The organism is Alteromonas aestuariivivens (genome assembly GCF_003367475.1).
GTDB classification, from domain to species: Bacteria; Pseudomonadota; Gammaproteobacteria; order Enterobacterales; family Alteromonadaceae; genus Alteromonas; species Alteromonas aestuariivivens.
This window is the reverse complement of the sequence record NZ_QRHA01000007.1, coordinates 1-57,671: the sequence shown is the minus strand read 5'-3', so window position 1 is coordinate 57,671 and position 57,671 is coordinate 1. Positions and strand designations below refer to the sequence as shown.

Genomic DNA, 57,671 nt, shown 5'->3' with positions numbered 1-57,671 from the left:
GTTCCATGGCGGTAAAATCCATGGATACATCGGCCTGGGCGGTGTAATTGCCAATCCCAAGAACCGGGATCAGAATGGCGTCGATTTTTTCAAGATACTCGTCTTCACGCTTACGCTCAATTTCGTACTCTTTGCGGGCCTGCACGCTCAATGAGTCCTGTGAACCGGAATTCAGCAAACGGCCATTACTGTCAGTGACCGTGACTTTCGCCGGCTCCATGCCTTGTACCGCGGAGGCCACAATGTCCACCACGGCGTCCACTTCTTCACCGGCGATCACCGCGCCCCGTTTGGCGGTCAGCACCACAGTGGCACTGGCCTTTTTCTCTCGGCGGGCAAATACGTTTTCTTTGGGCATGGCCAGCAGCACGCGGGCTTTCTGAATACTGGCCATATCTTCGATAGTTTCAGCGATCTGCTTTTCGCGGGCGTGCTTAAGGCGTTCCATCTCTACCCGCTGGCTTACACCAAAGCCCATATCCTGCATGATGATGTCGCTGCCAGCAGATTCAGAAGCCACCAACCCCTGGCGCGTCATGCCAAGACGGACGTTCTGGAACTCATCGTTGGGGATGAAGACAGTGTTGCCTTCGAGACGGTATTCAATTTGATTGGCGTCGAGATAATCCAGAGTTTCGATCAGCTCTTCAGTTTCCATTTTCGCCAGCGGGCGGTAGTCAGGTTCCTGGGTCCAGATGAAGATGAATACGGCGATGGCGACACAAATGACCAGCACCATGACCAGAGCTACCTGGCGCACCATATCGGCACTACCGAGGGTATCCATAAAGCCCGATTTGTTTTCCGACTCGTTGTCTGCCGGCCCGTTATTTTCACTCACCGTCAGGTTAGTGCCTGTTGCTTCCGCCATGCTAGATCCGCCCTACTGCTTAAACTGGCATATTCATAATGGTTTTATAAGCTTCAAGTACCTTGTTACGCACCTGTACTGTCGCTTCAAAAGCAATACCTGCTTTTTCCTTGGCAATCATAACCTGCGCCAGGCTCAAATTGGGATCTCCCATCTCGAACGACTGCTGCATGTCTTTGGACTGCAATTGCATATTGTTAACCCCTTCAACGGCCTGTTTCAGCATGGCTGAAAAGTCGCCGCCTGAAGAGACGTTGGCAACCGCATCGGGATTTTCATTCACCGGTAGACGAGTTTGGCCGATCATGGCTTGCATTTCTTGATACAAACTGTTGGCTTTAACGTCCATAACTACTCCTGTGGAACTGCCTGACCAGCATTGGGCTGGAAACTCGAATTTTTGATTATCTGAAAGCATTACAGCAATTACCACACCAACTTTTACAAGCCTTTAAATTCATGGTGTTACACTGCATGCCAAAAAGTTGACAGGAAATTTGAGGGTTAACGTTCCGGCGCGCGCCGGAATTTTGAATCCGCCCGACAATAACCATCGGTTAAAGCGGATAACTATGGCCTGAAAACAACAACGCCACCCGATCAGAGTGGCGTAGCCATTAGGGCAGGTTTTACCGGCCAATAGCCTCAGGCTGGGACATCAATGCCGTCTTCCCGCATTCTGGCCAGTTTGTAGCGTAAGGTTCGAGGGCTGATACCCAGTTTTTCCGCCACGTCCTTGCGTTTCCCCTTACACAGTTCAAGGGTGTCGAGGATGATCTGATGCTCCTGATGGCGCAGTTCTGAGCCCAGGCGACTGGAATCTTCCACCGGCGCTTCAACAACCGTATCCTGTGTATGCGGGCTGGTAGCCATATCCAGCATCAAATCGCCGGAGTCAATGCTTTCACCGTCACACAAAATCAGTGCCCGCTGGATCACGTTTTCCAGTTCCCTTACGTTACCCGGCCACTGATACTGGCTCAGTTTGTTACGGGCGGCGGCGGTCAGTTTGACCGAACTCCTGCCCTGGCTGGCAGCGTGGCGCTGAATCAGATGTTCGGCCAGAGGAACAATATCACCCGGGCGCTTGGCCAGAGGCTGCCACACAATTGGGAATACATTCAGCCGGTAGTAGAGATCTTCGCGGAACTCTCCGGCCTGCACAGCCTGGCGCAGATCACGGTTACTGGTGGCAATTACCCGCACATCCAGCTGCACCGTTTTTCTGCCGCCCAGACGCTCAACTTCACGCTCCTGCAATACCCGTAGCAATTTGGCCTGCAGGGCCAAATCCATTTCGGTGATTTCGTCGAGCAGCAAAGTCCCGTTTTGGGCCTGCTCGAACTTGCCCGGACAAGCCTGTACCGCGCCGGTAAATGCGCCTTTCTCGTATCCGAACAGGGTTGCTTCCAGCATGTTTTCCGGAATGGCCGCACAGTTAATCGCCACAAACGGGGCCTGGCTGCGCTCCGACTGATCGTGAATATAGCGGGACAACACTTCCTTACCGGAACCACTGGGGCCCAATACCATTACCGTGGCGTCGGATTTGGCAACCTTGCGTGCCAGTTCCAGCAATTTCAGGCTTGATGGGTCTGCCACCACAGGGTTGCGGGATTCAACCTTCTGGGCTGGCGCATAACGGCCAACCAGATTGAGCAAAACTTCCGGAGCAAATGGCTTGGACAAATAATCGGTAGCACCGTCGCGCATGGCCTGTACGGCATCATCTATGGTGGCATAAGCCGTCATCAGCAGTACCGGCAATTGGGGGTACTTGCTTTTAATGCTTTTAAGCAGTGCCAGCCCGCTCATCTCACCCATCTGAATATCACTGACCACCAGATCCACCATCTGGCGGGACAGGCTGATCATTGCCTGTTCTGCGCTGTCAGCGGTAACGATGCCGTAGCCTGCCAGTTGCAGTGTATCCACCAGGGCTTCGCGCAATCCCGCGTCATCTTCCACAATAAGAATGGTGCTTTTGCTCATTATTTTTCTCCTGCGTCTAACAGCAAGTCGGCATCCTGAATGTCCACAGACGGCACCCGAGGAAGAGAAATGGTAAAACAGGCGCCCTGACCTGCCAGATTGTTCACACCCAGTTGCCCTTTATGGGCAGACACAACCGATTTCACCACTGCCAGTCCCAGTCCGGTACCCTGGCTTTTGGTGGTAAAAAAAGGTTCGAATATTTTGCTCTGCAATTCGGCGGGAACACCCGGGCCGGCATCGCACACCGATATCGCTACCGCCTTTTCAACGGCGACAGCCTTCACACGTATTACGCCTTGTTTAGGCGACACCTGACTGGCATTGTGAATAAGATTGAGTAACGCGCCCTGCAGTGCCGGACCGTTACCCAAAATTGATGAATCCTGCTCAAAACCCTCAAAAATCAGCTGCTGTCCGGCTTGTTCAGCCATTGTCTGGGCATTGGCGTGCACCAGCTGTTCAATATCCTGCAGGCTCAGGGTGTTAACCACCTGATTATCGCCGGACTTGGCGAACAACAGCATGTCGTTAACCTGGCTCTCGAGATCCTTGAGCCGTGCATTGAGCTTTTCTGCAAACTGTACACGAGACTCATCAGGCAAATTTTTGCGGGTCAGGTTGGCCGCATACAACATGGCAGCAGACAGCGGTGTACGCACCTGGTGAGCCAAGGAAGCAACCATTTTACCCAGTGCAGACAGCCTCTGCATATGGCTTACACGCGCCTGCAATTCACGGGTTTCGGTCAAATCGGTTAATACAATCAACTGGCCAGGTTCGGTTTCCAGCGGTGTGATGGACAGCTTGACTCTGCGCCCATCAATCAGTGACACCTCATGACCATCATCGGCACGGGGGTTGAAAGAGCGGGCAATAATCGTACGCCACAATTCCCCTTCCAGCGGTTCACCCAGCAAATCTATCGCCTGACTGTTGGCCTGACGAACAATGCCTTTGCCATCGAGCACAATCACGCCCGCAGGCATCACCTGCAATAAATGAGACAGCCGATTGGCCTGGGAACGCAGGGCGTCGATTTCCTCTACGGAAGGTTGGGACGGGGAAGACGGAGGCACATCCGAGGCGCCATTAAGGTAGGAAACCGGCGCAGACTGAAGGGTTTCGCGATATTCGTTACCAACATTGTAAGTGGCAAAATTACTGCTCTGATATGCCATATCTTCCTCGTCAAAAAGCAGACGCAACAGGGTTTGATATAGCTACTTACACATTCTGTGCCAGAATTTTTTCAGATATATTTCAATAATTTAAAGAAGGATTAATCACTTCAAATGGAATGTCAATTATCTGACGTCTGCGGTTCTTCGCGCTGAATGTCATACTTGCGCATTTTTTCAACCAGTGTGGTTCGGCGCATTCCGAGTTTATCCGCAGCCCGGGCTACCACCCAGTCCTGCTGTTCCAGCGCCTGACGAATGAGGTTAATTTCCAGCTCGGACAAAAACTCCTTGAGATTAACCCCTTCCTCAGGAAGCTGAGAGGGTTCTTCAGACCAGTCGGATGTGCCTGCCTGTTCGCCGGTCGTCTGATCTTCACGGGCTGCTTCGGCAAACAGCTCATTGAAAGCCTCACGCTCGAGCAGTTCTTCCGGATAATCTGGCTGGTAAGCATTCACATCACCGTACTGATATTTGGCCGGCAAATCCTGAACGTCTACGATTTGCCCGGGGTACAAAATACTCAGACGTTCTACCAGGTTGGCCAGTTCACGTACGTTGCCGCTCCAGTTGTGCTCCATCAGTGAACCTATGGCGTGCTCTGTAAAACGGACGCTGTCGACACCTTCACCCTGTATACGGGTAACCAGCTCCTGCAACAATAGTGGAATGTCTTCCCGGCGCTCCCGTAGTGCTGGGCTGTCAATAGGAAACACGTTGAGCCGGTAGTAGAGATCTTCGCGAAATTTGTTGTCACGGATCATGGTTTCCAGATCCCGGTGCGTTGCAGCAATAATACGCACATTGCAACGCAGGGACTGATTCCCCCCCACCCGCTCAAAAATGCGTTCCTGCAACACCCGCAACAGCTTTACCTGCATTTGCATGGGCATGTCACCGATTTCATCCAGAAACAGTGTGCCACCTTCAGCCAGTTCAAAGCGCCCCTTGCGGGAGCTGATGGCGCCGGTAAATGCGCCCTTCTCATGGCCGAACAATTCACTTTCAAGCAGTTCACCGGGAATGGCACCACAGTTAACCGGAATGAATGGGCCATCCTTGCGTTGCGACATAAAATGCACATTGCGGGCGACCACTTCCTTGCCCGTACCGGATTCACCCAGAATCAACACCGTGGCGTCGGTGGGGGCCACCTGCTCAACCAAACGGCGTACTGTCTGTATTTGATCACTCTTGCCCACCAGACTGCGGAACAGCCGGGTTTTTCCACCAACCGCCTTCACCTTACCGGGCTTGCGTCGGCTGTATTCCTGACAACGATGAATGGCCTGGGTTAACAGAGGATAGGTAATAGGCAGGGTCATCACACTAACCAGATTGCATTTGGGCCTGACCATTCCATCCTGCGCCTGCAGCGCAACAAAAGGAATGTGAGGGAATTCCGCAACCAGCTGTTGAACCCGCTCGGGCTTGCAATAATCAATAAAGACCGCAGCCACTTTCACGGTTTTAAGAAATCCAGAACATTCTGCATAAGTGCGAGTTTGAACCGTCTCGCCCAGAAATGTGATGATGGTTTCTAGTTTGTCAATTAGATCGCCATTGTCACTGACGAGTAGAATGTCCTTCATCAAAACCCCGAAAAGGCAATCATTGCTTATTATTAGTGTTAGTAAAGTCTAGCCTATTTGCCGATTGTAACGGTAAAAGCGTCTGGCGCAACCACTACTGCGGATTCTGGCGCGATAAAAAAGCAGGCAGTCCTGCTTTTTTATCTTACCGACAGATTAAATTGTCGATTAACTGAGCAATGTAAGAACCTGCCCCTGCTGCTGATTGGCCTGTGCCTGCACCGAAATGGCTGCCTGCCCGAGTACATCGTTGGCCACACTTTGGGATACGGCCTGGGCATAATCGGTATCCTGAATTCTGCTGCGCGCTGCGGCAATGTTGACATCGGCTTCAGACAAACTGCGCGCTGCACTTTCAAGCTGATTTTGCACAGCACCCAAATCACCGCGTGCGGAGCCGATGGTTTCCAGTGCACTGTCGGACGCTTCAAGCGCGGCTTCAACACCACCTTCAGCGGTTACGTCGACATTCAGTACGTCGGTAAGCTGACTGGCGATATCGGTGGTTGCCACATCAATATTTTGACCACCATTGGCACCAACCAGAAAGCTCAGACTGTCATCGGAGGAAAGCAGCGGTTTACCGGCAAAGTTAGTCTGTTCAACGGTTTGGGTAATATTTTCCTGAAGCTGGGAAATTTCCGCCTGTATGGCCTTGCGATCACCGTCGCTCAATATCCCACTGCCCGCCTGCAGGCTCAATTCCCGAATGCGACTCACATCCTCGTTGATACCAGCCAGGCCGCTTTCAGCAACTTTGGCCAGTGAAATACCATCGTAGGCATTATGAATGCCCTGTCGATTTCCTTCGACCTGTGAAGTCAGGCGATCAATGATCTGCTGCGCGGCGGCGCCGTCTGCGGCACTGTTGATGCGCTTACCTGAGGCCAGTTTCTCCATCAGGTTGTTCTGCTTTTCCTGAACCTGCTGAAGCAACGACGCGTTGGATTTGGACTGGTTGACTTCTAACATACTTTCCCCCTTATACCTCATGTTCAGAATACCAAAGGCATGGCCAATTAGTAAGCAGGCAATCACACTTTAGGTATGCATTATAATACCAACCAAGGCGCACCCATACCTTCCGGTCAGGCACATACCATTCTGTGTAATTCGCAGCGGAAGCTTTGCCTGCCCGCTTTCATCTTTCTCAATACCCCGCAATTCCTACAGTTCAGGAACAATGAGAGTCTGCGCTTGGTCACAACACATGCCATAATGATATGCAAATGGGACAGGCTTGCGCTCCTTCGGTTTACCGGCTGATTGACACCCGCCATTGCGCTGGTTAGTAATGATTCAGGTCCGGACTGGGAGAAATCGAGTCTTTTCAGGACAATAAATATTTAAAACAGAACGTTGTGTGCGGTTAGCAGCAGGTCTTTATTATTTATGAATCGACCCCGGTTACCGATAACCCAATTATCACCCAGCCAGACTGTTGGCCATTACAGCCAGTAGAGTGTGAAATATGAATATCGTCGTGATCCCTGCCCGAGGCGGCAGCAAACGCATTCCACGCAAAAACATCAAGTCGTTTTGCGGTAAACCCATGATTGCCCATTCCATTACCGCAGCGTTGCGAAGTGGCGTGGTTGATAAAGTTGTGGTGTCCACTGATGATGAAGAAATTGCCCACGTCGCCCGAAAATTTGGTGCCGATGTGCCTTTCATGCGCCCGGCAGATCTTGCCAATGACACCGTGGGCACCCGCCCGGTGGTGCGCCATGCGGTTGAACAGTTACTTGACTCAGACTGGCCACTCAAACAGGTTGCCTGCATTTATGCTACGGCTCCACTGCTGCATCCCGGCCTGATTGCCGATGCGCTTGAACAGTTAAAGCGCTCCGGGGCGGATTACGTTTTCACCGCTGCACGGTTTTCGTTTCCCATTCAGCGTGCGTTGCTGAAAACTGAATCCGGCGGCGTTACCCCGTTTGATCCCGACAGTATTGGCAAGCGCTCGCAGGATTTGCCCGATGCTTTTCACGACGCCGGACAACTGTACTGGGCCAATCATGCAACCTGGCTGGACAGCACCAAGGATATCTTCAGCCCGACCTCACAGATGATCGTGTTACCGGACCACCGGGTTCAGGATATCGATACCCCCGAAGACTGGCGACGCGCCGAGTTGCTTTACAAGGTACTTCGCCAAGAGGGAGAGCTTTGAAGGTAATAAAATTCAGCTGCGTAATTATCATATATGCCTTCATAGAATTTAATCTATGATACATGAGCACTCAACAACCCAACATTTGCAACAGTAATTTATTAAAATGAAGTTATTTTTACATGTAGGCCCACATAAGACCGCTACAACGTTGATCCAAAAAACAATGCTCGATAACCAAAAAGTATTGCTTGATAACAATTTATTTTACCCATCAAAATTTATTAGAATTTTCGGTCACCATGACCTTATAAATCCAATCAGGAATCGCCAAATACACTCAGAAGACATATCTCATTTAGAAAAACCCGAGAAAAACATTCTATTATCGAGTGAGAATTTAATAAATCTAGAAGAGGATGATTTTGAGTACTTAAAAAATGCACTCTCTAATTTTGAAATAAATATTATTTATTGCTGGCGTAGAGCCACGAGTAAAATATTTTCTATTTGGCAGGAAATTGTTAAACATGGCGGAACTGAAACTTTTTATCAGTTTTCGTTTCCACATCTCGCCAAAACCAGCAAAAGTGCCACACTTTCAGCCGATCTCAAGTTGTTAATGCTTGAGAGAGTTTTTGGAAACGCAAGCATAAATATAATTGATTATGACAACTCTTTTATAAATAAAGACCTGATTCAACAATTTTTAAAAACATTGGGAATAAAATCTGAATTAGACATACGAATACCTTATAACGACGGAACGGCAACGAATACAGCACTTGAGAGCCACGATGTCGAGTTAATCAGAGCACTTAACGTTGCATTCTCGAAAAGAAAAAGCATTCAAGGAGCAAGTGTAAGAAGGGCATTTATCCTCAATCTAAAAAAGCTTAACTCAGACAACTTAAATGCTCTGCGGGAACTCATCAAATCAGATAAATCTGAGTACTATTTAGAGTCTTTTGATATAGACAGTAGAAGTGAAAAAATCATCCTTGACAGATTCCAAAAAAATATCACCAACTACCAATGCATCACCAATATTAAAAAAATATCCATCCCTACGCAAAACTGGTTAATTGACCCAAACGGCAGCAAAATGTTTGAAAAACTCTATCAGGAATTATCTGCATTTTTGTGAAGATTAAATTAATTTAAAACCGTTTATTTTTCCATTTTCTGTTAGGACAATAGATTTTTTATCTATCCCACTAGGCTTATCAGTGATAAAGGATACATTTATGTTCGAAGGTTTTCTGAAGATACATGCAGGCTTACTAAATAAAAATTCTGAATGCTCTCTGATTTATCTTTGATACATATATACCCTGAGTTTACTAAACATCACTTCCAAAGCGCCTCGTCAAAATCCGGGCATAGTTTAAGCAGCTCCTCTCCTGTCTCTTTAAGAGCGTCTTTGGTTACCGCTGGTATTTTTAAATCCTGAACCAAATTTTCATCAGCCTTATTCACCCTAACCTCCGCACTTTTCACTTCGAAACTTGGCAAACCTAGGTGCACCATACAACGATCAATTTGGCCCTGAGTATCAATCACATTTTTTTCATACTGCAGGCAAAGTAAATTATCGCCAACTTTTTTCTTCAACCAATGTAACCTTTGAGGAAAAATAGAAATTTGAGAGAACAATGATGGAACTGCATCGTAGTTTAAATACATGAACCTAGCCTCTTCGCTTTCTTTCAACATGCTTCTAGCCCGGTTTCGCATCAGTTGGTTAAGCCAAGAATAAAACATGGGAAGAGGCGAACGAAAAGTCAAAAAAAACTTGATATCAGGAAACGCTTCTACGACTCTTTCCAATGCATAAGGGTGGGAAAAATACAAGGTTGACCATTCGCCACTAATAATATTAGCTTCCGCCTTTTTAAAACCTTTTCGATAACCATTAAGAAATTGGTCATTCTGGTTTTCTGACCAGGCGTGACAAAAATAGCAAGTTTCCTTAACGTTAAATTGATTTGATTCAATGAGCGGATGCTGTAATAACAACTCAAACCACCAGGAAGTTCCTGTTTTGGGTGTACCTAAACCAATAAAAGATGGAGCACACTCTGAGTCATGAACCTCATCACTAGCCCAGATCGGACTTAACATCTGTTTTGAAAAGCTCACTATTTACCCACCACACGAATTGTACCTTCCCAAAAATTGCTGTCCGTGCACGTTTTACATGGTGAAATATCGTTACCGCACCCCGTTTTAGACTTAAGCGTATTTGCATCGGCCGAGTAATAAATATTAAATAAACTTTGGTTCATAATGTTTCCGAGGTGCAAATCCATATTGACATCGAGATTGCACGGCGAGACATTCCCCTGCCAATCCACCTGACACATTTTGAGATCCCACACATTGCATCGTCCTGATGTAATGGATGGATCACTAATTTTTCCACCGTAGGATAGAACTGGCTTTACTATGAGCTCATCTGAAACGCCAAGGTATGGCGTCCAGTAATCGATAAATCGATTGGACTGACCTTGGTTGAACTGACTCTCAACGAACACTAGCCGTGTAGGCCGATGATCAGGCAAACTGAACCACATTTTCATTTTTTCATGTATGGCTTCCAGTCGATTCTTTTTAATCGACTTCCCATCCAGGCTCCTGACTCGTCCGGGTCGTGCGATATCGAAAACATCGCTGTCGATTGCGTCAATGCTCAGACGGATTTGATCAACTTTTGCGTCAATCCACAATTCCATAATACTTGGATCGAGTAACGACATATTTGTGTTTGTCACCACGCGATAATTTTGTCTCGACTTCATCACAGTTAAAAATTCATGATATTTAGGATGAAGAGTCTGCTCACCAAAAAAATTAAGCTCTACCGTCTTGGCTACTCTCTCACATTCATCCACAATTCGATGAAAAACTGGCGAAGTTATGTTGCCGATCTGTCTGTCATACACCGCTCCTGCGGGCTGTGGCTGCTTACTATAACGATACGCCTGAGGGCATATCGGGCAGCGAAAGTTGCACGCATTGGTAAACTCGATGCCGACAATGAGGCGCTGCTCCTCTTCAAGCCAAGGAGATTGTTCAAGTGGTTTTAACGTTTGCTGCATAAAAAAGCTCTTCCTGTCGCTGAATATCGACGATACTCCGATATCTCCCACTCAGGATTTTCAGTCTGCCATTGAGCAAGAGCTCTCTTTTCTCCTTTGGAGGAATCGCCCCACATTGAGTCATAGTCATCAAAGAGCAAAATGCACCCTTCAGCCAAATGAGCAGTCACAGCATTCAACACATTGTAGGCCGCCGGATAAACATCGCAGTCAATGTGAACAACAGCCAACTTATGATTAATGGTGCTCGCTTTGCTCTGTAATACAGGAACATTATCGAAATCGCACTCTACAACAGAAAAGCGTGACAGGTCGGCGCCACAAATTTCTAAATTCACAGAAAAGGTTTGCTGGTTAGCGTAGTAGTCTCCTGTTTGGTAAAATTTTTCTTCTCCATCGGCTTTACCCAGAATCCCTTTAAAGGAATCGAATGCGTAATAGTGCCCCAGGGTTTCATTCAACAGATGCCATGCCAATGTGCAGGTCCTACCGTCGAACACTCCAAATTCAGCGTACGCCAAATGCTGGCTTATTGTCTGCTTCATTCCGCGTAAATAGCTGGCACACAACTGAAACATACCTGGGTAAGAAAGCCCTTGCGCAGAAACATCCGGCTTTTCGAAAAAAACGTTTCTAGCATTCCCAAAAACCACAGGAACACCATAATCTTTCCACTGATTTAATAACTTGCTGGTTTGCAAAGCCTCGTTTAGTGAATGCTCGAAAACAACAAGAATCGAATTTTCGGGAAAGGTTATTTCAACATTTTCGGGATATACAAGCTGGAGGTGGTCACTAAGTTCAAAATCATTCTCGTACAGTACTTGCTTAGCGAAATCCAAAGCCGATGCGTCTCTGGAAACAATCCATTTGTATTCATAATGAGTTTTACAATATCGAACTAAAGCGCCCATCAGCCCTCCCGTAAAAAAGTATATACTCGCTCAGCACTCACTCCCTTTGAGCTTAAAAAACTGGCGATGGATTGTGCATTTTTAAAACTGGCAATAATAATAAACTGATCCCGCGAAGTCGCTGAGTAACGCCTCACTGGCACATCGTGAATGGCGTGTTCGACGTTCAAAAAGCTGTCGTAAAAACACTCAACTTTGATATTGTTCTGGCTGAGAACAGAGTTCAGATATTGTGCAAACTCACCACTACCATAAATAGCGATTGGCACCCCACTATCTATCAAAGCACTGCAGCACTTAATGAGTTCAGGAAACTTGTCTGAGACCCTTCTCAAACTCGCCTGAGGACCAAATCCGAGATATCGGCGACTGTCAAAAGGATGTGGAACCAGATGACCTCCCAAAACAGATGGCTCATCATGAACATGATGGTGATTCTGATAACCATAGGCTGTAATGATTTCACTGAAATTGGATGTTAGCCACTGTGCCTCTTCACTGGAAATCGATTTCGTTTTAGAGGCAATCTGTTGACTCACCCCTTTTGTTAAAGAACTCAAAAAACTCTGATTCGACTCAGACACATAAGCGATGTCCTTCAGCTTGGTCTCGCCCTCTGTCATAAATTCATGATAATCGATGGGCAGCGACTTACAGGCCTCTTGCAAAGCGTCTTTGGGATTTGCCACAAATGTTTCAAAGTTGATAATAGGATGCCCCTGAGAGACAAACCATTCCCAATCTCGCAAGAACCGACGAAATCGCAAAATGAGCGGTGGATCCTCTGCCGTAGTACTGTTTAAGCCATACCATTTCGACTTCAATGAGACCCACGCATCAAAAGGGTTTCTAACAATAAGCAGAGGGAATACCTGATACCCTTGCAGCGAATAGACTTCAGCCACTTCCTGCCAAGTAAAACTGATTGTGGTCATTTTTACCCAGGTAACCGGCTTTTTCGCCAAGCTAAGCTCATACTCAATCCGGTCGGAAGCCATGTCCAATACTCCATCCAAATCAGGGTGTTTCAAAAAAGCACTGGAAACCAGCGTGGTACCACCACTTTGCAGCCCGGATGCCAGTATCATGGGTTTGGTCAAAATACCCTCTCCTTATTCACTCCATTCGAAAGCAGGTGCGAATAAATATCATCGTAATATCTGTGTGCTGTGATCAGCACCACAGTGTCTGATGTAAACTCAACTTCGTCAGGGTGCAGAATATGACTTCCCATAAGCTGTCCACCAGCCCTTGCAGAATCAACAACGATAACCCTAATCAACCGTTGTGAAATGGTAAGAAGCATTTTTGCAATGTCGTTGGCGCCCCATAAAACCAGCGATCTTATTTCCTGCTTCCCCTCAAGCGCTCTTAGCATGGTATGAAAACGTTGCAGAGCGATGCCTCTTACTACTTCCTGAACACGCCAATCTAACAGTTCGTGCTGCAATGTGTGCAACGGTTTCGGAGCTTGAATTTGGCTGTCAGCAGGCCAAATGCACGCAGCCAAAGATTCTGGTAAATCGGCAAGCATAAATTTAATTTCAGCAGAATTGCTCGCATTCGCCTGCAGGCATTTCCTCAAATGCTCGGTCACCGCGTCCATTTTTTCTGGAACAAATTGCGCGATATGACGCCAATATTGTTTGAAAAAACTTAACGCTGCCATCACTTGATTGTCTGACTGAACCGGGCATTGCAAGAAGAATCGAGTCCAAACCTTCACTCGAGTCTTATTCATGTTTTCAATGTGCGAAGACATCGAGCCGCTTCGTTTAATGTATTTGCAGGAAACGGTGTGAATGGTTGCGAAAGTGCTTTTTCTTAAAGCTAACTTGCATATAAAATCGTAATCTTCATGCCCACCGTGCAGTTCATCTGTTTCATCAAAACCAATTGATTGCAGCTTGGGGACCTTGAAGCAGTAACAGTGGACAGGGGCAGGATTGCCTCTGAGCAATGCGGCGATTGGATCCCCTATCTGTGGAAAAACGTCCGATTTTTCGCCGTCTCTCTGCAAAGTATAACCAGAAACAAACACATCAATATTCGAAACAACCTTGTCGCTGGGTAAATGGCCTAACGCACCTGGATAAAGCTCATCATCGGCGTCGAGAAACATCACCCAATGGGTACTTACCGATCGCAACCCGGTATTTCTGGCCGCCGCCAGGCCCATGTTCGATTGCCGGATCACCGTGAGCGATGACGGAAACGGGTAGTCATCCAACTCAATTGGGGTATCCGAACCATCATCCACGACAATGACCTTTTTGGGTAGTGGTCGCAACTGAGCAATGGACGCCAGAGCACCCAGCAACAACTCATTATGGTTGTAACATGGGATGACAATAGTAGCGTCAACGTACTTCACAGTGCGCTGGCCCAGTAGGCCCTGTGGGCTTGGTAAGTGTTGTGTTCAATGTTTCTGATTCTAGATGCGGTTTGCCAGAACCGGGTATCCCAATCTTCACCATAAGTATCAACAAAATACTGATACGCAAACCGTTTGGCATTAACCAGATAGTCTTCTCTCGATATAGTTTTGGTGGCTTTATTGCCGTAGGTGGTTCCCCCAAGATGCAGATAGTCAAGATGGTCGTAATACGCCAAGTACCAACCATCTGAATACAGTTTGTAACTGTATTCGTGGATAGCGCCCCAACAATATTTGAACTGGGCGTTCAAGAAGCCGTATTTGCGGACCACTTCACCACGCATAAATAAAAACAAATAATCTGATGTTGTTACCGGTCTTACCCCGACAGACTGTGGCTCAGCCCCAGGATACTTAGCACCTTTTTCTGTTGGCGAAACAACCCCGAGCTCAGGATTCTGCTGCATAACCGAAACTAATTCAGCCAGAAAATCCGTTTTGTCATTGATGAACACATCGTTCATGCAGAAAAGGTAATAATCGTATTCGCGTTGAAGGTTTAAATAATCTAACCCAACATTGTGACCGAAACATTTACCTTTAAAATCATCGTCAGAATACAGCACCGTAGAATGAGCAGTGAGATTTTGTGGCTCAGTCCCACATTCGACAATAAGTATGTCTTTATTTGGATAACTGTCCTGCTCAAATTGTGCCACACTCCTTTCAACCAGATCTGGGCGGTTGCGTGAAACGATGATAATGGCAATACTGGGCTGTTTGTTCATTTTTTCCACTCTCTATGGATAACTTCCACATCTATGCCTTTTGCGCGAATTTTGCTCGCCACATGCTCTACAATAATTGCAGAACGATGTCTTCCTGCATTGCAGCCCAGAGCAATTCTTGCGTCATCATCCAGAGTGATAATCACATCCAGCATCGGCAACAGTGCATTTATGAAATCTTCAACCTTGGGCTGACTAAGGACATAGTCCATCATTGCATTATCCGGCTGGTCGAACAGACTCCACCTACTTTCACGGGCAGGGTTCTTCGCAAAGCTGACATCGAAATAATAATTCGCATTGGGAATGCCATATTTAAACCCAAAACTGATGAGTGTTAATTTTTGCATATTCGCCTCCCGGCCTACTGTCTACTGCTTCTGCATACAACGGTTAAAACGACGACGAATTTCGTTGGTTGTATGTGCATTTATTTCGCCTAACTGAGGCAATATTTTTTCTACGCTCTCGGTAATCCCTGTCATGTCTTGACAAGGAACTCCCGTCAGCAATTCGTCACAAAATCGATTCACATCGTGATTATCAAAATTAATGCCCAGATTTTCCCAAATGGACGACAAGACTCGCTTGCGAAGCCTTATTTGATTAGTTTTGCGTTTTACAGAAATATTATCGGCATGCACCCGATAATGCATTAGCACTTCCCGGGCTGCATACCCTCTAAACGGCGAATTAAACAGCACCCGGGCCAGCCATTCGTAATCTTCCATGTCCTGATAACTAGGATCATAATGAAATTGCTCGTACAGCTCGCGCTTCACCATCCAACTGGGGTGGCACAGTGGCGTATTACCTAGCATTGCCAGGGCTTCGGTCTGCTTTGCTGTCTGTCGATAATGCCAGACCCCTGAGTGATTCCCGATCAGTGACACTTTACACCCCAGTACACCAAGAGACCTGTCCGATGAGAAATACGCCAATTGCTTAGCAATTCTGTCCGGGAAACACACATCATCACTGTCCATCCGCATTACATATTCCCCATGAGTATGAGGAAGTAATGCATTCAAGCTGCGAACAATTCCTTTGTTGCCCGAGCTAAAAACCTTTACCCTGGTATCTCTGGTTGCCCATTGTTGGGCTATTGAATCAGTTTCATCCACCGAACCATCATTCCAGATCAGTAACTCCAACTCGGGGTGTGTCTGAACCAATACAGACTCAATCGCCTCAGATAAAAATGGTCCCGCATTGTGAGCTGGCATCCAAACTGAAACTTTAGTCATCAACTGCGCCGTTTAACCTGTCAAAACATTTCAACGCATTATCGACAGCATCATCCATATTGTAATACTTATAGTCAGCAAGCCTTCCAAGTACCGTCATATTAGGAAATTGCCTGACCAAACCTTGGTAAATATCGTGGGATTTTGTATTTTTCTGATTGAATATCGGGTAATAAGGTATGTCGCGTTCTGGATCATGCCGAACAAAATTCTGAGGGTATTCTTTCACTATTACGGTGTAATCAGATTCAGCTGGCAAAATATGTTTAAACTCTGTAATGCGGGTAAAGGCTTCTTCGTTAGGATAATTAACCGTTGTGGCGGGCTGATAAAACGCTTTTTTATGACGCTCATAAACAAACTTCAGGGAACGATAAGGCAATTCCCCGTGAGTATAACTGAACAGCCCGTCTAACATACCTGTGTAAACAAGTTGGCCGTCAAAGCGACGGCCATCAAAGTAGATTTTTCCGGTATCTCGATTTAGCGACAGCCGTTGCGTGCCATCACAATTTAAAACCAGCTCTATGTTCGAATGTGCCAGCATGCGCTTAAACAATTCACTGTAACCCTGCGCAGGAATGGCCTGAAAAAAATCATGGAAATAACGATTATCCCTCGAAATCACCACCGGAACTCTCGCCGTTACCTCAGGGGAGATATCTTCTGGCGCACAACCCCACTGTTTGACCGTGTAGTTGACAAAAAATTTGTCGTAAACCGTCTGGCCCAATTGTCTCAATAACGGCTCCGAACTGTTTTTCAGAGTCAAAATTGGAACTTTTTGTCCTTCCCCATAATTTTCAAACAACAATGCCTTGAGTTTTCGGGCGTCTTCCACTGAATAAAGACAATCCAGCGTATTTAAATTAAACGGCAATGGCACCAGTTGATTATCAACGCGGCTGAGTACCTTATGCTCGTAGCAATGCCAGTCTGTAAACTGGGATAAGTAATCCCATACATGCTGCTTGTTGGTGTGAAACAAGTGGGGTCCATAGCGATGCACAAGAATACCGTCTTCGTTTTTATAGTCATAACAATTTCCCGCTATATGCTCACGTTGCTCCAGCACCAGTACCTTTTTATTGGCAACTGTCGCAAAACGTTCAGCAATAACAGCACCAGAAAAGCCAGCACCTATAACTATGACATCAGGGTTAATCATGTTTAACTCGCTAGCAACTCACGCACCTGCGCGGGCTGCGTACGATTGAGCCACACTTCTTTGTGCTGTTGATCAAAAAAACGCCCATTCGGTGCAGATTGTTCAATCAAAACGGTAAATTGCTGATCGTGATTCCTGAACAAAAAATACAAAGCAGCAGCATAGATATGATGCTCTATGCCTTGCTCAATAACGTCCTGTTCAACACCAAATTGGCCCGCTTTTCTGCACGTAAGCAAAATATCATTCAAGCTCTGTAGCCGCCTGGAAACGGATTTCTGCGTTTGTGCTCCAAAGCTTTCATTGTGAATACGGTACCGTCCCAGCACATCTTCAATAAAATCTATTTTGCCATTCAGGAAACCCGCATTCATAACATAAAAAGGGTAATCTAGAATGATTTCACATTCAGGCACCACTGCGTCACACAGATTAGGATGGCGACGAAACATAACACTGCTAGCCTGCATGTAAGTACCAAAGCGCACTAAATGGGTAATGTCCGAGCGCGCAGGGATACGGGCCCAATTGTAGTGTCCCTGGCTATACAGTTTGACCGACTTATTGGTGTCAGAGTCAAACACGTCCGATTCATGGAACACCATGCCACAGTCAGGATTCGTGTCTAAGTGCATTACCTGTTTTTGTAATTTCCCTGGGAGAGCAATATCATCTCCGTCCAGATAGGCAATGTAGTCCCCCTTTGCTCTGGACAATAACGTACTCATATTCGCGGCCAAACCGCGATTTTCCGTCTTAAATATGGGTATAAGTTGCGGGTAGCACCTAGCCAAATTTCGAATAATATCTGCAGTACCATCCGGAGAAGCATCATCACAAACAAGAACTTCAAAGTCGAAACTGGTTTGCTGTTCACACACTGATGTTACGCAGGCTGCAATGTACTTTTCCAGTTTGAAAGCAGGTATCAGAACCGATAACTTCATCTTATTACCACGCGCCGAGAAAGTTGGCTAAAAAGTTCATAACCATCCCAAACGGGAGAAAAGGACAACGCCTCTCCCAGTGGGACCGCCCGATCCACTCCTGTTATCGACGGCTTAGCCATAAACTTTACTAACGCAGGTTTGGCAATTCCAGCGAAGCTCAATGTTTGTACTTTCGGCGAAATAAACGGAGCTATCTCATCCAGTGAAGCCACACATTGACAGAATAACACTTGGTTACCGCTGTGAAGACTGAGCATTTTGTCATTCACTTTCGTCATTTCAATAGCGCATAACTCCCCAACCATATGTACCCGGCTTGCCGCGTATTCAATTTGCAGCGACTGAGCAGTGACAAGCTGCTCATTGCGCCTTGTTAATGACGGCAGCACCTCGAAATGACGTTCACCAGCCAGCGACAAAAACTTTTCTAGTGACCGGCTATCTCCTATCCAAAACAATACCTTCGGCGATGAGCATGCCTGCTGATTGTAGGGTGTGAGCTCCTTCATCAGGTTCGTCATTGCGCCCTCAGCAATCTCCATATCAACCATCACCTCCGAGCCAATCACACTGAATGAGTAACGGTCTGCAAAGCTTATATCGCGACACCTTGGCGGACACGGAATTGCGCGAATGGTACTGACGCTGTTATCGCCGCCCCACAGGATCCTCGCGTCAGCCTGCTTACAAAGCGCATGAGTGATACTTTTACCCTGTGATGCCTGATATTCATATGTAACAAAAAGGTTGCGTATGGCAAATTCATAAAATTGGGGTAATGCGAAAACCTGATTCAGTATCCTTATAAGGTGCTCTTTTACCAAGCCTCCCCGCTCCGATACCCGGACAACATTATTGTTGCCTGCCAGCACAGAACACGCCCAACTATAAACAAACATGGTATCCACATTAGACGGTGTAAAGTGAACCACTGTACCCAGCGCTTTATAGTGGCCTGGCGGAGAATCCTTCACAAACTCCACAAGATTTGAGGCCCTCAACCAAAACGCCAGCGCAACCAGCTCACTGTGGCCGCGACATTCCTTATCTTGCATGATAGTCCGCGATATGTGGTTCAGAAACTCGATGGTGGAATCGCAATGATAGGACAAAGGCAATTGATACCAAACTGGCAGTTCATATACCGGGCGTAATTCAGCACACTGCTCTTTCGGCCGGGGGGCCAACAGGGTATATTTCATCCAGCCCCCATAGTATCACTGCAGCCTCGCAGCTCAGTCTTTGGAAGGCGGCCGAGTATTTCAAAATACTTTCCTTTTCGGCCACACAAGCAATCGTCTTCCCCAAGTATCCGCCCCAAATCCTCGGTTAACAGGCTATACCCCGGATAACTGCTAGGAATACTGGACAATACCTGAACAAGCCCGGACTGCCCCATTTTTTGAAGCTTGAGCGTGTAAGGGCAACGGATGAGTATTTCAGCCAAAGAAGGGGCATGCAGAAAGCCATGTTCACACTCCACAAATACCGTTCCGACTTGTTCTGCCATGCCATAGAAATTGTGTACCCGTTCTATTCCAAGCACCTCGCTCACTTTCTGCTTAAATGAGGGATTGTCAACCTGCTTATCAACTAACGTCTTCCAGCCGCCGCTGTGTATCAGAGTAGCATTGGTCATAGAAAGTCTTTGCTTGGCTATTTGCAGCGCCCGGACAAAATACTCCCAAACCATAAAAGTAAAGCCAAACACCAACACCGGACCAGCATGATACTGACGTTGAAAGGCTTCAATAGCCACACTATTCAAAGACATGTCTTCATTCAGTGCGTATACGGGTTGGCGGCCAAAAAATGCCATCCCCTGTATACCTGCAGCCCGTGCAGAAAGAGCCTTGTTCTTAACCACAGACGGAGAGTCAATAATCAGCATTGGTAAACGCTGTTTTCCCAGAAAATTTTGCATTATCTTAACCAGCGCTTTGCTTTGCCGGGCACTGGTTGCTTTGTCTAATAATACCTTGGCCGGGCTTTGGCTTGTGGTACCGGAGGATTGTAATACTCGAAAGACTTCATTGTCAGGCACGCTGGATAATGAATAGTGCTTGAACAGTCTTACTGCCAAATAAGGCAGCTCATCTGGTGTTCGAAAGGAAAGCGGCTGTCCGTGGGTCAGCCTTGCATAAGTTTGTGAGCAGGCAAGGTGATGTTGATGCAATGCATTAAAAACAGGCATCAATGCGGCGCGCTTTTCTAATGCAGGCAATCCAAAGACTTGGTGCTGAAACAAACTGTCAAACTCAGCACAATAGGTCAAGTTGGTCGGGTTAGTCATCGGTTAATACTGCAGCTAATCGCATTAAAGTCATATAGTCAGTTTTTCCATTCGGCAGCAGTGGCCAATTATTCACTACAAAAACTGAATAATATTTAGGCGGAAAAGCCAGAAACTCCCTTGCCAAAGCAGTGACCTGCTTTTCAGAAAACTTAGAACAGGCCAAATACAGCATTGAATCATCACCAAAACACTTTACTTCCAGGTCCCGGCCAGCAAACAAAAACTCCAAGCCGTCAAGATTAACCCTCTCACCCAGTAGTTTGATTATTCGATGCTTCCGCCCTTTAAGAATGTAATCCCCATCGTGATCCTGCATGGCTAAATCTCCAGTGGCCAAGCTGGATTGGGGCTCAAAATTGTGCAGGTCTGCAACGCTTTCAACGTACCCCAACATACAATTATCCCCCCGGTAATAAAGCTCTCCTATAACGTTGATATTTTCAATCAACTTCCCGGCTTCATCGCGCAAACTAAACTCCCCACCAGGAATGGCCTTTCCAATAGCCTCCAGTTTGGTTCCCGCAAGGGCAGGCTCAAGCCATCCCATTCTGGCCGTGGCCTCGGTTTGACCATACATTCGATAAAACCGACTTTGATTAGTATCGGCAAACTGGCTCAACTCCTTAATCAATTTCGGAGAAAGCTTCCCTCCGGCCTGAGTAAAATATCGCAAATGAGGCCACGCACGGCGGGTAAAGCGCAGGCTTACCAACATTTCATACCAATGGGGCACACCCGCCAGAGAATTGACTGGCAAACTTTCCAACAGATTCCAGAATTCCTTATCTACAAGCGTAGCCGAACTCAGCGCGATACATGCCCCAACAGACAAATGCGTATTCAGAATGGAAAGTCCGTAGGAATAGGAAAATGGCATCGTTGCCAGAGTTATGTCGCTTGACTCAATGGGTAGGTAACCACAAATACTGGCCGTATTAGCGGCGATATTCAGAGCAGAAATTGCCACCCCTTTACCCCCTCCCGTTGAGCCTGATGTCATCAGTATGAGAGCCAGCTCTGGTGACAGTCTGTGTTGTTGCTTCGACGCCAACACCTGTCGTTCGCCAGACAAAATCAGGTTAGGTCGAAATTGCTCCTCGACAAGTTCAATCGCGTCCTTGTTGAGTTTTGGACTGATGAGGAGAACCGGCCAGTTGTAAGCCAGGCAGGTTAGATAATGCACTACGCTCTGCAGAGAGTTATCCATGACCACAAGCACCAACGGACGAGTCACAGCCTCGCCGCGAAGTATTCCCGGCTTGTCAGTGAGCAGCAACGATGTAATTGCCCGTTGGTTCTGCCTAATTAGAGCGGACAACTCGGTATAAGAAACCTCATAGCCATTTTCAATGATGGCAGTGTTACCGCCCCACTTTTCGAGTGCTGTAACCCATCTAATCACAAAAATCTGACTCCACTACGCCTGAAAAAGGCCGTCGACGGGTAAAACATGGCCAGTGGTATAACCCGCGCATTGATCAAGCAAAAACAATACTGCATCCGCAACTTGCTGAGGGGTTCCACTTTGTTTCAACGCGACACGAGAGTAAACATCATCTCTTTGCAACTGTGTATAATGAGCAGTCATCGGGGTGCTGATAAAGCCAGGAGCCACGGCATTTACACGAATTCCGAACGGAGCCAACTCTTTTGCCAGAGACTTAGTTGCCCCGGTCAGTGCAGCCTTACTCGCGCTATAAGCGCTCAAGCCAGCCCCGCCCTGCTCACCAATCTGTGACACCACATTGACTATGGCACCTTTGCGGTGACGAACCATCAGCCGGCTTGCCAGTTGCATATGCTGATATGCCGCGTAAAAGTTCACGCTCATTTGTAACCTGAGCAATTCCATGTTACTTGCCACAAGCCCGGCTTCCTTCATTTCGCCGGCATTGTTCACAAGCCCCACAAAATTACCGACGTCCGGATCCGATTGCCTGGCTTGAATTGTTCGAAACACCTCTTTAACGGCGTTTTCATCGGTCACATCGTAGTCCACTGGCACAACCTTACCGGCTACCTCCTCCACCAGTGAATCCAGAGCAACTTTGTTTCGACCTCCGGCAAACACCGTCGCACCAGATTGTGCTAGATTGGAAACGATGGCTCTGCCGATGCCTCCGGTGGCGCCAGTGACCAAGACTGAATGGCCCTGCAATATCGAACCGCTATAAGGAAACGCCATATTTCGCCAGAATGGTTTTGGCCTTTGCCACAGAACTCATATCAATAATGTCATCAGTATCGAGCATAACGTTAAAGACGGTTTCCAGTTCTGATACCAGCACCATATGCCCGGTTGAGTCCCATTCCCTAATTGTGTTGTATTGCAACTCATCATTAACTGTTTGCGATGACACACCTAGCGCATCACAAAACGCCTGAACTAGTTTTTGCTGATTACTCATAGTACTTTTCACTGCCATTTCTTGTTTAGCGCGACAACAAGCCTTTAATCATTTTGGTTTCATTGCTGTAGTCGGTTTTTAATAACGATAACGTAACCAAATCTGCCCTTTTAACTACCTTATATCCTAATTTTTGATTGTAATTCAACGCCGCCTGATTACTGGATTTAACATTCGCCTGTAATTCCCTGATCTTGAGCAGATCAAATACATAATCATACAAGGCTAATGTTGGGGCAAATGCAATTAGGTTATTCTGATATTTAGGGTGGCCTACATACAAACCCGGCTCCAGCACTGCTGATGAACCAATCTCTTTGCCAGCGAAAGCCTTAAGATTGGTTGCACCAAATGGTATACCTTTGTAATACGCTACCCAATGTTGCTGGGATGGATCCGATTTCAAACCATCAAACCAAGTTTGATGCTGTTCCTCTGAAATTTGTCCTGAGTTAATCATATTTAAGCGCACACGGGCACTGTTACGCCACTTTCTGAGCAAACCTAAATGTTGGGACGACAACGGAATCAACTCAACTTGGTAGCCGCGAATAATAACACCATTCTTATTCGGTTCAACGGCAATCATTCAAAACCTCTCTAATGCAATTTATTACTCGGAATGCCCCCTGTGCGTCATAAAATTTGCTGCATGCCGCCTGCATGGTTTTCAGAACTTCGTCGTCGCCATAAAGCGTTAAAGCCAGGGTGGCAAGTGAACGCATTGATATGGATTTGTCGACCACACGACACCAGCCCTCCTTAGCTGCACGCTCAGATGCGGCAAGTTGATTGTTAGCCACAGTGACTAACACCGAAGGAGTCTGGCAGACACCCAGTTCGAACTGGCTGCCACCGGCAGCACTGATCGCGAGCCTCGCACTGCTCCAGGCTTGTGCCATGTCCTGACATTGATGGCTATGCTCAATAGGCAGATCGAGTGTAGGAATCAGCGATTTCAGCTCTTGCAGCGTTGGGTAGGCCGCACCTGTAATTACGCGTATAGGAACTCTTGCGCCAACTTCATCTAATGCTTGAAGCAACTTAATTGTTAGACCAGCTGGATCGCTGCCACCAAAGCAGAGGACAATCCCCTGCCTACACTGAACGGGCAGGGGGTTTAAATTACAGAACTCCTGTCGCAGTAATCGATAAGATGAGCCAGTACAACAATGAACGCTAGGCTGAATCTCAATGTACTTATTATTGAGGTTCCGGGAAGCCGGATTTACTACAATATCTGCAAATTCGATATACCGAAATTCTCCATCATCCAGAGCGACAATACACTTAACTTTTGAACGCAACTTCTTGAGTTGTTCTCGAGAAATTTTGTAACCATCCAGCACCAGAACGCTATTCTCCGGCTGTTCGAGCAAATCACATAACGTCAAAAAACAGTCTTCAGGAGATGATTCGGAAACAGCAAAACTCCAATCACGCTGATGATCCGAGATACGTGCCGCTGCAGATGTGAGCACAAAATGACAATCAACTCCCTGGTGTGCGGCGGCCTGGGCCAACGCGATGCAGCGAAACAAATGCCCCACGCCAATTTGTTCATTAGCATCTGTGCAAATGATCATTTTGCTCACGAAGAGATGTGTTCCCATCCTAATGCAGTTCCGCATTGCAAGTCATTCCGGGCAATTTTGCCAAGAACGTCATTCCAATGTTTGGGGGCAAGCCCGAATGCGGGTCTGACGATTTTCATGTTTTCTTCGGTCAGCCGTTCACCCTTTTTTACGTCTCGGCTAACATAGATAGAACGGCGATATTGTTTGGATGCCAACTCTGCGTCAGAGCCCCCATATTCTACGTGCCCCAGACCTTTCCACGCCCGCTCGGTTTCAACGACCAGTGAAGTCATTTCTTCAGGTTCCAAGGAGAACGCGGCATCAACTCCGCCATCATCACGATTCAGCACAAAGTGCTTCTCTATTACGGTTGCACCCAATGCGACAGCAGCAACTGCAACACCAACCCCCCTGGTATGGTCGCTCAACCCCACCTGACAACCGAATGCTTCGCGCATATTGGGGATTGTTCGCAAGTTTGTGTCACTCGGCTCGGCAGGATACGTGCTTGTGCATTTAAGTAACACAATGTCATCACAGCCGTTAGTTTTGGCACAATCTACCGCTTCTTCAATTTCACTCAGGGTGGCCATCCCCGTTGACATTATCAATGGTTTACCTTTGCTTGCCGCATGTGCAATCAAAGGTAAATCAGTTAATTCAAAAGAAGCTATTTTGAAACACGGCACATCGAGTTCAGCTAAAAAATCCACGGCCTCAGTGTCAAATGGGGAACTGAATGCCAACATACCCAGAGCACTAGCCCTTTTGAATAATGCTTCATGCCATTCGTAAGGAGTAGATGCTTTTTGATAAAGTGCATGTAACCTTTCTCCTGCCCACAGACTTTTGGCCTCTTTTATTACAAATCCATCGGCGTCCAGGTCTAGAGTCATGGAGTCTGCCGTATAAGTTTGCAATTTTATTGCGTGGGCTCCGGCTCTTGCCGCTTCGTCGACCATACGCTCAGCCACAACCAAATCCTGATTATGGTTACCACTTAGTTCAGCAATTATAAAAGGTGGTTCATTTGGACCTATCAATCTGTTACCGATTCGTACGTCTTTTTTCACTTCAAATCTCCCGAGTGCCGGTAAATCAGTGTACAAAAAATTCAGCAGGATTCTGCTGTAACATTAGCCCGCCTAGTCGTTATGCCGGTGTACCAGTTTGCACGCTTGATACATCAACTCGGCCCTCCCATAGTCTTCCGGTATACCGACATCCTGTTGAGGATATCCGGGAAAATGCCAGGAATACCTTGGGGGCTATGGGTCTACGTATAATCAGGCATGGTTGTAAGCCCCCAAGACGCGAATACAACTGCCCCGCATGGTGATAACATCTTTCCAGACGCTAAAAACATCTCTCTAAATTCGTAAACTCAATCAGATTTTGTTCGTTATCAGAGCCATATTGAACGTTTGGGCAGGGACGAGAAAAGCTAACAGCCGATACTTCGTAGCGCTGACTTTTACCACCAGTTGAAGCCGCTGCAATTTTCACATCAGAGCCTCTTGCAATGTTGATATCACCTTTTCCTGCATATCGGCCGTCAATCCGGGAAATAAAGGTAATGTAAGCGCATTTTGATAGTAGCGCTCACAATTCGGATAGTTATGTGCAGCAAAACCGCGCGATTTATAATAATGATGCCGGTAAATTGGTATGTAATGCACATTCACACCGATACCAGCCGAACGAAGTACCTCAAAAACCGTTTTTCTATCGTGCATTTCCAGTTCAATGACATACAAATGCCATGCACTGTAGTTGTCAAACACAGGGCGCACTACCGGTAAATTGACTAATGCATCATGGTACACTTGTGCCCGCGCTTTGCGCTGGGCAATGAAATCATCAAGCCTACGGATCTGGCTGTTGCCAAGCGCAGCATGCAGATCACTTAAACGGTAATTGAATCCCAGAGACTGTTGCGAATAAAACCAGGGATTTTGCTGCTCTCCACTGGGAAATAATGCGGTGTCTCTGGTAATTCCGTGACTCGCATACAGACGCACAGTGTCAGCCAATCGCTTGTCATTGGTAAGAACTGCGCCGCCTTCGGCTGTAGTCATCGATTTGACAGGATGAAAGCTCAGTACTACGAAATCAGAGTGTTTCCCCTCCCCTATCGGACAGCCCTGAGGATCTTTGCCCCCAAAACCGTGAGCCGCGTCTTCTATCAATACAATACCGTATTGTCTGGTAATGGTTGCTATGGCCTTCATATCACAACTACTGCCAGCAAAATGAACCGCAATTATTGCTTTGGGCAGGCGGTTAGCGCGTAGGGCCTCGTCCAGCTTCTGTGCTAATTGGATTAAGCATATATTGCGCGTAAGCGGATCAATATCGATAAATTCGACCTCCGCACCGCAATACAAGGCACAATTAGCCGACGCCGCAAACGAGTTTGGAGAGGTCCAAACAATATCCCCTTCTTTTACGCCTGCCGCCAGGCAAGATAAGTGCAGTCCAGACGTGCCGCTGTTCACGGCAATAGCATGATTAGCGCCAGTGTACTCACACAAACTCTGTTCAAATTCCGGAACCTGATTTCCCTGGGTTAGAAACTCGTTTTTAAGAACACTGACTACAGCATTGACATCCTCATCGTTGATAGTGTGCTTACCATAAGGGATCATAATGTCGCCTTATCAAGAGCCCGTAGTTCTTCTACCGTTAGAAAGTGTGGGTTAGTGCCAGAATGGTATTCAAACTTTGCCTTAGCTCCCTTGCCGATCTCGCCCAATTTATTTCTGGTGTAGTCCAGATTTTTATCAAAAAAGCTAATTGCCGGTGCGATGACGTAATGATCATCAAACTCCAGTGTATGATGCGCCATTTCCTCCGGCACCATAACTTCATGCAACTTCTCCCCTGGACGAATGCCAATTTCTTCGTACTCTTTCGTCCCGCTCATGGCTTCTGCCAAATCAACAATCCGAATAGAGGGTATTTTAGGTACAAAAATTTCCCCCCCCTGCATGCGGGAAAAGCTTTTTACAACAAAATCTATACCTTCCGACAAAGTAATCCAAAAGCGGGTCATTTCAAAGTTGGTGACAGGCAAGCGCTTACAACCATCCTGCAATAATTTCCTGAAAAATGGCACGACAGAACCCCGGGACCCAACAACATTGCCATAACGCACTACGGAAAACCTCGGCCCGGTCGCCCCGGCAATATTATTGGCTGCAACAAACAGCTTATCCGACGCCAACTTGGTCGCCCCGTATAGGTTGACGGGATTTGCCGCTTTATCGGTTGATAGAGCTATGACCCGGCGTACATTGCACGCGATGGCTGCGTCAATCACATTTTGTGCGCCATTAATATTGGTTTTTATACACTCATTGGGATTGTATTCAGCCGCCGGGACCTGCTTCAATGCAGCCGCATGAACCACGTAATCCACTCCGACCATAGCAGTTTTTAAACGTTCTTTATCTCTGACATCACCGATAAAATAGCGCATACAGGTGTTATCAAAACGCTGTTGCATCTCATACTGTTTAAGCTCATCACGCGAATATATGATTATTTTTTTTGCGTGGGTATTTTCTAATAAGAAGGAGACAAATTTGTTTCCAAAGGAGCCTGTGCCACCAGTAATTAGGATCGTTTTGTTGTCAAATAAGGTCATTTTCCCACCGTTAGAGAGGTAAATTTTTGCAATCGAAATTCGCGTAGTTCTTCGAACTCACTTTCGGACACATGGAGCGATATCAAGTCCTGAGCACGTAGCCTTCGAGGAATCAACCTTGCTCTTGTTCCATCGTCAAAAAACATCAAGTTATTATCCAATGGTTCATGGGTAATTATTAAAAAATTAATGCAATCATAAGCGTAAAATTTTTCAAATTTCTCCAAGTTATAATAGTTTGCTACTTCACGCACTGATTTTACAATCAGCTTGGGCAAAACAATGGAGGGTGAAACGGGCGAAGTTGCAACTAACCTAGCAATAAAAGCACGAGCAACGTCATTGCAAACCGGAGAACCACTGTTATTCATATCACCCGGAAGATACAATAGCGTGTGTTGGATGTTGCCTGACAAGAAGCTGTCCAATATTTCACTTTGTCCTGATATCAATACTTTATGATTAATATCGTCATTAGATAGCTCGCCAAAACATATTTGATAATCCAAGTCTGGCTGATCTGCGAGGGAGATTTCTTTTTGTATTCCCAGCACTGACAAAGCGTCTGAAAGGTAACGTCTATTAAAAGCCTCGTCGGGATATACACCTCCAATCAAAGGATCTTTTGACTCCAAACACAACTTTAAATAGAGTCTGCGCCGCTGCGAGTCAAAGCTCGAAATATAGTCGAAGCTGTAGGGTTCTACAGTCAATGATTCTGTGAGCTGTTTAAAGCAATCTATCCAATTATCTAAGACCACTTGTACAATCTGTATGGCTTGACTATCGCTTTTGATATGCAGGGCTTTAGTCAAGGCTCCATTCACATAATTGATAGTGCCATTGAGATAGTAAAATGCCAGGCTCCGTTTACGCCTGTATGAAGAAACCAGAAACTCCCTTTGTCGCTCAATAAGAACCTCAGCGTCATCCCGGCTGGTAACGGGTTGCTCAATAACAGTGGCGAACGCGTTTAACTCTTCCACCAAAGCACTGTGCTGGACGCGTCGCTCAAATCTATTCTGATATTCATCCACAGGCAGAATAGCGAAGCCCTGGTTGATCAGTCTATCCAATGCCGCCTGTTTATCTTCCGGTGAATTCACAATGAGCACGTGCTCACCGTGCAAAGGCTGAGCACCGGTAATTCGCGCACCGTCGTTGAGGTTGTAAACTTCTCCTTGAACCCGGGTTAACACTTGCTCCAATACCGTTTTGGAGACTTTAAACTCATACTTGGTATTAACGAACGGTCGGAAATTACCCGGTACCACAATCGAGGTATCGTTCATTTCTGCGTAGTTATAGGCTTCTTCGCCTGATTCGTTATAGTAACCGGAAGCTTTTGAGTGGTGGTATTTGTTGTCCACAAACCCCATATCCACGCCACACAGATAAATTTGCTTAAAGCCAAACCGGGTAACAAAGTTAGCTGCAAAATTTGAAACAGTAGGGTAAGCATGGCTTAACATTTCGAAATCATGCCCCTCAAACATATCGGTAATGCTAACTGTTGAAGACTCGCCTTCTTTGAACGCCAACAAAGTTTCTTTGTACAACCCACTGGTATCGGGGTGAATGCCATTACAGCTGATAAGACGAATATTTTTGAGGTAGTCCAGATCGCCAATTCTCACGGCCCAATCGAAAGTAGAGCGATTGATTTCAATTTCAGCATGGAAATCAGGCACGATACCGTGACGATGCAATACCTGCAGCGCCGTACCGCAGGATACCAGAATGGCCTGTTCAGCATGCTCTTTTATCACAGCCAAGAGTCCGTCAAGCGAGGGACCGTTGCCAATCAGAAAAACCGGCACTTCTTTCTCTTCCGCCGACAGGTACTGACTGGCATCTTTGCGTAAGTACGGGGTCCCCTGCAGCAAAGACCAGTGTGTGTGCGCAATGCCATAACGGGAATGGTCAAAATAATCCCCCATTGCGATGATTACCCTCAGCTGTTCGCGCAACTGCGCAATCGCAGAATTGAGACGCCCGTTATAGTAGCCCTGGAAAAAATAGGTACTGGCAAGTACATGAGGGCCGATGCTGTGGAATTGCATGACCAGGTCTTCAATCAGGTGGCTGCCATCGTCTCCGATGTTGAGATACAAGCGCGCGCCGGCTTTGTCCATGCCCTCAATAATCGCCTGCCAGTCTATAGCATACAGGGACGCATAAAAGTAATCGCGGTTGGGCTCAACCACAAAAAGCTTTTCGACCGTGTGTTTTGCAAACAACGCTTCCAATTGGTATCCACTGCCTAGACCGAACATGATCATGGATTTTATTCGCTCAGATAACGCGCCCTGAGTTTCTTCAATTTCGTCCAGAATGTCCTGAACCTTACTTACCATTTGGTAATGCAGGTAACTTTTTAGTTTCTTACCTTTGTAACCCAGTACCAAACTGTCTTTATTAGGTCGGGCGGCGAAGGCTTCCAGCACCCGCTCACCATCCTCCCGGGGCGCATCGGTATAAAGATTCAACAGAGAATCGCAATGAAACAGGTTCACCTGCCCGTCTTGGTTGGCAAGGGGAACCCATATCTTAGGCTGGTAGTCACAGAATTCCTGGTAAACACCGGGGAAGAACTTTTTGAATACAGCCAGATTGGCCTTCAGACGATAGTTTTTAAGATTCTCCGTTGACCAAGCCTGGGCATCAACCGGAACCGACCAGGGCAACAAATAGTTTTCAATCTTCCCGTCCCCCGATTCACGCACAGCCCAGTGCTTAAAATCCTGCCAGGAACCCGCCGCCAGAGCCTGAGTGACCTGGTCAAACACTATGTGATGATAATGCTGAAACAAGTAGAACTGCTCAACTGGCACATGTTGCGCCAGCTCATTAATATTACTTGCCAGATCACGGGCATCTTTTCCGAGCTGAAGATACAACCCAGTGCCTTTCTGAGCGGCAATATCCAGGCACTCATTCCAGGCAGTTGCCATCAGTGAGCAACGAAAATAATCGAGATTCGGCTCATACACGATCATATGCCCGATTTGGTATTGCTCGAGCAATTGGCGGATGTGGTGGCCCAGCCCTACACCCAATACCACCAAAACGTTCATCTGATCTTCCAGCGGCTTGGAGCGACGCAAACTGCTTGCAAGAGAGGAATTAAGACCTTCTAGAAAATTATGGACGCGGGTAGCTGTGTCTGTCCGGGTATCATCTAACGCAACAGTCAGTGGTGCGGCAGCAAATTGCCGCACCTGAGCGGCAACTTCCTGCTCAGGGTGCAAACCGTATAACACCCGGCCTGTGGAGTAGTCGACGATATTCAGCTCGCTGTGCTTATTGCACATGATTGACCAAGATTCGTTTTGGCCACCAATCTGCGACAGTACAGAGGGTATATTCTGACGAAAGGCAGCCAAATTATCCCGTTCCATGCGGGAAAGACGTTCAGCCACACCCTGTTCGATGCCGCGTTGTGTTGTTTCATCCAAGTGCAGATGCAATTGAATATTCTGGAGCATAATTACTTGTACTTCTTAATGGCTGCCTGACTACGGACGAACTGCGTTACATCCTGCTTAGCTGATTTTAGCAAAGATTGCGCCATTTCCATGAGACGGTTATTAACCTCAAGTTCCTGTTCGGCAAAATGCCGGCGAGGCTCACCATCAAGAGCGTTTAGGTGGGATTGAATAATGTTGTCGCGGGATTCAACTAACCCGAGTAATTGAGCGTATTTTTGCCCATCGTCCTCTTGCTCTAACAGTTCAGCTATCTCCTGATTGATACTGCGCAACGGCTCGGGAGTCAGGGCATGGTTTAATTCGTTTTTCTTCACACAGCTTGTCGTTTTTGACGCTGGGCCTCATAAGCTTCCTGCTTGGCCGCTTCAGGTATCTGTACCCAAGCATCTCGAATAGGAGTCAACAGGCTAATCACTTCGTCCAGCATCTTCAAGTCATTCTTAACATGGCCGTCATTCACCTTTTCGATCATGTAGTCATAGAGGGCAAACAGGTTTTCTGCCACTTCACCACCGACATCCAAATCTAGGGTGTCCCTTAAATTCATGAGAATGGCGGTTACCCGAGACAGGAATTCCGATTTGGCAACAAAATCCTTGCGTTCCATCGCGCCTTTTGCAAATGCGAGGCGATCCAACGCGCCCTGCATCAACATCAGTGTCAGTCTGTGAGGATCGGCCGTAGCAATATCCTGTTTCAGGTTACCCTTGCGATAGGCGTTAATACCGGTAAGTGCCATAATGACTCCTGTTAAAACATGCTTAGCCCAGTGCTGACAGTAACGCCATACTGGTTTGATTCATTCGTGCAACGGTCTGGTCAAGATTCAGATACTTGTCACGTAAAACCTGTTCATAACTGAACATGCGCAATTCCAGCGCTTCGCGATCGCTGTACAACTGATCGCGGTTATCCTTGGCGGCGTTTTCCCGCAGGGTCAACAGGCCGTCATAGCTGGTGTACTGATCAACAAAATCGTACAGGCGAACGGCTACGCCCTCGGTTTCGTCGGTAAACAGGGCGGAGATTTCATCAAACGCATCGTCAAGGGCATCTTGCAACCGTTCTTCTCCTGACCCCAGCCCGAAGTCGGTGCTGCCCACTTCCAGTTTGCCTTCGTTGTCAAATTCAATACCAAGCTCAAACAAATTACCCAAAGATGAGGCACTGACGCTGTCTCCGACGATACTTGCCATCCCCTGCCGCAGGCCTCGGAGCAGCGAATCTCCGGCCAGTGCACCATCTTCTTCCAAGTCTGACTCACCGTATTTGGTCAGGGTTTCAATCTCGCTGATTAACTTGTTGTAATTATCAACGAAAGCGCGGATCTTTTCTTCCAGACCTTCTTTGTCGTAACCAATGTTCAGTGAGGTAGTTTCGTAGGTAACCCCGTCTGATGCCAGCGGCGAGACTTCTTTGACTTCAAAACTGACATTTTGAATAGTACTTTCAAAATCATTGGTTGCACTTTCTACCGCAATGCCGTCAATGGTAGCCATGGCATTGGTGGCCGATTTCACCGGCGACAGGTAGGTGCTGGTTTCGGTCGAGTCGGTGGTGGCAATTTTTTGCAAGTCGGCAAGGTCATTGTCGTTGACAATCTGCAAATCGTTGCCGCTGCCGGTTACGTCCGAAGTCAGAACCAGTTTGGCTCCGCCAGTGGTGGTGCCGGTATCAATAATATTGGCGTTAACGCCAAAATTGTCAGCGTGGGCATTAATCGCCTCACGCAAGTCTGCCAGGGTCATCCCCGCCGTCACATCTACGGTAAAGCTGTCGCCCGTAGCGTCAATTTTAAACGTCAGGGTGCCCGAACCTGCAGACAGAACGCTGTCGGTCGATGAGGTATACCCCCCAGCAGAGGCATTGTTGGTTTCGATCCGGCTTCCGGATGCAAGTTGGGTAACCGCGATATCATAACTGCCTGTGAGAGCAGAATTCGATGCTTCGGCAGAAAGCACGTCATAATCTTCTGACGGGTTTGTAATAACCGGTTCACGGCTGTTCAGATCCGAATCGGTACGCAGGTCATCCAGGCTGTCCTTAAAATCCGACAGCTTCGACTTTATCTGGCCCAGGCCGGATATTTCGGCCTCAATCCGCTCTTCACGCTCATTTAACCTGTTCTCTTTTGGCTGGCGCTCAGCCTGCAAAAGCTGATTAACCAGATCGTCCAAAGCGAGCCCGGACCCCACACCCAGCGATTGAATCGACATTCTACTACCTCACTAAACCCGCTTGTTCAAAAGCACACCCACGCTACTGCCAATGTCTTCCTGGAGATCCTTTATACGCTCTGCCAGTCTCAGCACTTCGTCTGATGGTATCTGCCGGATCACATCACCCGACTCAGAGTCTTTCACTGTAACCACCGAACGTTGCGTATTGTCATCCACCGTAAACGCCAGGTTGCGATTTTGCACTTGCAGAAATGCCTCTACCTCTTGTGCCGCAAGTTCGACATCGCGATCTTGCCCCTCTCGTTTAGAGTTATCGGCCTCAGATTGTTGTCCTTGAGCAGTTTTCAGTTCAACCGCTGATTGCTCCTGCCTTTCCACCTTCGATAACGAGGCTTGCTGGCGCGCAGACTCCTGCCCGGACATCGTTTCTGAGGTATTGAGAGCAAAATTTTGGCCAACTTGTGTATTTGCGATTTCCATTTGAGTTACCCCATTGTCTTAAAACGACAAAAACGGGCCCCGACGAATCAGGCACCCGTTTTAATGTGTTTTTGTTAAGGCGTATTTTTAGCTGATTTAGCCCAGCAGCGACAGCGCAGTTTGCGGACGCTGGTTCGCCTGACTTAACACAGATACTGATGCCTGCTGGATGATCTGATTACGGGTAAGTTCCGCCGTTTCTGCAGCAAAATCGGTATCCTTGATACGTGATTTTGCTGAAGACAGGTTCTCAGAGATGCTGCTCAGGTTGCGAATGGTAGACTGGAAACGGTTTTGCAGCGCCCCCAGATCAGCACGAACGGAACCCACGGCAGAAATGGCTGCATCTACCGCGGTCATCATGCTGGATGCGCCAGTCTGAGTCGCAACGGTTTCGCCACTCAGCCCCAGGCCAGTAGCGCTGAAACCACTTACACCTGCCTTAGTCAAAGCCTGACTGGACAGGTTTACCGAGATGGTCTGGCCGCCGTTGGCACCCACCAGGAATTTGGCGGAAAAGTTGCCCTTTAGCAAATCGACATTACCAAACTGGGTGGTGGTGGCAATGCGGGAAATTTCCTGCGTTAACTGAGTCACTTCTTTTTGCAGTGCCTCACGGTCAGAGTCACTGTTAATACCGTTTTGCGATTGTACCGCCAGTTGGCGAATACGCTGCAAACCGGTGGTCACTTCCTGCAGCGCACCTTCGGTGGTCTGGGTCAGAGAGATGGCGTCATTCGCGTTACGCACGGCCTGGTTCAGACCCTGAACCTGAGACGTCAGGCGATCGGAAATCTGCATACCGGCTGCATCATCGGCAGCACTGTTAATGCGAAACCCTGATGACAGTCTTTCAAAAGACGTGCTCAGACGATTGCCCACGTCAAATAAGTTACGCTGGGCGCTCAGTGCTGATGCATTTGTATTTACATATAAAGACATTGGTCTACCTCCTAGGGACTCGATGTTAACTGTGCTACCATCGAACCTTCCAATTCGACCAGTCAGGTCACTACTCCCGACTGATCCCTCTTATTTGTGAAACGGCTGGCCATTTCACCAAAAAGTAATTACATTACCCCTCGACAATAGCTATCGGCGAAGTCTTGAATTTCTTTAGCGGTTTTTTAAAATTTTTTTGAAAAACCATTTAACCCTATGATTTATAATGGTTAAAAACTAAGAACAAGAATGAATAGACCGTCATATTGAGAGCAGATTCATCGCTGCAAGGTATCTAAGCTGAGCAGCTATAGGGTAGTGTCAAAATAATAACGAAATAGTTGGCACGAAGAATGCTTATGATATGTCGCAGATAGCAGGGATGTCTTGGCAAGAATAAAAAAAAGGCCGGGACAAATGTCCCGGCCAATCTGCTCACGTTAGGAGATTGAGCAAAATTCAGTTTCAGTCGGCTGGCAGGAATTATAGTAGATTAACTGGCCTCTCAACCACAACTTCTACACTCTCAGTCCTGTTAGTCGGCGTTTTCTTTAAGAGGCGGCCTTTACGGCCGCCATCTTCTGGGGATGGCCTCTCAACTCCTTCCCAATTAACTCTTTCTGTTATTAACCACCCAACAGCGACAATGCTGCCTGGGGTCTTTGGTTTGCCTGTGACAAAACCGTGGTACTGGCTTGTTGAATAATCTGCCAGCGGGTAAGTTGTGCCGTCTCGGTGGCAAAATCTGTATCGCGGATGCGAGATCTTGCCGCCGCAATGTTTTCCGAGACATTACTCAAATTACGAATGGTGGATTGGAAACGATTTTGCAATGCACCCAAATCCGCCCGCATTGAGCCAATGGCTGAAATTGCCAGGTCCACTGCACTCAGCATCGCTGAAGCATTACTCTCACTCAATACATCGCCGTTTACGATATTCAAACCGGTGGCACTGAAACCACTGATGCCCGCGTTGGTCAGCTTTTGAGTCGACAGGTTTACCGAAATGGTTTGCCCCGCATTCGCCCCAACCAGGAATTTGGCCGAATAATCACCGGCAAGAATGTTCACCCCGGCAAACTGTGTAGTGGTAGCAATCCGGGTAACTTCCGATTTCAATGCCGATACTTCTTTTTGCAGTGCCAGACGGTCCGACGCTGAGTTAATGCCATTCTGAGATTGCACCGACAGCACCCGAATACGTTGCAGCGCGGTGGTGATTTCCTGCATGGCGCCTTCAGCGGTCTGCGCCAGGGATATACCGTCGTTAGCATTTCTTACGGCCTGGTCCAGGCCCATCACCTGGGAGGTCATTCGGTCTGAAATCTGCAGCCCGGCGGCGTCGTCCGCGGCGCTATTGATTCTGAAGCCGGACGACAAACGTTCAAACGCAGTATCCAGCGCATTACCAGAGTTAAATAATTGACGTTGAGCATTCAATGCGGAAACGTTGGTGTTTACAAATAGACTCATGGGTCTCTCCTAACAGTGTCGAACATCAGCGCCCGTTTTAATTTTTGATTTCAGCGCTTCGGGTTATCGTTTAAAAGTATTGGCACAACCTGTGCTTATATATCCTTGTCAGTGTTAAATTACTGACGCTTTGATTGCCTATTGGCAGTGAAAGCACCCTTTATGAGTCAGGCACACTACCTGCCTCACAGCTGATGGACCGGTATGATGTTCCAGACCTCATACCTCTCACTACCTCCTGGCTTCATTCCAGTCCATCGGCGCCCTTTTCGAGCCATCCGACCGACTTATTCCAAAAGGTAAATGTTATCCTTGCAGCAGGCTCAGAGCCGCTTGCGGGCGTTGATTCGCCTGGCTCAGCACTGTGGTGCTGGCCTGTTGCAGAATCTGCCAGCGGGTCAATTCTGCCGTTTCAGCGGCAAAGTCGGTATCACGGATACGTGAACGGGCCGAGTTCAAATTTTCTGAAACATTACTTAGGTTGCGAACTGTTGACTGAAAACGATTCTGCAGTGCACCCAGGTCAGCACGCACCGACCCGATTGCAGAGATGGCCAGGTCAACGGCAGTCAGCATGGAAGACGCATTGGCTTCGGTCATTACGTCCAGGCCGACAATGTTCAGGCCGGTTGCACTGAAGCCACCGATACCGGCATTGGCCAGTTTCTGGGTAGACAAATTTACCGAAATCGTCTGGCCAGCATTCGCGCCCACCAGGAATTTGGCTGAGTAGTTCCCCGCCAGAATGTTGACACCAGCAAACTGGGTGGTAGTGGCTACCCGGGAAATTTCTGCTTTCAGTGCCGACACTTCTTTTTGCAGTGCCAGGCGATCAGAGGCCGAGTTAATCCCGTTTTGAGACTGAACCGACAGTACCCGGATACGCTGCAATGCGGTGGTAATTTCCTGCATCGCGCCTTCAGCGGTCTGAGCCAGGGAAATTCCGTCATTGGCGTTACGGACGGCCTGATCCAGGCCCATGATTTGTGAGGTCATACGGTCTGAAATCTGCAGACCGGCAGCGTCATCTTTGGCGCTGTTGATACGGAAACCCGAGGACAAGCGCTCAAATGCCGTATTCAGATGGTTATTTGAGGTAAAAAGCTGCCGCTGTGCATTCAGGGCAGACACATTCGTGCTGACGAATAAGCTCATTGTAATCTCCTAACGATTTTTTTGTCTTATAAGCCCAGGTCATTGTTGTTTTTATTGGGACCTGGCTGAACGTGCGCTGTTATTATTTTTAGGGGCGCTTGTCCGTGGCCTGAGCATTTATTGTTTTTGTTCTCAGTGCCTTTGCTTATGTATCGTCAGGGCGCGAAAAATCCTTTAGCAATTTTTCACTAAATTTTTTAAGTCTTATTTTTCAGTTTGTTACAGCATTTTAATTGGAAAAACAGTCAGACTTTTTAGCCTGACTGTCTGCTCGGTTTGTAAGAGTGAGCACTCTTTGCGACGGCTGATACCCGAATCACTACCTCCTGGCTTCAATCCCTCGCTAGGATGCTGTACGCCAGCTTTGGGCTTAACCCAGTAGTGACAGAGCTGATTGCGGACGCTGATTCGCCTGAGCCAGAATGGTGGTGCTGGCCTGCTGGATGATCTGGTTACGGGTCAGATCAGCAGTTTCAGTGGCAAAATCGGTGTCTCTGATGCGTGAACGTGCCGCAGACACGTTTTCAGATATGTTGCTCAGGTTACGAATGGTAGACTGGAAGCGGTTTTGCAGCGCACCCAGGTCGGCACGTACGGCTCCGATACCGGAAATGGCCGCGTCGATTTTCGCCATCATGGCAGAGGCTCCTGCCTGAGTAGCGATAGTCTCACCCGCAATACCCAAACCGGTGGCACTGAATCCCTGAATGTTGGCTTTGGCCATAGTCTGGCTGGACAGATTCACCGAAATGGTCTGGCCGCTGTTGGCACCCACCAGGAATTTGGCAGAGTAGCCGCCATCCAAAATTTTAATGCCGTTGAACTCAGAGTTGGTCGCAATACGCGAAATTTCGGTAGCCAGTTGAGTGACTTCTTTTTGCAGCGCTTCACGGTCTGCGTCACTGTTAATGCCGTTTTGCGATTGTACTGCTAGCTGGCGAATACGTTGCAGCGCAGTAGTGGTTTCCTGCAGTGCTCCTTCCGCAGTTTGTGACAGGGAAATGGCGTCGTTGGCGTTACGAACCGCCTGGTTCAGGCCTTGTACCTGAGACGTCATGCGGTCGGTAATTTGCAGACCGGCGGCGTCGTCGGCAGCGCTGTTGATGCGGAAACCTGAAGACAGACGTTCAAACGAAGTACTCAGGGAATTACCCACATCAAACAACTGACGCTGGGCATTTAATGCGGACACATTGGTATTGACGAATAAAGACATAAGTCTCTCCTACACTCTCAGTCCAGCAGGTGCTGGCTGCCGTGTTACCGGCGTTACAATTTTAGTAGTCACCAACACCTGAGGGGTAATTGATGAACTGGCTCTCTCGGTAACCTTATCGACCCCGGTAAAATTCCCTTTAATAAAAATTGCAAAAAATTTGAATTAGTCAGATCAGGCAGGGTAAAAAAACCAGGTTCAAGGCGTTGTTTCAAAACACATTTGCGCGATAGCCCATTCGCCTGGAAATGTGAATTCCGCGGGCAACAGGCCTTGAAAAGTGAGTTAAATGGAAGTTACGCCTGCGTAGAAAACACGACTGGTAATCAAAGCAATGAGATTAATTTAGTTACTAAATAATGGCTAAGTCTGATCCACCTGAGTGATGGGCATGTATCGGATGACAAACCTTCCGCAGCATGGATGCTGCGGCAGAGCCCAATGGATGGGATTTCGGCGTGTTTGTCATCCGTTACATGCCCATGACTCACAGTTAGGGGTAGTTATTTAGGCTGATGGAGTACAGGCAGAACTGTACCCCAAAATGAAACCCTATCAGAGGTAATTAAACAGCGAGAGGTTGGATATTTTGGGGAAGGTGGCCAGGGCAGCACTCAGGGCTGCTTCCTGGCGCGCAAACTGGGCCGAGGCCTCTGCGTAGTCGGTATCTTCTATCGCAGAACGGGCATCTTTGGCGGCAATTTCCAAATCCAGATTGGTTTCGTATATCGATTCCGCCGCATTGAGACGGCTACCAATGGATGAGCGCTCCAGGGAATTTTTTTGCAGCGCGTTGTCCATCCCCACCAACGCATCGTCCAGCGCACTTTGATAGTCAGCCTGGCTGATGTTTTCATCCGACAACGCCAGAAAGATCTCATGCAGTGTTTGGGCGATATTCTGTTTTTCCGGCGTATCCAGTGAAAAATCCACCGAGTCACCCGCGGTTCCGTTGATGGTAAAGGTCATGCCCTGCATAGTGAACGGTTGCCCGGAGGTAAAATCCACCGTATCGACTACGGCACCGGTGCCCACATTGGTCAGCTGTGCCTGCCCTGTTCCCAAAATGGTAATTTGAAAATCGTTGTTTGCAGAGGTCAGGCCGTCGTAGTTGTTCTTGTGAAAGGTATCGAATGTGCCTTGGGCGGAAATACTGGCGCTGCCTACCGTTGCTCCGGTGCTTCCGGTTATCGAAAAATTAAACCGCGCAAATACATCCTCAAACACCTGCTGGCCGCTGCTGGTACCCTTTAACGTTACACTGTCAGATAACTGGAGCTGGTTGCTACCGGAATCACCCACAAAGGTGATAGCGTTGCCGGTAGCTGCGGGGTTAAAGCTGAATGCCTGACTTTGCGACTGAAACCCCGCAAAAATGAAATTACCGTCCGAATCTTTGGTGTTCATCAGGTCCAGCACTTCGTCGCGGATCTGCTCAATTTCCACCGCCAGTGCGTTGCGATCAGAAGGTGACAACACCCCCGAACCAGCCTGAACAACCAGGGTCCGGGCTTTGTTTACCGAATTGGTAATGTTGGCCAGCACCGTTTCCTGTTGTTCCAGCGCATTAGTCAACATGTTGTTGTTGCGCTGATACTGGGTGATCTTATCCAGTTCTTCGGTCAGGCGAATGACCTGTGCCGCGCCAACCGGGTCATCCGAAGGCTTATTGAGTTTCTTACCAGTGGACAACGCCAGTTGGGTATCGCTCATCCCCTTCTGGTTGTCCATAATGGCCCGAATGTTCTGATCGTAAATCTGATTAGTGGTAACACGCATACTTCATTACCTCGCTGCCGACAGGATAGTGTCAAACAATTCCTGTGCGGTGGTCAAGATCCGGGCTGCAGCGGCATAGGACTGCTGGAAGCGGACCAGATTTGCCGCCTCTTCGTCCAGGCTGACGCCGGATACCGACTCGAACCAGTTACTGGACTGGGTTTTCATCGCTTCGGCTGACTGCAGCGCAATATCCGCGCTGGCCGCGTCTTCGCCGATCCGCCCTACCAGCGAAGAATAGGAATCGTGCAGAGTTCTGGGCTGATTGGCGGTTTCACTGCTCAACTGCACCAGGCCGGCCTGTTGCAGTTTGGACATTGCCAGCGCGTTGGTGTTATCCATGAAACCGCCGGTGTTGAACTGCAGGTTAAAGGTGTCTCCGGCCACCGGTACTCCCTCTAGACTGAAGTCGTAACCCGGGTAATCGTCCAACGCGGAAAAAGCCGCTGGCCACGCCGGCGAAGCACCACTGGTTTTGGCCTGCTCAAGCAGGTTATTGTAATGCGTCACCCCAGTGACTTCTGTGATCACATTGGCAGGCGATTCACCGTCCAACACCTGAAAGCTGCTGGACGAGGTAAAAATGATTTGAGCCGGGGCTCCTACTGAAGCGTCCGGCGAACCAGCCAAATCGTGTATGCCGCCACTGCCGTCAAACGCCGATGCGGAAGCGCCCAGAGATGCGTCCACCGTGGTGTTGGTGATGCTCATGCCGCTGATACGGGCGTTGCCAAGGTTGCTGCTTTGGGCGTCCACACGAATAGGCGCAGACAGCGCTAAATCTTCAGCCCGGGAGGACGCCAGACCAATACCCAAACCACTGTTCTTGGTTGGCTGCATCAGAAACTCATCGCCTACCGCATAACCTGAGCCGGAAGAAAACTCAATTTCAATGCCACCTGGCAGTTCGTTAAACCCGCTACCAACCGCAACATTGGTGTACTCAATGGCATTATTCGAGGAGTCCAGTTTAGGCGAACCGTCACTGTTCAAAAGTTTGATGGTTATTTCTGTCGGCACACCGCCAGATTCAGCGGTGATTTCAATACGGTAGTCCGCATCCGTCAGTTCGGTGCCTTTTCCAGCGGTAAACTGGCCGCTAATGCCCAGGTTTTTGGTTGTGCCATCATTCGGGTCCGGGTCCACATACACACCGGTAAAGCCCGCTATGGAAAAGATATCTCCTCCCAGCTGGCCGTCCAGGTCCATGCCCAGACGGTTCTGGGTATTAACTGCGTCGGCAAAGGCCACTGCCAGCTGCCCCACGTCCCGTTGAGCCGGGCCGAGTACTTCATCACGAAAACGGAACAACCCCCCAAGGCTCCCGCCCAGATCCGTTTCATTGATGTAAATGGACGTATTCTTACTGTCGTCACTATAACCGGTTTTCAGCACCAGTTGCTTGTCGCTCAGATAAGCTTCGCTGCCCAGTGCCAGCACATTAAACGTGCCGTCTTCCAGCACCAGTGATTCACCTGTGCTGAGGCTAACCGTTACTGAACCATTGTCATTTGCACTGTTGCGCACTTCAATCGACATCAGTTCCGCCAATTCGTTGACGGCTTTGTCACGCTCATTCAGCAACGCTCCCGGCTCGGAGCCGGTATTATTGGCTGACGCTACCATCACGGCCTGATTGAGGTCGGCAATGGTTTGAATAAGGCTATTGGCACGATTTACCTGGCTGGCAAATTCAAGATTCAGTTCTTCTTCTTTTTGCGCCATGTAATCAGATAACACCGTCACCTGGCGTAAGAAAGACTCGCCCTTGCTGAGTAACTGTTCCCGTGATGCCAGATTGGTTGGGTCATCGGCCGCCGTTTGCATGGCTGCGAAAAAGCCGCTCAAACCGCTTGATAGCGCATTGGCTTCGTTCGCCAACATGTTGTCCAGCGCGGCGGTTTTTTCCGCAAAGGTCTGCAATTCACCGACCTGGGTAATGTCCCGGCGGAGCTGGTTCTGGGCGAATATATTAATGACCCGCTCAGTCGTTCCCGCACCTACCCCACCCAGTAAATTATTGGAAAACACCGTGCGCTCGCGCACAAAGCCTTCTGTGTTAACATTGGCAATGTTGTTACTGGTGGTTTGCAGTAACTGGTTGCTGGCGTTTACGCCACTGCTGGCAATGGAAAACAGATCGGAGGTTCGGATCATGGCAAATACTCTTTAAGCATTGTTCCGTTGTACACCGCCATCACTTTTGAAGCGTATTCCGGGTCAGTGGCGTAACCCGCCTGTTGCAGGGATTCAAAATACGATTGTGTATCGTGACCGTTGGCGACCGCCTGCTGATATCGTGGCTGGGACTTGATGAATTCCACGTAGTCCTGCAAACCCTGCCCCAACGAATCATACGCACGGAATGCAGCCTTTTGCCTGTTGGCCACACCGCCATTAAACTCCAGCGTACTGACCACAGCCTGATCTCCCTGCCAGTGACGATTTGCTTTAATTCCGAACAGGTTATTACTGCTCTGGCCTTCGCCTTTATGGATAACGTGCTGCCCCCAGCCAGTTTCAACGGCGGCTTGGGCAATCAAGGCTTTGGGATCAGTGCCCAACTCCTGCGCTGCCTGCTTGGCATAAGGGTACAGGCGCGCAATAAAGTCTTGCGCACTTTCGAACATCGGTGCTTTGAAAGCAGCTCCTGCAGCTGGCCGGCTCTGCTCTGGTCCCAGCACATTCTGCTGTGCTTCATCAATTACTTGCTGACGCTGGCGGTTAAGCGACGGCAGGTTAGCATCGTTTCTCAGTACACTGGCGGGCGTGAACGAACCATCCATCTGCCCCAGTTGCTGTACAATCAGCTCTGCCAAACCGAGACCACCGTTGCTGGCCAAATCAGTGGCCATTTGCTGGTCGTGCATGTCACGGTAAAACTTAACCTGCTGGGAATTGAACGGGCTGTCTTCGTCAGCCAGGGCATCCTGGGCCTGGCGCATAGATTTAAGCATCATCTGTACGAAAATCGCTTCAAATTGCTGAGCCGCTTCGTTAAGTACTTTCTCATCTCCGGAGGCAATGGCCTCACGCAGACTGTTGATACTGCCCATATCATGAACGTTGCGCGCCGTTTCAAGCTGGGTTTGGGTATGCAAGGTGTCCATCAGATGATCACCAGTTCACCACGCAAAGCTCCTGCTTGCTGTAAGGCTTCCAGAATGGCCATCAGGTCACCCGGAGCAGCGCCCACTTCATTTACTGCCCGCACAAGCTGATCTAGGGTGATACCCGGTTCAAACTTGAACATGCGGCTGTCGGCCAAATCCACGTCCACCAGCGACTGGGTAGTCACCACAGTTTGGCCTTCTCCCAATGCGTTAGGCTGGCTGACCTGCTGATTTTCGGCGATGGTAACAGTCAGACCTCCGTGAGTAATGGCAGCCGGCAACAAGCGCACATCCTGCCCGATTACAATGGTGCCGGTGCGGCTGTTAATAACCACTCTGGCCGGAGCATCAGCAGGTTCAAATTCAAAATTTTCCAGCGTGGCCAGAAAGCCAACACGCTGGCCGATATCCCGTGGAGCGGAAACTTTCACTGATGCGGCATCCAGCGGAGTGGCAATCACATAACCCTGGTCCGGCTGGGCCCCCAGGCGTTCGTTGATAGTGTCTGCCAGTCTTTTGGCGGTGGAAAAATCCGGATAGTGCAAATTAAGCGTTAAGGAATCACCATTGGCAAAACCACTGGGTACCGACTGCTCGACCAAAGCACCGTTTGGAATACGCCCTACGGTGGGAGTGTTAGCCACAATACGCGAGCCGTCCTGCCCCTCGGCACCAAACCCGCTTACCACCAGACTGCCTTGCGCCACTGCGTAAACATTGCCATCTACACCCTTGAGAAAGGTTTGCAGCAAAGTACCGCCACGCAAGCTGCTGGCTTCGCCCACTGACGATACGGTGATGTCGATAGTCTGGCCCGGCTTGATAAAAGGTGGCAACTCTGCATGCACGGCAACCGCCGCTACGTTTTTGATTTTAGGCTTGGTGTTCGGGTCCAGGCTTATGCCAAAGTTGCTTAGCATGGTTCTGAAGCTTTGCTCTGTAAACGGGCTTTGTTCTCCCGTCCCTGGCAGCCCCACGACCAGACCATAACCTACCAGCTGGTTGCTTCTCACCCCTTGGATATCAGCCACATCCTTGATGCGCTGGGCAAAGGCCATTTGGCTGGTAAAAGCCATCAACGCCATTAAAGAGACATACCACAACTTCATATCACCCTCTCTTAGAACGGCCAGTAATCGGAAGAAAAGAATTTGGTCAGCCAGCCTTTTTCCTGGGCGCGGGCAAAACTGCCGGTGCCGCTGTACTGGATGCGTGCATTCGCTATTTTGGTGGAAACAATTTCGTTTTCCGGGCTGATGTCGGCCGGGCGGATAATACCGGTAAGGCGAATGTATTCGTCACCATGATTCAGGGTCAGCCATTTTTCACCGCGGATCACCAGATTCTGGTTGGCCAACACATCAACCACAGTGACCGAAATGCTGCCGTTCAGGCTGTTGCTCTGTTTGGCTTGGGCGTCCCCTTCGTATTGGTTTGAAGATGTCATGCCAAACTGAATGGACTCATTGCCAATATTTATGGGGTTACCACCTAAACCAAGAATGGGATCGACACTGATGTCGGAATCCCGCGATGTAGAGGTGCCTGCCGATTTGGAAGCGTTGGTGTTTTCCGACAGCGTTACCGTAATGATGTCACCCACCCGGCGGGCGGTTACGTCGGAATACAAACTGTTGGCCATGTGAGGGCGGAACAGGCCACCGTCTTCAACAATGTGCTCACGGGGAATGTCCGGGATCACCGGCGCAAACGAAGGGTCGTTGGCCTGTACCGGTGGGTTCGACGTACTGGCACACCCTGCAAGCACAAGCAGAGCCACACTGAAGACAAACAGTCGCATACTACACCTTACTGCTTAAAGCTGTTGAATAACCTGGCCGAGCATCTGATCAACCGACGAAATCACCTTGGAGTTCATTTCATACAAACGCTGACTCTCAATCAGATTGACCAGTTCTTCAGTGACATTGACGTTGGAGGTTTCCAACGCACCCTGCACAACCGTACCCAAACCCTGCAGGCCCGGGATCCCCTGAATAGGGGCGCCACTCACAGCAGTTTCAACAAACAGGTTTTGCCCCACCGGTTGCAGCCCGGTTGGGTTGATAAAGTCAGAAACATTAATTTGCCCCAATACCTGTGGCTCAGCCTCACCACGAATGCTGGCCGATACTTCACCATCCTGGGAAATGGTCAGTTGCTGGGCGTCTTCCGGAATAGTGATTTCAGGCTGCAGCAGGAAACCAGCACCCGGGGTAACAATTTGCCCCTGGTCGTTCAAGGTAAACTGACCGTTGCGGGTATACGCCAGAGTGCCGTCAGGCTGCAGAATTTCAAAATAGCCCCGGCCCTGAATCATCATGTCGAGAGAGTTTTCGGTGGTCAGCATATTGCCCTGGGTGTGAGCTTTCTGTGTTGCGACCACTTTGGAACCAGCACCCAGCATCAAACCAGACGGCTTTTCAGTGTCAGCCGAGGAACGGCCACCAGGCTGGTTTATATTCTGATAAAGCAAATCTTCAAAGATTGCGCGGTCTTTTTTAAACCCCACAGTAGATGCGTTTGCCAGGTTGTTTGATACCACGGAAACGTCTGTTTGCGCGGCGTCTAACCCGGTTTTACTGATCCAAAGTGCTGGATGCATAATGACCTCCTGACTACACCGAAGGCCCCTGCCTTCTGATACAGTTTGTTTTAAGTTAATTACATAATGCGCAGCAACATATTGCCCTGAGAGGCAAGTTCGTCTGCTTTTTTCATCATTTTCACCTGCATGTCATAGTGACGTTGCAGGCTGATCATATGGACCATCTCGTCAACCGCATTAACATTGGAACCTTCCAGCATACCCGAAAGAATTTTGACACCCTCATCGGCATCTGCCGCCAGACCGTTCTTCATGCGAAAAAGGCCGTCACTTCCCCGCTCAATGCTGGTCAACTGAGGATTCACAAGTTTCAGCCGCCCTACATCCTGGGAGACATTTTCAGGGGCACCCAGGGGGCGGGTTGAGATGGTGCCATCAGCGGCAATATTCAGGTTTTCCAGCGGCACAGGCAGGTACATGGGGCCGTTGTCGCCCATCACGATATTGCCGCTCATGTCCGTCAAAACTCCGTCGGCATTCAACTGAAAACTGCCGTCACGGGAATACGCTTCCTGGCCATTGGCATCCTGTACGGTGAACCAGCCATCACCCTGAATGGCAACGTCTAAATCTCTGCCGGTCTGGATCATAGGGCCGGATTCGTAATTGTTACCGGGGCTTTCGGTCATTGAAAATACCCGGGTCGGCAAACCTTCGCCGTACACCGGCATAGCCCGCGCCTGCTCAAGCTGAGCCTTGAACCCATTGGTTTGTGCGTTGGCCAGATTGTTGGCCCGCAGCCCGGTGGCCATCAGGTCTTGCTTCGCGCCGCTGGCGGCAATATAGAGTAATTTATCCATGACTGACTTTTGACGATAAGGAACCGTTACCTGTTACTCTGCAAAGGTAATGCCAGAACTGATAACTGGGGGGGAGAGAAGCTGCGGGGCAATAAAAAAGGCCGCAGGGTTGCGGCCTCTTGAGGGTTTATTCAGACTATCGGATATTCAGAATGGTCTGGTTAAGCTGATTGTTAACTTCCAGTGCACGGGAGTTAGCCTGGAAATTACGCTGGGCGATGATCATATCAATCAGCTCAGTGGTCAGGTTTACGTTGGCCTGTTCCAGGGCTGAGGAATTGATTTCACCAAATGTACCTGTAGTAGCTTCGCCAGCCAGCGCTTCACCGGAAAGAATACTCTCTTTCCACTGGGTGCTGCTTTCCTGGGTCAGGCCCTGCTCGTTGGAGAACCGCACCAGTGCCACGCGCACAATAGGCTCAGAAGTACCGTTAGAGAAAGTCGCCCGCACCAGGCCGTCAGGCCCGATATCAATACCGGTCAGGCGCCCTACCGGCAAACCGTCCTGCTCCAGAGAGGTAACTTCAAACGACGAAGCAAACTGGGTTGGCTCGCTGGTGGTAGCACTGGCCGGGTTAAGGTTGAAGTCCACTGCAATTTGCTGCGTATCATCAGACCCATTAGACAGAATGCTGGCGCCCAGCGATTCAGTACGAATTTTGTAATCGGTGGTAGAAATGCCATCCGGCGATTGAATGCCAATGAAATCACCACCAGCGCTGAACTGCATTTTGGCTGCCGTGACACCGTTACCTGTGCTGGTACCCACAGAATGAACCGCCGTCGCCGTGTTGGAGTTGCTGCCATCGGAGTTGACCAGATCAACCAGTTGGTCATCAACCGAGGTAGCCACATACCACTCGTTATCCACACCGGTGGTATTATCTTTGATAAAGTAGTAGGTCATTACATGGCTGTCGCCCAATGAGTCGTAAACGGTCACTGAGGTGGCGGCATTGTAGGAAAGCGGATCATCGGGGTCAAACTGTGCCGGGTCGAGGCCAGAATCTGCCGCCGGCAAGTTCATACGAATGTCTACTTCTGATGTTTGCTGAGGTGAACCGGAGGAATCAGGAACCCGGACCGGAACCGTGGTACTCAATGCGACTGAAGAGCTGCTGCCGTCGGAGTTGACCGGGAAGCCCAGCAGGTTATCGCCGTTGCTGTTCACCACGAAGTTATCCGAGTCCAGTTTAAACTGGCCGGCTCGGGTAAAGGAAAAATCCCGTGAGGTGATTTCAGGTACGGTGGCAAAAAAACCATTACCAGTGATGGCCAGGTCCAGCGCAGTATTGGTAAATTGCAGGCTACCCTGGGAAAACTGTTGTGCCACTTCCTGGGTCAGCACGCCGTCTCCCACCTTGGTTTTGCTGCCAGCCAGCAATGATGACGCGTACACATCACCAAACTCAGCACGCGACTCCTTAAAGCCTACGGTATTGACATTCGCAATGTTGTTGGCGGTTACATCCAGGTCTTTCTGCGCAGCGGATACGCCACTTAATGCAATGTTAAAAGACATACTTCTTACTCCTACTAACTGCCGATCTGAATGACGTCATCAAGGTTGATACTGACATCACCGTCCAAATTCAAAATAATTCCCTGACCGCTGCCAGCCAGGCTTACGCTACCAACATGACGATTTACGGCGGTAGCGGCTGCCACCCCTTCACCGTTCAGTTTTCCGCTGGCTCGCACTACGTATTCACCGCTTGGCATAGGATTCCCTTTAGCGTCGGTACCATCCCATTTAAATTCGATATTTCCAGCGGCCTGCGTACCCACGTCAATGGTTTTGATGATCTCGCCGTACTGGTTCTCAATAGTGATTTGCATGTCCTGCAGAGTCTGATCATTCACCACAACACCACTGAACCCGGCACCGTCTTCACCGACATAACCCACATTCCCCTGTACCAACACATCCTGACCGATGAGGCTTGAAGCCTGCAAAGCCTGGTTTGAGGTCATTGAAGCGGCAAAGGACTCGAATCTCTGATTGAGTTGCTGAATACCGTCTGCCATGGTGAACGACGTCATCTGCGCCACCATCTGGTCGTTATCCACCGGCTTGGTTGGGTCCTGATTGGCCAGTTGCTCGGTCAGCAACGAGAAAAAATCTTCCTGGGTCAGATTCTGTTCGGTACCGTCGGCAACGGGTACGGTCTCTTCCTGCCAGTAAAGGTCAGTTCGAAGCCCTGTGTTGCCAGTACTATTAATGGTGCCCACGCTTATTTCCTCACATTCACACTAGCGGCAAATTATTGCCCTTGTCCGAGTTGCAGTACCCGGCGAAAAATTTTTTTGGTGGTGTCTGCCACCTGTACATTGGTTTCATAGGCTTTGGAGGCCGACATCATGTTGGCCATTTCCTCTACCACATTCACATTTGGCTTATAGATGTAACCGTTCTCGTCAGCGAGCGGATTATTGGGTGCGTATTCCATTTGCAATGGCGCATCACTTTCCACCACCCCCATAACTCTGACACCCACACCTTTACTTTGATCTTCAGTTGCGCGAGCCAGTTCTGCAGCGAACACAGGGTGCCGGGCTTTATAAGTTTCGTCGTAGCTGCTGCTAACGCTGTTGGCGTTAGCGATGTTACTGGCGGTAGTATTAAGGCGAACACTTTCCGCTTCCATGCCTTTACTGGAAATAGACATAACATTAAACAAACTCATGCGCCTTGCCCTCCGCTCAGTGCTTTTTTCATGCCTTTGATTTTGCCATCGAGGAATTGTACGCCTGCCTGATAGCGCATTGCGGTATCCAGAAACTCGTTGCGCTCAGCCTGCGCTTCCACGGTATTACCGTCTCCGGTATCCGGCTGGGTCGGGATGCGATACTGCAAGTCCCAGCTGGTGTTCATACTGCCGGCAATGTGATTTTCATGCGTACGAACCATACCCTGGCCCTGCTGATCCCGTGCCGAAGCCATAGCCTGCTTGAAGTCAATATCCCGGGCTTTGTATCCGGGTGTATTGGCGTTCGCCAAATTTCCGGCGATCACTTCCATCTTGTCCTGGCGGATATTCAGTGCTTTCTGATGAAAACCAACTAAGCGGTCTAGGTTAATGGCCATAAAAAACTCCTCGTTTGCAATGGGATTTGCAAATTAGGTGCCAAAAATTCAGAAATGTATTTTTAATTTTTAAGAATCAGGGCTTACGCTGGTAATACAGGCCTGGGTGGCACTTAACCATGGTATAGAGTTCCGCTGCGCTGCTGATAGATTCAGATGCACCGAGGAAAAGGATGCCGCCTGGCTGTTGCAGGGCGGCAATTTGTTGCAGTATTTTCTGTTTTACCGGTGGCGCAAAGTAAATCAGCACATTACGGCAAAACACAATATCGAAGGTGCCCATGCCCGCATAGGAATGCAGCAGGTTGAGGCTGCGAAACTTTACCATATTGCGAACTTCAGGCTTCAGTTGCCGCAACCCGCCTTCATGAGCGGTAAAAAAGCGTTCACGACGTTCTTCCGACAAGCCCCTGGCCAGTGACAATTCGTCATACAGGCCCACATCGGATTTTGCCAGCATCGCGGATGACAAGTCTGTTGCTACAATTTCAACTCCCATGCGCAATGCGCCCGGTTGCCGACGCTGATACTCCAGCACAGACATGGCAATTGAATATGGCTCCTGACCAGAAGAACAGGCGGCACTCCAGATCCTCAGACGTCGGCCGAGGCTGGCAAACATTGGGAGCAAGTCTTTTTGCAGTACTTCGAAAGGGTAGCCATCACGAAACCACAGGGTTTCGTTGGTCGTCATGGCGTCAATAACCTGTTGTAACAACACCCGGTTGCTGCCGGACATGGCAGTTTTAATGAGTGTGTCCAGGGAGTCAAAATCAAACTGGTACAGGAGCGAAGAAAGACGGCTGCGGACCAGATACTGTTTGTTATCGCCCAGCACAATACCGCATTGGGATTCCAGGTACTGGCCAAATATTCGGTAGCAGTCCGCCGATACTTCTTTGTTCTTCAAACGTATACGACTCCGCTATTTAACCGGAGCCGTAAGCCATTTTTGAACGGCTGTGGCCAGTTCATCCGGGTGGAACTTGGCGATGAAATCATCGGCCCCAACCTTTTGCACCATGGCCTGATTGAAAACGCCGCTCAATGAAGTATGCAAAATCACGTTCAATTTTTGCAGTTCCGGAGCATTTTTTACTTCCGCTGTGAGGGTATAGCCATCCATTTCCGGCATTTCAATATCCGACACCAGTACCCCAACCTTGTCGGTAACATTGCCGGTTTCCTCAGCCAGTTCACGCAGCCGTTTAAGGGCTTCAGCGCCATTTTTGGCAACCTCAATTTCCAGCCCAAGAGAACTCAGTGCTTTAACAACCTGACCGCGGGCAACAGCAGAATCATCGGCAACAAAGATAATTTTATCCTCGTGACCTTCACTGCTGAGACCTTTTGCAACCTCTTCACTGACATCACTGTTGAGTGGAGAAATGTCATTCAGGATCTTCTCAACATCGAGAATTTCCACCAACTCCTTTTCCACTTCAGTAACCGCTGTCAGATAGCTGGCTCGGCCACTGCCTTTCGGAGGCGGCATGATATTGTCCCAATTGGTATTCACGATGCGCTCTACGGCACCAACCAAAAATCCCTGCACGGAGCGATTGTATTCGGCGATGATGATGAAAGCGCTGGAGAGGTCTTGAATGGGCTTTCCACCGGTGGCCATGCTCAGGTCAATGACAGAAATAGCCTGCCCGCGAATGTGGGCAACCCCTCGCACCAACGCATTCAGCTTTGGAATTGCGGTTAACGGGGGGCATTGCAACACCTCCCTGACCTTAAACACGTTGATCCCAAATCGCTGCCGACCGTTTAGCCTGAACAACAACAACTCAAGTCGGTTTTGTCCCACCAGTTGGGTCCGTTGATTAACGGAGTCGAGAATTCCTGACATACCTCACCTCTTCAATTTTGGGCATGAACATTGCGTTGCACCTTACCACTATATTCATAACAGTAAAATCGCCAAAATTCTGACGCTGCAATGCGGTGCTCAGATGGCACAATCATAGACAAAATGACTTCACGTGAACACGAAAAAATTTGGTTTAGAGTAGGTTGCACAGCATTTGCTCCAATCACGGCCACTATTCTGCTGTTAATGCTCATCTTTTTAACCCCAGCTACTGCACTTGCTGTCGAACCCCAAACACGGCATGAGCATCTGAGCCAGGGCGCTCAGCAATACCTGCAGCAGGCCATCGGCACCATGAATGAAGATGACAAGCTCCATATCGACATGGTTGCCATCGACTCCAGAATTTCCATTCCGGACTGCCCTACCGGCTTTCAGTATCATGTTGGTGACGAAGCACTGCTACAGTCCTATCTGTCGGTGCGCGTCAGTTGCGCTAACAACGACTGGTACCTGTTCACCAACGCCAGAATTACCCGCACCCGCAGTGTGGTCGTAACATCGGGCATGATTAGCCCCGGCACTCTGCTGACTTCACAAAATCTCGAACTTGCCGACATTGAAGTAAATCGACTCCGGCACACAGCCTTCACCAACATAAAGGATTTGATTGGCGCCCGCATGAAGCACAGAGTTAGACCTGGCCAGCCGATTCAGACAAACATGCTGTGCTTTGTTTGTAAAGGTGATCGTATTACAATAAGCGCCGGGACCAACGTAATGCGGGTAAAAACCGCCGGAATCGCCCAGCAGGATGGCGTGATTGGTGATACCATTGAGGTCATCAACGCCCAATCGCAGAAGTCTGTGATTGCTGAGGTAGCCAGCACCCAGGAAGTAGTGGTAAATTTATAACCGAAAAAGCCGAAAAATCACGTGATTGGTGCTAAAGAATGGGTCAGTACTGCCGATAACCATACTGAGGTGTTATACAGGTAGTGGAATGAGATATGGCAATTAATAATGTAAATGGGGGCGGTCCGAAAGCCCCGCTCGAAAACAAGATCACCAACCAACAGTCCCAGAACCAGACTGAGGCGCAGCAACAGGCAGCCAACAAAGCTGCAGTTACAGCTCAGCCACGTCAGGATTCCGTATCGTTGACTCAATCTGCCCAGCAGTTAAACCAGGTGCAGAAGCGTGCCAGTGAAGCTCCGGTAAACCAGGAAAAAGTCGACAAGCTTAAAAAGGCAATACAAAGCGGCCAGTACCGCATTGATCCAGATTCAATGGCCAGAAAGATTGCCCGCCTGGAAGCCCAGGTGTTCGGTATTAAGTCGTAGGTTCTTGATGACGGGGCAATCTCTGCATCTGGCATTACAGCAACAGGTTGAAAACCTGCAAGCCCTGTCCGGCTTGCTGGAGCAGGAGCTTCACCTGATAAGTTGCCGTGATGCCGAGGCGCTGATGACACTGCTCAACGAAAAAGAACAGACACTGGAACAGATCCAGAAACTGGATGCCGAAGTTACACCGCTGCATCAGCAAAAAATAGCCCAAGAGGCTCTCAGCGACGAAGAGCAACACCTCATTTCCACTGCTCAATCGTTGCTTGACGAATGCAAATATCGCACTGAAATCAACCAGAAAGCCGTCGAACAGGGTCAGTTGAGACTGACACATCTACGTAATCTGATGATGGAAGTACGGGCAAAAGAGTCAATGACATACGACAAAAAAGGCAAAACCAGCGGCGCCTCTGCCAGCAAAGGATACCGGGCCTGAGCCTCATAAAACGGCTATCACTTTAATGCCAGTTCACGGGCTGGCATAAATTACTTTTAACAGGCGCTTAGCCCATCAGTAATACTTAACTGCCTTGATTCGTTTGGGTTTGGCAGTAGTCAGGTAAATATCGTACACCTTCTGCATGTCCAGCTTGAGTTCGGTCACATAGGTATCTTCACCTATCGCGTAGGTTTTCACTACCTCCGCACCACGAATCACACCCTGAACGGAAGACTGGAGACGGGCGTCCTCAACAACCAGATTAGCCACCGACAGTTCGCCGTCAATGCGCTGCCCATAAACCTGTTCTGCAAGTTCACGATAGGCATCGAGTTTTGACGCTTTCATGGCAAGCAGCATTCTCTGACCGTCGGTCTGCCCCCGCTGGGATGCGATAGGCGCATAACCAACAGCATTGAGTACCGGATAAGTTTGTGGTTCGATTCTTTCCCATTCCACATGTTTGTCAACCAGATGGCTGCACGCACTCAGCGACAGGGCACTGACGCCCAGCAGTAATGTTGTGATGACGGTATAACTTCTCATCCGTTGCCTCAGTGTTGTGTTGACGACCGGACCTGCATTTCAGGCGCGGCAGGAATTTTCTGTTGTACCCGAACTCAGCAAATTCCGTGCCTGGGAAATTTAGGAACGCATTGTGCTTATACAGACTCAATAAAACGAAACAATGGCGGCTTACCCGGAAGGGGTAAAGCCCTTAATTAAGGGCAGATAGGCAGGCAACAAGCCCGTTTTTCTCCGCACCCGGCAGTAAAATGGCAACTGATACATGAAAAACTGGCTCAACAATCTTTCAAGCAAAACTTTTTCACGGCAATTCCGGTATGCCACACTTTGCCTGGCAAGCCTGTTGTCGTGGCAAGTCCCTGCCGCCTGGTACGAAGCACAAGGCCAGGCTGTCATTGTTAACGGCAATAAGGAGGCAGCTCGCAAGCAGGCGACCGAGGAAGCAATAAAACAAGCCTTACTGTTCGCCGGAGCCTCTGTGCACAGTGTCCAGACCCTGACCAACGGCCTGCTGAGCAGCGAATCCTTTCAGGTATCTGCCAATGGCGAAGTAAATGACGTGGAGCTGGTTCGTGAAAAATGGCATGCTGATTACATTACCGTAACCCTACGAGCTGATATTTTTGCTTCTGCTGACCAGTGCAATTCCGCTGTCCTGCAAAAATATATCGCCACCAGTCACTTCCCTCTGCAGCATCCCGCACAGGCACAGGATGGCCAGATACAGGCGTTAAGCGCAGAATTGCCGGTAGCGCTGAAAAACACTCTGCGACATCAGCAATCCGCGGTTACCATTCAGCACATTTCACCCTATGCGGTTAAGTGGTGGGATTCACCGGTAATGGAGCAGGCCCCGGCGCTGGCCAGACAGGGTAAATCCCAATACACATTAGCGGCGTCTGTTACAGATTTGAGCCTTGAGAGAAAACCACCATCGCTGGCGACGTTCTGGCAGGCAGATAACGCAACAAGGCAATTTGCCCTTCAAATCGATATCATCGACAGCGTCAATGGAGCGCGTATTTTCAGCCGGCAGTATCACAATTCGGCCCAGTGGGAGTTTGACCGCTTCAGCCAGGTGGACGTTGCCGGCCAAGCCTTCTGGCAATCTCAGTACGGTGCAATGATAAGCTCCGTATTATCAGAAATAAGTCGGGACGTTACCGATGCGCTTGCCTGCCAGCCACTAACAGGCAGGGTCCTCAGAGTAAACAACGATCAGCTGGACGTATCAGTTGGACTGGCGCACGGGGTTGCGGTGGGTGACATTCTCTCACTGTACCAGACAGAACGCTTTACCAATCAGTACGGACAGGAATACCAGCAATACCGGCTCTACCCAACCAGGGTGCGCGTGATTGAGGCATTTGCCGACACGGCTACGGTTGTCGCTGAAGACAATGGAATTCTGGCGAATATTCAGCCAAATGATTTTGTTACCAAACGTTAGGCCTTTCACTCTGTGAAATGCCCGTTATAATGGGGCGCATCTGAATGGTGGCAGACATCAGTCAGTTACGTCCCCATAGTTTAACTGGATAAAACAAGAGCCTCCTAAGCCACATCTTTAGAATGAGCGTGAAATTTTTGTCAAATTTTGGCTCATTTAATTTCTTGTTATATACCACCCATTAATTCAGAAGCCTTGAAAGGCAATTAATACGTGGTATATTACCTATAATTATTTATTATATATCTATAATATCATTTTGTTATATAGAGTTCAATATTGAAACCTATAGAGCTAATGCACTATTGCTGCACTATGGAGCATTATTTTGAAACAAAGTAATAGCCGCTTTCGTCTGAGTAAAACATCAATATCCCAACTCAAGGGAGAAGACCTGAATGGTAGACAAAGTAAAGACTTTTACGATTCAGACCAGAAGGGTTTGATACTACGACTGACCAAAACAGCCAAAACGTTTTACGTTTATGTAGATCGAAGGATGAAGCGGCTAGATCGGTTTGATCAATTCGAATCTGGTGAGGGCATGACACTACAACAGGCTCGCTTAGCTGCCGCCAACATGCTCAAACAATCTGAAACTTATTCGCCGTACATAACCTCCATGACTCTAGGGGAGTACATCGACTTAAGATACCGACAAGACAGAAGAGAAATAGCAAAGCCAGTAACCGAGCTAACTATTTCAAGAATAAAAAATGAATTTCCTCATCTACTTGGTAAAAAGTTGAGAGATATTGGGAATGAAGACATTGATTCGTGGAGAAGAGCGAAGCCTACAAAGGAAGTAACAAAAAGAAAGTTCTATATGATGCTAAGAGCAGTGTTCAACACACTGGTCAAAAAGGATTACTTTACCGAGAACCCTATTCGACCAGTAAACTTTCATAATGACGGACAGACTGACAAAACTGTATACAGTAGTCTGAGCTACAAAAAAGTATCTAAATTTATAGATTCCTTGAACACATCCATCGAAGGAAAATTTGTTGTATTGACTTTAATGCTTACAGGCGGTCGCCCTATAGAGATTCTAAGGTCAAGCAAGGAGCAATATAACGTTCAAAAAGATGGCATTACGAGTGTTTACTATCCCAGACGTTACTCGAAAAGCGGAGAACGAACTGTATATTTCAAAAATAAAATCTGGCGAAAATATTTTAATCTCATTATTGAGGAACGGGAACAAAGCCCCGAAAAGTTAAAATCTAATAGATTATTAACAAACGTGTATGTAAGAAATGATGAGGTCGTAGCAAAAGCTTATACACAACAAATCTACCGCCCTACTTGGACGGCGGGTAATCCTCCCATTTTTAACTGACGCTAAAAGTAGAAGTTATGCTGCCATCAAAGGTGGTTTTCCACCGTTGGCTTTGTGTGGTCGTTCGTGATTGTAAAACCACAGCCACTTCGTTGCATAGTCCTGCACCTCTTCGATTGATTCGAACAGGTGCTTACTGACCCAGCTGTAACGCATTGTTCGGTTGTGACGTTCGATGTATGCGTTTTGCTGAGGC

The 57,671-nt window shown here is 48.4% G+C and carries 57 protein-coding genes (1 of these 57 running past the window's edge); 7 read left to right on the top strand and 50 right to left on the bottom strand.

What is annotated here, in order from left to right; all coding sequences use genetic code 11:
* The 6 genes from fliF to DXV75_RS10570 all read right to left on the bottom strand — a co-directional run.
* Positions 1-871: the 5' portion of a flagellar basal-body MS-ring/collar protein FliF gene (gene fliF / locus DXV75_RS10595; protein ID WP_115593400.1), read on the bottom strand. Its footprint begins 827 nt before the window's first position; only the first 871 of its 1,698 coding nucleotides appear in the window; it begins with the start codon at positions 869-871; its stop codon lies beyond the left edge, outside the window.
* 19 nt (positions 872-890) lie between these two features.
* Positions 891-1,220 (bottom strand): flagellar hook-basal body complex protein FliE, encoded by a 330-nt coding sequence (gene fliE, locus DXV75_RS10590; RefSeq protein ID WP_115593399.1) that lies wholly within the window; start codon positions 1,218-1,220, stop codon positions 891-893.
* A 296-nt stretch (positions 1,221-1,516) separates the two neighbouring features.
* Positions 1,517-2,863 (bottom strand): sigma-54-dependent transcriptional regulator, encoded by a 1,347-nt coding sequence (locus tag DXV75_RS10585; protein WP_115593398.1) that lies wholly within the window; start codon positions 2,861-2,863, stop codon positions 1,517-1,519.
* Positions 2,863-4,044, bottom strand: coding sequence for a sensor histidine kinase (locus tag DXV75_RS10580; RefSeq protein WP_115593397.1), 1,182 nt, complete (start codon positions 4,042-4,044; stop codon positions 2,863-2,865). The genes DXV75_RS10585 and DXV75_RS10580 overlap by 1 nt, the downstream gene beginning before the upstream one ends.
* Positions 4,045-4,166: 122 nt before the next feature.
* Positions 4,167-5,636, bottom strand: a complete 1,470-nt coding sequence (locus DXV75_RS10575) for a sigma-54 dependent transcriptional regulator (protein WP_115593396.1) — start codon at positions 5,634-5,636, stop codon at positions 4,167-4,169.
* Positions 5,637-5,804: 168 nt separating this feature from the next.
* A complete protein-coding gene (locus tag DXV75_RS10570; protein ID WP_115593395.1) occupies positions 5,805-6,608 on the bottom strand; it encodes a flagellin in 804 nt (267 codons plus the stop codon).
* Between the two features lie 499 nt (positions 6,609-7,107).
* On the opposite strand from DXV75_RS10570, the gene pseF reads away from it, so the two are divergent.
* Together pseF and DXV75_RS10560 are read left to right on the top strand one after the other, a co-directional pair.
* Positions 7,108-7,809: a pseudaminic acid cytidylyltransferase gene (gene pseF / locus DXV75_RS10565; protein ID WP_115593394.1), complete on the top strand. Its 702-nt coding sequence runs from the start codon at positions 7,108-7,110 to the stop codon at positions 7,807-7,809.
* Positions 7,810-7,915: 106 nt separating this feature from the next.
* Positions 7,916-8,896, top strand: coding sequence for a hypothetical protein (locus DXV75_RS10560; protein WP_115593393.1), 981 nt, complete (start codon positions 7,916-7,918; stop codon positions 8,894-8,896).
* 203 nt (positions 8,897-9,099) lie between these two features.
* On the opposite strand, the gene DXV75_RS10555 is transcribed toward DXV75_RS10560, so the two are convergent.
* The 42 genes from DXV75_RS10555 to DXV75_RS10350 all read right to left on the bottom strand — a co-directional run bounded on the left by DXV75_RS10555 (position 9,100) and on the right by DXV75_RS10350 (position 52,406).
* Positions 9,100-9,891, bottom strand: a complete 792-nt coding sequence (locus DXV75_RS10555; protein ID WP_115593392.1) for a sulfotransferase domain-containing protein — start codon at positions 9,889-9,891, stop codon at positions 9,100-9,102.
* Positions 9,891-10,850 (bottom strand): radical SAM/SPASM domain-containing protein, encoded by a 960-nt coding sequence (locus tag DXV75_RS10550; protein WP_115593391.1) that lies wholly within the window; start codon positions 10,848-10,850, stop codon positions 9,891-9,893. The genes DXV75_RS10555 and DXV75_RS10550 overlap by 1 nt, the downstream gene beginning before the upstream one ends.
* Positions 10,835-11,764 (bottom strand): class I SAM-dependent methyltransferase, encoded by a 930-nt coding sequence (locus DXV75_RS10545; protein WP_115593390.1) that lies wholly within the window; start codon positions 11,762-11,764, stop codon positions 10,835-10,837. Before DXV75_RS10545 ends, DXV75_RS10550 begins: the two co-directional genes overlap by 16 nt.
* On the bottom strand, positions 11,764-12,762 hold the full coding sequence (locus tag DXV75_RS10540) for a hypothetical protein (protein WP_147291825.1): 999 nt from the start codon (positions 12,760-12,762) through the stop codon (positions 11,764-11,766). The genes DXV75_RS10545 and DXV75_RS10540 overlap by 1 nt, the downstream gene beginning before the upstream one ends.
* 98 nt (positions 12,763-12,860) lie before the next feature.
* Positions 12,861-14,138 carry a glycosyltransferase family 2 protein gene (locus DXV75_RS10535; protein WP_181898403.1) on the bottom strand — a complete coding sequence of 426 codons (1,278 nt, stop codon included), beginning with the start codon at positions 14,136-14,138 and terminating at the stop codon, positions 12,861-12,863.
* Positions 14,135-14,938, bottom strand: a complete 804-nt coding sequence (locus DXV75_RS10530) for a glycosyltransferase family 2 protein (protein ID WP_147291824.1) — start codon at positions 14,936-14,938, stop codon at positions 14,135-14,137. Before DXV75_RS10530 ends, DXV75_RS10535 begins: the two co-directional genes overlap by 4 nt.
* Positions 14,926-15,279, bottom strand: a complete 354-nt coding sequence (locus tag DXV75_RS10525) for a RapZ C-terminal domain-containing protein (protein ID WP_115593386.1) — start codon at positions 15,277-15,279, stop codon at positions 14,926-14,928. Before DXV75_RS10525 ends, DXV75_RS10530 begins: the two co-directional genes overlap by 13 nt.
* A gap of 21 nt (positions 15,280-15,300) precedes the next feature.
* Entirely contained in the window at positions 15,301-16,176 is an 876-nt protein-coding gene (locus DXV75_RS10520; protein WP_115593385.1) for a glycosyltransferase family 2 protein, read from the bottom strand.
* Positions 16,169-17,344 (bottom strand): UDP-galactopyranose mutase, encoded by a 1,176-nt coding sequence (gene glf, locus DXV75_RS10515; RefSeq protein ID WP_115593384.1) that lies wholly within the window; start codon positions 17,342-17,344, stop codon positions 16,169-16,171. The genes DXV75_RS10520 and glf overlap by 8 nt, the downstream gene beginning before the upstream one ends.
* A gap of 2 nt (positions 17,345-17,346) precedes the next feature.
* Positions 17,347-18,291, bottom strand: a complete 945-nt coding sequence (locus tag DXV75_RS10510) for a glycosyltransferase family 2 protein (RefSeq protein WP_115593383.1) — start codon at positions 18,289-18,291, stop codon at positions 17,347-17,349.
* Complete coding sequence (locus DXV75_RS10505; protein WP_115593382.1) at positions 18,288-19,496, bottom strand: acyl-CoA reductase; 1,209 nt, start codon at positions 19,494-19,496, stop codon at positions 18,288-18,290. Before DXV75_RS10505 ends, DXV75_RS10510 begins: the two co-directional genes overlap by 4 nt.
* Positions 19,493-20,587 carry a LuxE/PaaK family acyltransferase gene (locus DXV75_RS10500; protein WP_115593381.1) on the bottom strand — a complete coding sequence of 365 codons (1,095 nt, stop codon included), beginning with the start codon at positions 20,585-20,587 and terminating at the stop codon, positions 19,493-19,495. The genes DXV75_RS10505 and DXV75_RS10500 overlap by 4 nt, the downstream gene beginning before the upstream one ends.
* Positions 20,580-21,992 (bottom strand): AMP-binding protein, encoded by a 1,413-nt coding sequence (locus tag DXV75_RS10495; RefSeq protein WP_115593380.1) that lies wholly within the window; start codon positions 21,990-21,992, stop codon positions 20,580-20,582. The genes DXV75_RS10500 and DXV75_RS10495 overlap by 8 nt, the downstream gene beginning before the upstream one ends.
* A gap of 15 nt (positions 21,993-22,007) precedes the next feature.
* Positions 22,008-22,775, bottom strand: coding sequence for an SDR family NAD(P)-dependent oxidoreductase (locus DXV75_RS10490; RefSeq protein ID WP_115593379.1), 768 nt, complete (start codon positions 22,773-22,775; stop codon positions 22,008-22,010).
* Positions 22,759-22,998 carry an acyl carrier protein gene (locus tag DXV75_RS10485; protein WP_115593593.1) on the bottom strand — a complete coding sequence of 80 codons (240 nt, stop codon included), beginning with the start codon at positions 22,996-22,998 and terminating at the stop codon, positions 22,759-22,761. Before DXV75_RS10485 ends, DXV75_RS10490 begins: the two co-directional genes overlap by 17 nt.
* A 25-nt stretch (positions 22,999-23,023) precedes the next feature.
* On the bottom strand, positions 23,024-23,587 hold the full coding sequence (locus tag DXV75_RS10480) for a GNAT family N-acetyltransferase (RefSeq protein WP_115593378.1): 564 nt from the start codon (positions 23,585-23,587) through the stop codon (positions 23,024-23,026).
* Positions 23,574-24,584, bottom strand: a complete 1,011-nt coding sequence (gene pseG / locus DXV75_RS10475; RefSeq protein WP_245953186.1) for a UDP-2,4-diacetamido-2,4,6-trideoxy-beta-L-altropyranose hydrolase — start codon at positions 24,582-24,584, stop codon at positions 23,574-23,576. The genes DXV75_RS10480 and pseG overlap by 14 nt, the downstream gene beginning before the upstream one ends.
* Before the next feature lie 5 nt (positions 24,585-24,589).
* On the bottom strand, positions 24,590-25,648 hold the full coding sequence (gene pseI, locus DXV75_RS10470; RefSeq protein WP_115593592.1) for a pseudaminic acid synthase: 1,059 nt from the start codon (positions 25,646-25,648) through the stop codon (positions 24,590-24,592).
* A gap of 429 nt (positions 25,649-26,077) precedes the next feature.
* Entirely contained in the window at positions 26,078-27,223 is a 1,146-nt protein-coding gene (pseC, locus tag DXV75_RS10465; protein ID WP_115593376.1) for a UDP-4-amino-4,6-dideoxy-N-acetyl-beta-L-altrosamine transaminase, read from the bottom strand.
* Positions 27,220-28,224, bottom strand: coding sequence for a UDP-N-acetylglucosamine 4,6-dehydratase (inverting) (gene pseB / locus DXV75_RS10460; RefSeq protein ID WP_115593375.1), 1,005 nt, complete (start codon positions 28,222-28,224; stop codon positions 27,220-27,222). Before pseB ends, pseC begins: the two co-directional genes overlap by 4 nt.
* Complete coding sequence (locus DXV75_RS10455; RefSeq protein WP_115593374.1) at positions 28,221-31,712, bottom strand: 6-hydroxymethylpterin diphosphokinase MptE-like protein; 3,492 nt, start codon at positions 31,710-31,712, stop codon at positions 28,221-28,223. Before DXV75_RS10455 ends, pseB begins: the two co-directional genes overlap by 4 nt.
* A 2-nt stretch (positions 31,713-31,714) precedes the next feature.
* Positions 31,715-32,029 (bottom strand): hypothetical protein, encoded by a 315-nt coding sequence (locus tag DXV75_RS10450; RefSeq protein WP_115593373.1) that lies wholly within the window; start codon positions 32,027-32,029, stop codon positions 31,715-31,717.
* Positions 32,026-32,454: a flagellar export chaperone FliS gene (fliS, locus tag DXV75_RS10445; RefSeq protein ID WP_115593372.1), complete on the bottom strand. Its 429-nt coding sequence runs from the start codon at positions 32,452-32,454 to the stop codon at positions 32,026-32,028. The genes DXV75_RS10450 and fliS overlap by 4 nt, the downstream gene beginning before the upstream one ends.
* Positions 32,455-32,476: 22 nt before the next feature.
* Positions 32,477-33,931, bottom strand: a complete 1,455-nt coding sequence (fliD, locus tag DXV75_RS10440; RefSeq protein WP_115593371.1) for a flagellar filament capping protein FliD — start codon at positions 33,929-33,931, stop codon at positions 32,477-32,479.
* Positions 33,932-33,943: 12 nt separating this feature from the next.
* Entirely contained in the window at positions 33,944-34,375 is a 432-nt protein-coding gene (locus DXV75_RS10435) for a flagellar protein FlaG (protein WP_115593370.1), read from the bottom strand.
* A 96-nt stretch (positions 34,376-34,471) separates the two neighbouring features.
* Entirely contained in the window at positions 34,472-35,317 is an 846-nt protein-coding gene (locus tag DXV75_RS10430; protein ID WP_115593369.1) for a flagellin N-terminal helical domain-containing protein, read from the bottom strand.
* 626 nt (positions 35,318-35,943) lie between these two features.
* A complete protein-coding gene (locus DXV75_RS10425) occupies positions 35,944-36,792 on the bottom strand; it encodes a flagellin N-terminal helical domain-containing protein (protein WP_115593368.1) in 849 nt (282 codons plus the stop codon).
* Positions 36,793-37,098: 306 nt separating this feature from the next.
* Positions 37,099-37,947: a flagellin N-terminal helical domain-containing protein gene (locus DXV75_RS10420; RefSeq protein ID WP_115593367.1), complete on the bottom strand. Its 849-nt coding sequence runs from the start codon at positions 37,945-37,947 to the stop codon at positions 37,099-37,101.
* Between the two features lie 370 nt (positions 37,948-38,317).
* Complete coding sequence (locus DXV75_RS10415) at positions 38,318-39,163, bottom strand: flagellin N-terminal helical domain-containing protein (protein WP_115593366.1); 846 nt, start codon at positions 39,161-39,163, stop codon at positions 38,318-38,320.
* Positions 39,164-39,718: 555 nt separating this feature from the next.
* Entirely contained in the window at positions 39,719-40,942 is a 1,224-nt protein-coding gene (gene flgL / locus DXV75_RS10410; protein ID WP_115593365.1) for a flagellar hook-associated protein FlgL, read from the bottom strand.
* Between the two features lie 6 nt (positions 40,943-40,948).
* Positions 40,949-43,099, bottom strand: coding sequence for a flagellar hook-associated protein FlgK (gene flgK, locus DXV75_RS10405; RefSeq protein WP_115593364.1), 2,151 nt, complete (start codon positions 43,097-43,099; stop codon positions 40,949-40,951).
* A complete protein-coding gene (gene flgJ / locus DXV75_RS10400) occupies positions 43,096-44,052 on the bottom strand; it encodes a flagellar assembly peptidoglycan hydrolase FlgJ (RefSeq protein ID WP_115593363.1) in 957 nt (318 codons plus the stop codon). The genes flgK and flgJ overlap by 4 nt, the downstream gene beginning before the upstream one ends.
* Positions 44,052-45,164: a flagellar basal body P-ring protein FlgI gene (locus DXV75_RS10395; RefSeq protein ID WP_115593362.1), complete on the bottom strand. Its 1,113-nt coding sequence runs from the start codon at positions 45,162-45,164 to the stop codon at positions 44,052-44,054. Before DXV75_RS10395 ends, flgJ begins: the two co-directional genes overlap by 1 nt.
* A gap of 11 nt (positions 45,165-45,175) precedes the next feature.
* Positions 45,176-45,856 (bottom strand): flagellar basal body L-ring protein FlgH, encoded by a 681-nt coding sequence (flgH, locus tag DXV75_RS10390; RefSeq protein ID WP_115593361.1) that lies wholly within the window; start codon positions 45,854-45,856, stop codon positions 45,176-45,178.
* Between the two features lie 15 nt (positions 45,857-45,871).
* On the bottom strand, positions 45,872-46,660 hold the full coding sequence (gene flgG, locus DXV75_RS10385; RefSeq protein WP_115593360.1) for a flagellar basal-body rod protein FlgG: 789 nt from the start codon (positions 46,658-46,660) through the stop codon (positions 45,872-45,874).
* A 59-nt stretch (positions 46,661-46,719) separates the two neighbouring features.
* A complete protein-coding gene (flgF, locus tag DXV75_RS10380) occupies positions 46,720-47,463 on the bottom strand; it encodes a flagellar basal-body rod protein FlgF (protein ID WP_115593359.1) in 744 nt (247 codons plus the stop codon).
* Between the two features lie 136 nt (positions 47,464-47,599).
* Positions 47,600-48,985 carry a flagellar hook protein FlgE gene (gene flgE / locus DXV75_RS10375; RefSeq protein ID WP_115593358.1) on the bottom strand — a complete coding sequence of 462 codons (1,386 nt, stop codon included), beginning with the start codon at positions 48,983-48,985 and terminating at the stop codon, positions 47,600-47,602.
* A 14-nt stretch (positions 48,986-48,999) separates the two neighbouring features.
* On the bottom strand, positions 49,000-49,686 hold the full coding sequence (gene flgD / locus DXV75_RS10370) for a flagellar hook assembly protein FlgD (RefSeq protein ID WP_115593591.1): 687 nt from the start codon (positions 49,684-49,686) through the stop codon (positions 49,000-49,002).
* A 41-nt stretch (positions 49,687-49,727) separates the two neighbouring features.
* On the bottom strand, positions 49,728-50,150 hold the full coding sequence (gene flgC / locus DXV75_RS10365; RefSeq protein ID WP_115593357.1) for a flagellar basal body rod protein FlgC: 423 nt from the start codon (positions 50,148-50,150) through the stop codon (positions 49,728-49,730).
* Positions 50,147-50,551, bottom strand: coding sequence for a flagellar basal body rod protein FlgB (gene flgB / locus DXV75_RS10360; protein WP_115593356.1), 405 nt, complete (start codon positions 50,549-50,551; stop codon positions 50,147-50,149). The genes flgC and flgB overlap by 4 nt, the downstream gene beginning before the upstream one ends.
* Positions 50,552-50,627: 76 nt before the next feature.
* Positions 50,628-51,461 (bottom strand): CheR family methyltransferase, encoded by an 834-nt coding sequence (locus DXV75_RS10355; protein ID WP_115593355.1) that lies wholly within the window; start codon positions 51,459-51,461, stop codon positions 50,628-50,630.
* A 15-nt stretch (positions 51,462-51,476) separates the two neighbouring features.
* Positions 51,477-52,406, bottom strand: coding sequence for a chemotaxis protein CheV (locus DXV75_RS10350; RefSeq protein WP_115593354.1), 930 nt, complete (start codon positions 52,404-52,406; stop codon positions 51,477-51,479).
* Between the two features lie 207 nt (positions 52,407-52,613).
* Between DXV75_RS10350 and flgA the strand changes: the two genes are divergently transcribed.
* From flgA to flgN, 3 genes are all read left to right on the top strand, one after another.
* Complete coding sequence (gene flgA, locus DXV75_RS10345; RefSeq protein ID WP_245953174.1) at positions 52,614-53,282, top strand: flagellar basal body P-ring formation chaperone FlgA; 669 nt, start codon at positions 52,614-52,616, stop codon at positions 53,280-53,282.
* Positions 53,283-53,377: 95 nt separating this feature from the next.
* Positions 53,378-53,710 (top strand): flagellar biosynthesis anti-sigma factor FlgM, encoded by a 333-nt coding sequence (gene flgM / locus DXV75_RS10340; protein ID WP_115593352.1) that lies wholly within the window; start codon positions 53,378-53,380, stop codon positions 53,708-53,710.
* Between the two features lie 7 nt (positions 53,711-53,717).
* A complete protein-coding gene (gene flgN, locus DXV75_RS10335; protein ID WP_115593351.1) occupies positions 53,718-54,152 on the top strand; it encodes a flagellar export chaperone FlgN in 435 nt (144 codons plus the stop codon).
* 75 nt (positions 54,153-54,227) lie between these two features.
* Here flgN and DXV75_RS10330 read toward each other — a convergent pair whose 3' ends face one another.
* Complete coding sequence (locus DXV75_RS10330) at positions 54,228-54,701, bottom strand: LPP20 family lipoprotein (RefSeq protein ID WP_115593350.1); 474 nt, start codon at positions 54,699-54,701, stop codon at positions 54,228-54,230.
* Positions 54,702-54,945: 244 nt separating this feature from the next.
* Between DXV75_RS10330 and DXV75_RS10325 the strand changes: the two genes are divergently transcribed.
* On the top strand, positions 54,946-56,133 hold the full coding sequence (locus DXV75_RS10325; RefSeq protein WP_115593349.1) for a flagellar assembly protein T N-terminal domain-containing protein: 1,188 nt from the start codon (positions 54,946-54,948) through the stop codon (positions 56,131-56,133).
* Between the two features lie 328 nt (positions 56,134-56,461).
* On the top strand, positions 56,462-57,475 hold the full coding sequence (locus DXV75_RS10320; RefSeq protein ID WP_115593348.1) for a DUF4102 domain-containing protein: 1,014 nt from the start codon (positions 56,462-56,464) through the stop codon (positions 57,473-57,475).
* A gap of 15 nt (positions 57,476-57,490) precedes the next feature.
* Here the strand turns inward: DXV75_RS10320 and DXV75_RS10315 are convergent.
* Positions 57,491-57,671: integrase core domain-containing protein (locus DXV75_RS10315; RefSeq protein ID WP_147291823.1), on the bottom strand; the 181-nt coding region annotated here is incomplete at its 5' end.

What these genes read in the sequence shown, in the direction of transcription:
- fliE (WP_115593399.1), bottom strand. Translation starts at nt 1,220, where the DNA reads ATGGACGTTAAAGCCAACAGTTTGTATCAAGAAATGCAAGCCATGATC.
- DXV75_RS10585 (WP_115593398.1), bottom strand. Translation starts at nt 2,863, where the DNA reads ATGAGCAAAAGCACCATTCTTATTGTGGAAGATGACGCGGGATTGCGC.
- DXV75_RS10580 (WP_115593397.1), bottom strand. Translation starts at nt 4,044, where the DNA reads ATGGCATATCAGAGCAGTAATTTTGCCACTTACAATGTTGGTAACGAA.
- DXV75_RS10575 (WP_115593396.1), bottom strand. Translation starts at nt 5,636, where the DNA reads ATGAAGGACATTCTACTCGTCAGTGACAATGGCGATCTAATTGACAAA.
- DXV75_RS10570 (WP_115593395.1), bottom strand. Translation starts at nt 6,608, where the DNA reads ATGTTAGAAGTCAACCAGTCCAAATCCAACGCGTCGTTGCTTCAGCAG.
- pseF (WP_115593394.1), top strand. Translation starts at nt 7,108, where the DNA reads ATGAATATCGTCGTGATCCCTGCCCGAGGCGGCAGCAAACGCATTCCA.
- DXV75_RS10560 (WP_115593393.1), top strand. Translation starts at nt 7,916, where the DNA reads ATGAAGTTATTTTTACATGTAGGCCCACATAAGACCGCTACAACGTTG.
- DXV75_RS10550 (WP_115593391.1), bottom strand. Translation starts at nt 10,850, where the DNA reads ATGCAGCAAACGTTAAAACCACTTGAACAATCTCCTTGGCTTGAAGAG.
- DXV75_RS10545 (WP_115593390.1), bottom strand. Translation starts at nt 11,764, where the DNA reads ATGGGCGCTTTAGTTCGATATTGTAAAACTCATTATGAATACAAATGG.
- DXV75_RS10540 (WP_147291825.1), bottom strand. Translation starts at nt 12,762, where the DNA reads ATGGCTTCCGACCGGATTGAGTATGAGCTTAGCTTGGCGAAAAAGCCG.
- DXV75_RS10525 (WP_115593386.1), bottom strand. Translation starts at nt 15,279, where the DNA reads ATGCAAAAATTAACACTCATCAGTTTTGGGTTTAAATATGGCATTCCC.
- DXV75_RS10520 (WP_115593385.1), bottom strand. Translation starts at nt 16,176, where the DNA reads ATGACTAAAGTTTCAGTTTGGATGCCAGCTCACAATGCGGGACCATTT.
- glf (WP_115593384.1), bottom strand. Translation starts at nt 17,344, where the DNA reads ATGATTAACCCTGATGTCATAGTTATAGGTGCTGGCTTTTCTGGTGCT.
- DXV75_RS10510 (WP_115593383.1), bottom strand. Translation starts at nt 18,291, where the DNA reads ATGAAGTTATCGGTTCTGATACCTGCTTTCAAACTGGAAAAGTACATT.
- DXV75_RS10505 (WP_115593382.1), bottom strand. Translation starts at nt 19,496, where the DNA reads ATGAAATATACCCTGTTGGCCCCCCGGCCGAAAGAGCAGTGTGCTGAA.
- DXV75_RS10500 (WP_115593381.1), bottom strand. Translation starts at nt 20,587, where the DNA reads ATGACTAACCCGACCAACTTGACCTATTGTGCTGAGTTTGACAGTTTG.
- DXV75_RS10490 (WP_115593379.1), bottom strand. Translation starts at nt 22,775, where the DNA reads ATGGCGTTTCCTTATAGCGGTTCGATATTGCAGGGCCATTCAGTCTTG.
- DXV75_RS10485 (WP_115593593.1), bottom strand. Translation starts at nt 22,998, where the DNA reads ATGAGTAATCAGCAAAAACTAGTTCAGGCGTTTTGTGATGCGCTAGGT.
- DXV75_RS10480 (WP_115593378.1), bottom strand. Translation starts at nt 23,587, where the DNA reads ATGATTGCCGTTGAACCGAATAAGAATGGTGTTATTATTCGCGGCTAC.
- pseG (WP_245953186.1), bottom strand. Translation starts at nt 24,584, where the DNA reads ATGATCATTTGCACAGATGCTAATGAACAAATTGGCGTGGGGCATTTG.
- pseC (WP_115593376.1), bottom strand. Translation starts at nt 27,223, where the DNA reads ATGATCCCTTATGGTAAGCACACTATCAACGATGAGGATGTCAATGCT.
- pseB (WP_115593375.1), bottom strand. Translation starts at nt 28,224, where the DNA reads ATGACCTTATTTGACAACAAAACGATCCTAATTACTGGTGGCACAGGC.
- DXV75_RS10455 (WP_115593374.1), bottom strand. Translation starts at nt 31,712, where the DNA reads ATGCTCCAGAATATTCAATTGCATCTGCACTTGGATGAAACAACACAA.
- fliS (WP_115593372.1), bottom strand. Translation starts at nt 32,454, where the DNA reads ATGGCACTTACCGGTATTAACGCCTATCGCAAGGGTAACCTGAAACAG.
- fliD (WP_115593371.1), bottom strand. Translation starts at nt 33,931, where the DNA reads ATGTCGATTCAATCGCTGGGTGTGGGGTCCGGGCTCGCTTTGGACGAT.
- DXV75_RS10435 (WP_115593370.1), bottom strand. Translation starts at nt 34,375, where the DNA reads ATGGAAATCGCAAATACACAAGTTGGCCAAAATTTTGCTCTCAATACC.
- DXV75_RS10430 (WP_115593369.1), bottom strand. Translation starts at nt 35,317, where the DNA reads ATGTCTTTATATGTAAATACAAATGCATCAGCACTGAGCGCCCAGCGT.
- DXV75_RS10425 (WP_115593368.1), bottom strand. Translation starts at nt 36,792, where the DNA reads ATGAGTCTATTTGTAAACACCAACGTTTCCGCATTGAATGCTCAACGT.
- DXV75_RS10420 (WP_115593367.1), bottom strand. Translation starts at nt 37,947, where the DNA reads ATGAGCTTATTCGTCAGCACGAATGTGTCTGCCCTGAATGCACAGCGG.
- DXV75_RS10415 (WP_115593366.1), bottom strand. Translation starts at nt 39,163, where the DNA reads ATGTCTTTATTCGTCAATACCAATGTGTCCGCATTAAATGCCCAGCGT.
- flgL (WP_115593365.1), bottom strand. Translation starts at nt 40,942, where the DNA reads ATGCGTGTTACCACTAATCAGATTTACGATCAGAACATTCGGGCCATT.
- flgK (WP_115593364.1), bottom strand. Translation starts at nt 43,099, where the DNA reads ATGATCCGAACCTCCGATCTGTTTTCCATTGCCAGCAGTGGCGTAAAC.
- flgJ (WP_115593363.1), bottom strand. Translation starts at nt 44,052, where the DNA reads ATGGACACCTTGCATACCCAAACCCAGCTTGAAACGGCGCGCAACGTT.
- DXV75_RS10395 (WP_115593362.1), bottom strand. Translation starts at nt 45,164, where the DNA reads ATGAAGTTGTGGTATGTCTCTTTAATGGCGTTGATGGCTTTTACCAGC.
- flgH (WP_115593361.1), bottom strand. Translation starts at nt 45,856, where the DNA reads ATGCGACTGTTTGTCTTCAGTGTGGCTCTGCTTGTGCTTGCAGGGTGT.
- flgG (WP_115593360.1), bottom strand. Translation starts at nt 46,660, where the DNA reads ATGCATCCAGCACTTTGGATCAGTAAAACCGGGTTAGACGCCGCGCAA.
- flgF (WP_115593359.1), bottom strand. Translation starts at nt 47,463, where the DNA reads ATGGATAAATTACTCTATATTGCCGCCAGCGGCGCGAAGCAAGACCTG.
- flgE (WP_115593358.1), bottom strand. Translation starts at nt 48,985, where the DNA reads ATGTCTTTTAACATTGCATTAAGTGGCGTATCCGCTGCGCAGAAAGAC.
- flgC (WP_115593357.1), bottom strand. Translation starts at nt 50,150, where the DNA reads ATGAGTTTGTTTAATGTTATGTCTATTTCCAGTAAAGGCATGGAAGCG.
- flgB (WP_115593356.1), bottom strand. Translation starts at nt 50,551, where the DNA reads ATGGCCATTAACCTAGACCGCTTAGTTGGTTTTCATCAGAAAGCACTG.
- DXV75_RS10350 (WP_115593354.1), bottom strand. Translation starts at nt 52,406, where the DNA reads ATGTCAGGAATTCTCGACTCCGTTAATCAACGGACCCAACTGGTGGGA.
- flgA (WP_245953174.1), top strand. Translation starts at nt 52,614, where the DNA reads ATGCTCATCTTTTTAACCCCAGCTACTGCACTTGCTGTCGAACCCCAA.
- flgM (WP_115593352.1), top strand. Translation starts at nt 53,378, where the DNA reads ATGGCAATTAATAATGTAAATGGGGGCGGTCCGAAAGCCCCGCTCGAA.
- flgN (WP_115593351.1), top strand. Translation starts at nt 53,718, where the DNA reads ATGACGGGGCAATCTCTGCATCTGGCATTACAGCAACAGGTTGAAAAC.
- DXV75_RS10330 (WP_115593350.1), bottom strand. Translation starts at nt 54,701, where the DNA reads ATGAGAAGTTATACCGTCATCACAACATTACTGCTGGGCGTCAGTGCC.
- DXV75_RS10325 (WP_115593349.1), top strand. Translation starts at nt 54,946, where the DNA reads ATGAAAAACTGGCTCAACAATCTTTCAAGCAAAACTTTTTCACGGCAA.